General features: G+C 73.2%; 60 protein-coding genes and 1 pseudogene (2 of these 61 running past the window's edge). 39 read left to right on the top strand and 22 right to left on the bottom strand.

Annotated elements, in window-relative coordinates; genetic code table 11:
- Window positions 1–208 carry the 3' end of an HdeD family acid-resistance protein gene (locus ACQPX6_RS22385; RefSeq protein WP_433782607.1) on the top strand. Its footprint begins 404 nt before the window's first position, so 208 of the gene's 612 nt are visible here — the last part of the coding sequence; the start codon falls outside the window, past its left edge; it ends in the stop codon at window positions 206–208.
- A gap of 62 nt (window positions 209–270) precedes the next feature.
- Here ACQPX6_RS22385 and ACQPX6_RS22390 read toward each other — a convergent pair whose 3' ends face one another.
- The gene (locus tag ACQPX6_RS22390) at window positions 271–639 is read right to left on the bottom strand and encodes a hypothetical protein (protein ID WP_433782608.1); all 369 of its coding nucleotides are present in this window, start codon (window positions 637–639) and stop codon (window positions 271–273) included.
- On the opposite strand from ACQPX6_RS22390, the gene ACQPX6_RS22395 reads away from it, so the two are divergent.
- From ACQPX6_RS22395 to ACQPX6_RS22460, 14 genes are all read left to right on the top strand, one after another.
- Window positions 604–1626 (top strand): hypothetical protein, encoded by a 1023-nt coding sequence (locus tag ACQPX6_RS22395; protein WP_433782609.1) that lies wholly within the window; start codon window positions 604–606, stop codon window positions 1624–1626. The genes ACQPX6_RS22390 and ACQPX6_RS22395 overlap by 36 nt on opposite strands.
- A gap of 490 nt (window positions 1627–2116) precedes the next feature.
- A complete protein-coding gene (locus ACQPX6_RS22400) occupies window positions 2117–3208 on the top strand; it encodes a DUF3500 domain-containing protein (protein WP_433782610.1) in 1092 nt (363 codons plus the stop codon).
- Between the two features lie 66 nt (window positions 3209–3274).
- Window positions 3275–4594, top strand: coding sequence for a HupE/UreJ family protein (locus tag ACQPX6_RS22405; protein WP_433782611.1), 1320 nt, complete (start codon window positions 3275–3277; stop codon window positions 4592–4594).
- 122 nt (window positions 4595–4716) lie between these two features.
- Window positions 4717–7290, top strand: a complete 2574-nt coding sequence (locus ACQPX6_RS22410; RefSeq protein ID WP_433782612.1) for an HAD-IC family P-type ATPase — start codon at window positions 4717–4719, stop codon at window positions 7288–7290.
- A 37-nt stretch (window positions 7291–7327) separates the two neighbouring features.
- Window positions 7328–8023: a response regulator transcription factor gene (locus ACQPX6_RS22415; RefSeq protein ID WP_433782613.1), complete on the top strand. Its 696-nt coding sequence runs from the start codon at window positions 7328–7330 to the stop codon at window positions 8021–8023.
- Window positions 8020–9453, top strand: coding sequence for a HAMP domain-containing sensor histidine kinase (locus tag ACQPX6_RS22420; RefSeq protein WP_433782614.1), 1434 nt, complete (start codon window positions 8020–8022; stop codon window positions 9451–9453). The genes ACQPX6_RS22415 and ACQPX6_RS22420 overlap by 4 nt, the downstream gene beginning before the upstream one ends.
- A 21-nt stretch (window positions 9454–9474) precedes the next feature.
- Complete coding sequence (locus tag ACQPX6_RS22425) at window positions 9475–9945, top strand: DUF1707 SHOCT-like domain-containing protein (RefSeq protein ID WP_433782615.1); 471 nt, start codon at window positions 9475–9477, stop codon at window positions 9943–9945.
- Between the two features lie 220 nt (window positions 9946–10165).
- On the top strand, window positions 10166–10405 hold the full coding sequence (locus tag ACQPX6_RS22430) for a hypothetical protein (RefSeq protein WP_433782616.1): 240 nt from the start codon (window positions 10166–10168) through the stop codon (window positions 10403–10405).
- Between the two features lie 72 nt (window positions 10406–10477).
- Window positions 10478–10840: a hypothetical protein gene (locus tag ACQPX6_RS22435; protein ID WP_433782617.1), complete on the top strand. Its 363-nt coding sequence runs from the start codon at window positions 10478–10480 to the stop codon at window positions 10838–10840.
- 11 nt (window positions 10841–10851) lie between these two features.
- Window positions 10852–12144 carry a ferredoxin reductase family protein gene (locus ACQPX6_RS22440; RefSeq protein WP_433782618.1) on the top strand — a complete coding sequence of 431 codons (1293 nt, stop codon included), beginning with the start codon at window positions 10852–10854 and terminating at the stop codon, window positions 12142–12144.
- A 97-nt stretch (window positions 12145–12241) separates the two neighbouring features.
- Window positions 12242–13648: a ferredoxin reductase family protein gene (locus ACQPX6_RS22445; RefSeq protein ID WP_433782619.1), complete on the top strand. Its 1407-nt coding sequence runs from the start codon at window positions 12242–12244 to the stop codon at window positions 13646–13648.
- A gap of 5 nt (window positions 13649–13653) precedes the next feature.
- Window positions 13654–14109 carry an FMN-binding protein gene (locus tag ACQPX6_RS22450; RefSeq protein WP_433788326.1) on the top strand — a complete coding sequence of 152 codons (456 nt, stop codon included), beginning with the start codon at window positions 13654–13656 and terminating at the stop codon, window positions 14107–14109.
- The gene (locus ACQPX6_RS22455) at window positions 14106–14882 is read left to right on the top strand and encodes an FAD:protein FMN transferase (protein ID WP_433782620.1); all 777 of its coding nucleotides are present in this window, start codon (window positions 14106–14108) and stop codon (window positions 14880–14882) included. Before ACQPX6_RS22450 ends, ACQPX6_RS22455 begins: the two co-directional genes overlap by 4 nt.
- Complete coding sequence (locus tag ACQPX6_RS22460; protein WP_433782621.1) at window positions 14879–15304, top strand: hypothetical protein; 426 nt, start codon at window positions 14879–14881, stop codon at window positions 15302–15304. The genes ACQPX6_RS22455 and ACQPX6_RS22460 overlap by 4 nt, the downstream gene beginning before the upstream one ends.
- A gap of 713 nt (window positions 15305–16017) precedes the next feature.
- On the opposite strand, the gene ACQPX6_RS22465 is transcribed toward ACQPX6_RS22460, so the two are convergent.
- On the bottom strand, window positions 16018–16722 hold the full coding sequence (locus tag ACQPX6_RS22465; RefSeq protein ID WP_433782622.1) for a TetR family transcriptional regulator: 705 nt from the start codon (window positions 16720–16722) through the stop codon (window positions 16018–16020).
- Between the two features lie 125 nt (window positions 16723–16847).
- Here ACQPX6_RS22465 and ACQPX6_RS22470 point away from each other — a divergent pair, with 125 nt between their 5' ends.
- Entirely contained in the window at window positions 16848–17249 is a 402-nt protein-coding gene (locus ACQPX6_RS22470; RefSeq protein WP_433782623.1) for a muconolactone Delta-isomerase family protein, read from the top strand.
- Here the strand turns inward: ACQPX6_RS22470 and ACQPX6_RS22475 are convergent.
- A complete protein-coding gene (locus tag ACQPX6_RS22475; protein ID WP_433782624.1) occupies window positions 17230–17925 on the bottom strand; it encodes a LuxR C-terminal-related transcriptional regulator in 696 nt (231 codons plus the stop codon). The genes ACQPX6_RS22470 and ACQPX6_RS22475 overlap by 20 nt on opposite strands.
- Window positions 17915–18016 (bottom strand): annotated as a pseudogene (locus tag ACQPX6_RS22480) (DNA-binding response regulator); the annotation flags it as partial. The pseudogene ACQPX6_RS22480 and the gene ACQPX6_RS22475, both read right to left, overlap by 11 nt.
- Window positions 18017–18179: 163 nt before the next feature.
- Here ACQPX6_RS22480 and ACQPX6_RS22485 point away from each other — a divergent pair.
- Window positions 18180–19145: a Vgb family protein gene (locus ACQPX6_RS22485; RefSeq protein ID WP_433782625.1), complete on the top strand. Its 966-nt coding sequence runs from the start codon at window positions 18180–18182 to the stop codon at window positions 19143–19145.
- Window positions 19146–19282: 137 nt separating this feature from the next.
- Here ACQPX6_RS22485 and ACQPX6_RS22490 read toward each other — a convergent pair whose 3' ends face one another.
- Complete coding sequence (locus ACQPX6_RS22490) at window positions 19283–19915, bottom strand: TetR/AcrR family transcriptional regulator (RefSeq protein ID WP_433782626.1); 633 nt, start codon at window positions 19913–19915, stop codon at window positions 19283–19285.
- A gap of 53 nt (window positions 19916–19968) precedes the next feature.
- Here ACQPX6_RS22490 and ACQPX6_RS22495 point away from each other — a divergent pair, with 53 nt between their 5' ends.
- From ACQPX6_RS22495 to ACQPX6_RS22505, 3 genes are read left to right on the top strand one after another with little or no spacing between them, the layout of a single operon-like run.
- The gene (locus ACQPX6_RS22495) at window positions 19969–20454 is read left to right on the top strand and encodes a cupin domain-containing protein (protein WP_433782627.1); all 486 of its coding nucleotides are present in this window, start codon (window positions 19969–19971) and stop codon (window positions 20452–20454) included.
- Window positions 20454–21950: a phenylacetate--CoA ligase family protein gene (locus ACQPX6_RS22500; RefSeq protein WP_433782628.1), complete on the top strand. Its 1497-nt coding sequence runs from the start codon at window positions 20454–20456 to the stop codon at window positions 21948–21950. The genes ACQPX6_RS22495 and ACQPX6_RS22500 overlap by 1 nt, the downstream gene beginning before the upstream one ends.
- 50 nt (window positions 21951–22000) lie before the next feature.
- On the top strand, window positions 22001–22360 hold the full coding sequence (locus tag ACQPX6_RS22505) for a hypothetical protein (protein WP_433788327.1): 360 nt from the start codon (window positions 22001–22003) through the stop codon (window positions 22358–22360).
- Between the two features lie 41 nt (window positions 22361–22401).
- Here the strand turns inward: ACQPX6_RS22505 and ACQPX6_RS22510 are convergent, their stop codons facing one another.
- Window positions 22402–22758 (bottom strand): DUF5997 family protein, encoded by a 357-nt coding sequence (locus ACQPX6_RS22510; RefSeq protein ID WP_433788328.1) that lies wholly within the window; start codon window positions 22756–22758, stop codon window positions 22402–22404.
- A gap of 72 nt (window positions 22759–22830) precedes the next feature.
- Here ACQPX6_RS22510 and ACQPX6_RS22515 point away from each other — a divergent pair, with 72 nt between their 5' ends.
- Genes ACQPX6_RS22515 through ACQPX6_RS22525 form a run of 3 tightly spaced genes read left to right on the top strand, consistent with a single transcriptional unit; the run spans window position 22831 to window position 25445 of the window.
- Complete coding sequence (locus ACQPX6_RS22515) at window positions 22831–23526, top strand: LysR family substrate-binding domain-containing protein (protein ID WP_433782629.1); 696 nt, start codon at window positions 22831–22833, stop codon at window positions 23524–23526.
- Window positions 23527–23585: 59 nt separating this feature from the next.
- Entirely contained in the window at window positions 23586–24065 is a 480-nt protein-coding gene (locus tag ACQPX6_RS22520) for a cupin domain-containing protein (RefSeq protein ID WP_433782630.1), read from the top strand.
- Between the two features lie 18 nt (window positions 24066–24083).
- Window positions 24084–25445: an FAD-binding oxidoreductase gene (locus ACQPX6_RS22525; RefSeq protein ID WP_433782631.1), complete on the top strand. Its 1362-nt coding sequence runs from the start codon at window positions 24084–24086 to the stop codon at window positions 25443–25445.
- Window positions 25446–25469: 24 nt separating this feature from the next.
- On the opposite strand, the gene ACQPX6_RS22530 is transcribed toward ACQPX6_RS22525, so the two are convergent.
- The 3 genes from ACQPX6_RS22530 to ACQPX6_RS22540 all read right to left on the bottom strand — a co-directional run bounded on the left by ACQPX6_RS22530 (window position 25470) and on the right by ACQPX6_RS22540 (window position 28163).
- The gene (locus tag ACQPX6_RS22530) at window positions 25470–25988 is read right to left on the bottom strand and encodes a hypothetical protein (RefSeq protein ID WP_433782632.1); all 519 of its coding nucleotides are present in this window, start codon (window positions 25986–25988) and stop codon (window positions 25470–25472) included.
- Window positions 25988–27418 (bottom strand): molybdopterin-dependent oxidoreductase, encoded by a 1431-nt coding sequence (locus tag ACQPX6_RS22535; protein WP_433782633.1) that lies wholly within the window; start codon window positions 27416–27418, stop codon window positions 25988–25990. The genes ACQPX6_RS22530 and ACQPX6_RS22535 overlap by 1 nt, the downstream gene beginning before the upstream one ends.
- A gap of 112 nt (window positions 27419–27530) precedes the next feature.
- Window positions 27531–28163 (bottom strand): TetR/AcrR family transcriptional regulator, encoded by a 633-nt coding sequence (locus tag ACQPX6_RS22540; protein WP_433782634.1) that lies wholly within the window; start codon window positions 28161–28163, stop codon window positions 27531–27533.
- Window positions 28164–28258: 95 nt separating this feature from the next.
- Here ACQPX6_RS22540 and ACQPX6_RS22545 point away from each other — a divergent pair, with 95 nt between their 5' ends.
- Window positions 28259–28897, top strand: a complete 639-nt coding sequence (locus ACQPX6_RS22545; protein ID WP_433782635.1) for a DUF4383 domain-containing protein — start codon at window positions 28259–28261, stop codon at window positions 28895–28897.
- 19 nt (window positions 28898–28916) lie between these two features.
- Here the strand turns inward: ACQPX6_RS22545 and ACQPX6_RS22550 are convergent, their stop codons facing one another.
- On the bottom strand, window positions 28917–30458 hold the full coding sequence (locus ACQPX6_RS22550; RefSeq protein WP_433782636.1) for a molybdopterin-dependent oxidoreductase: 1542 nt from the start codon (window positions 30456–30458) through the stop codon (window positions 28917–28919).
- 273 nt (window positions 30459–30731) lie between these two features.
- On the opposite strand from ACQPX6_RS22550, the gene ACQPX6_RS22555 reads away from it, so the two are divergent.
- Window positions 30732–32768, top strand: a complete 2037-nt coding sequence (locus ACQPX6_RS22555) for an arabinosyltransferase domain-containing protein (RefSeq protein ID WP_433782637.1) — start codon at window positions 30732–30734, stop codon at window positions 32766–32768.
- Entirely contained in the window at window positions 32711–34024 is a 1314-nt protein-coding gene (locus tag ACQPX6_RS22560; RefSeq protein ID WP_433782638.1) for an arabinosyltransferase C-terminal domain-containing protein, read from the top strand. Before ACQPX6_RS22555 ends, ACQPX6_RS22560 begins: the two co-directional genes overlap by 58 nt.
- Here ACQPX6_RS22560 and ACQPX6_RS22565 read toward each other — a convergent pair.
- Complete coding sequence (locus tag ACQPX6_RS22565; protein ID WP_433782639.1) at window positions 33994–34272, bottom strand: hypothetical protein; 279 nt, start codon at window positions 34270–34272, stop codon at window positions 33994–33996. The two genes, ACQPX6_RS22560 and ACQPX6_RS22565, sit on opposite strands and share 31 nt — an antisense overlap.
- Before the next feature lie 154 nt (window positions 34273–34426).
- Here ACQPX6_RS22565 and ACQPX6_RS22570 point away from each other — a divergent pair, with 154 nt between their 5' ends.
- From ACQPX6_RS22570 to ACQPX6_RS22600, 7 genes are all read left to right on the top strand, one after another.
- Window positions 34427–35098: a GAP family protein gene (locus tag ACQPX6_RS22570; RefSeq protein ID WP_433782640.1), complete on the top strand. Its 672-nt coding sequence runs from the start codon at window positions 34427–34429 to the stop codon at window positions 35096–35098.
- Window positions 35099–35159: 61 nt separating this feature from the next.
- Window positions 35160–36350 carry an AI-2E family transporter gene (locus ACQPX6_RS22575; RefSeq protein WP_433782641.1) on the top strand — a complete coding sequence of 397 codons (1191 nt, stop codon included), beginning with the start codon at window positions 35160–35162 and terminating at the stop codon, window positions 36348–36350.
- A gap of 304 nt (window positions 36351–36654) precedes the next feature.
- A complete protein-coding gene (locus ACQPX6_RS22580; RefSeq protein WP_433782642.1) occupies window positions 36655–38667 on the top strand; it encodes a protein kinase domain-containing protein in 2013 nt (670 codons plus the stop codon).
- Between the two features lie 181 nt (window positions 38668–38848).
- Window positions 38849–39595: a GAF and ANTAR domain-containing protein gene (locus tag ACQPX6_RS22585; RefSeq protein ID WP_433782643.1), complete on the top strand. Its 747-nt coding sequence runs from the start codon at window positions 38849–38851 to the stop codon at window positions 39593–39595.
- Window positions 39596–39888: 293 nt separating this feature from the next.
- Window positions 39889–40605, top strand: coding sequence for a GAF and ANTAR domain-containing protein (locus ACQPX6_RS22590; RefSeq protein ID WP_433782644.1), 717 nt, complete (start codon window positions 39889–39891; stop codon window positions 40603–40605).
- A gap of 134 nt (window positions 40606–40739) precedes the next feature.
- Window positions 40740–40961, top strand: a complete 222-nt coding sequence (locus tag ACQPX6_RS22595) for an ANTAR domain-containing protein (RefSeq protein ID WP_433782645.1) — start codon at window positions 40740–40742, stop codon at window positions 40959–40961.
- A gap of 155 nt (window positions 40962–41116) precedes the next feature.
- Window positions 41117–41527: a VOC family protein gene (locus ACQPX6_RS22600; protein ID WP_433782646.1), complete on the top strand. Its 411-nt coding sequence runs from the start codon at window positions 41117–41119 to the stop codon at window positions 41525–41527.
- 36 nt (window positions 41528–41563) lie between these two features.
- On the opposite strand, the gene ACQPX6_RS22605 is transcribed toward ACQPX6_RS22600, so the two are convergent.
- The 3 genes from ACQPX6_RS22605 to ACQPX6_RS22615 all read right to left on the bottom strand — a co-directional run bounded on the left by ACQPX6_RS22605 (window position 41564) and on the right by ACQPX6_RS22615 (window position 42902).
- Complete coding sequence (locus ACQPX6_RS22605) at window positions 41564–41974, bottom strand: hypothetical protein (RefSeq protein WP_433782647.1); 411 nt, start codon at window positions 41972–41974, stop codon at window positions 41564–41566.
- 78 nt (window positions 41975–42052) lie between these two features.
- Entirely contained in the window at window positions 42053–42238 is a 186-nt protein-coding gene (locus ACQPX6_RS22610; RefSeq protein ID WP_433782648.1) for a hypothetical protein, read from the bottom strand.
- 112 nt (window positions 42239–42350) lie between these two features.
- Window positions 42351–42902, bottom strand: coding sequence for a hypothetical protein (locus ACQPX6_RS22615; RefSeq protein ID WP_433782649.1), 552 nt, complete (start codon window positions 42900–42902; stop codon window positions 42351–42353).
- A gap of 123 nt (window positions 42903–43025) precedes the next feature.
- Between ACQPX6_RS22615 and ACQPX6_RS22620 the strand changes: the two genes are divergently transcribed.
- The 4 genes from ACQPX6_RS22620 to ACQPX6_RS22635 all read left to right on the top strand — a co-directional run bounded on the left by ACQPX6_RS22620 (window position 43026) and on the right by ACQPX6_RS22635 (window position 45895).
- Complete coding sequence (locus ACQPX6_RS22620; RefSeq protein ID WP_433782650.1) at window positions 43026–43619, top strand: TetR/AcrR family transcriptional regulator; 594 nt, start codon at window positions 43026–43028, stop codon at window positions 43617–43619.
- Window positions 43620–43739: 120 nt separating this feature from the next.
- Window positions 43740–44714 (top strand): helix-turn-helix domain-containing protein, encoded by a 975-nt coding sequence (locus tag ACQPX6_RS22625; protein WP_433782651.1) that lies wholly within the window; start codon window positions 43740–43742, stop codon window positions 44712–44714.
- 117 nt (window positions 44715–44831) lie between these two features.
- Window positions 44832–45245: an STAS domain-containing protein gene (locus ACQPX6_RS22630; RefSeq protein ID WP_433782652.1), complete on the top strand. Its 414-nt coding sequence runs from the start codon at window positions 44832–44834 to the stop codon at window positions 45243–45245.
- Between the two features lie 125 nt (window positions 45246–45370).
- Window positions 45371–45895, top strand: a complete 525-nt coding sequence (locus ACQPX6_RS22635; RefSeq protein ID WP_433782653.1) for a hypothetical protein — start codon at window positions 45371–45373, stop codon at window positions 45893–45895.
- Window positions 45896–46196: 301 nt separating this feature from the next.
- On the opposite strand, the gene ACQPX6_RS22640 is transcribed toward ACQPX6_RS22635, so the two are convergent.
- The 3 genes from ACQPX6_RS22640 to ACQPX6_RS22650 are packed head-to-tail and all read right to left on the bottom strand — an operon-like array spanning window position 46197 to window position 48650.
- The gene (locus tag ACQPX6_RS22640) at window positions 46197–46574 is read right to left on the bottom strand and encodes a hypothetical protein (RefSeq protein WP_433782654.1); all 378 of its coding nucleotides are present in this window, start codon (window positions 46572–46574) and stop codon (window positions 46197–46199) included.
- Complete coding sequence (locus ACQPX6_RS22645; RefSeq protein ID WP_433782655.1) at window positions 46571–47740, bottom strand: zinc-dependent alcohol dehydrogenase; 1170 nt, start codon at window positions 47738–47740, stop codon at window positions 46571–46573. Before ACQPX6_RS22645 ends, ACQPX6_RS22640 begins: the two co-directional genes overlap by 4 nt.
- A gap of 19 nt (window positions 47741–47759) precedes the next feature.
- Window positions 47760–48650: an SRPBCC family protein gene (locus tag ACQPX6_RS22650; RefSeq protein ID WP_433782656.1), complete on the bottom strand. Its 891-nt coding sequence runs from the start codon at window positions 48648–48650 to the stop codon at window positions 47760–47762.
- A gap of 365 nt (window positions 48651–49015) precedes the next feature.
- Between ACQPX6_RS22650 and ACQPX6_RS22655 the strand changes: the two genes are divergently transcribed.
- Window positions 49016–49759, top strand: a complete 744-nt coding sequence (locus ACQPX6_RS22655; RefSeq protein ID WP_433782657.1) for an ANTAR domain-containing protein — start codon at window positions 49016–49018, stop codon at window positions 49757–49759.
- 17 nt (window positions 49760–49776) lie between these two features.
- Here ACQPX6_RS22655 and ACQPX6_RS22660 read toward each other — a convergent pair whose 3' ends face one another.
- The gene (locus ACQPX6_RS22660; RefSeq protein ID WP_433782658.1) at window positions 49777–50181 is read right to left on the bottom strand and encodes an ester cyclase; all 405 of its coding nucleotides are present in this window, start codon (window positions 50179–50181) and stop codon (window positions 49777–49779) included.
- 172 nt (window positions 50182–50353) lie between these two features.
- On the opposite strand from ACQPX6_RS22660, the gene ACQPX6_RS22665 reads away from it, so the two are divergent.
- Window positions 50354–51808, top strand: coding sequence for a PucR family transcriptional regulator (locus tag ACQPX6_RS22665; RefSeq protein ID WP_433782659.1), 1455 nt, complete (start codon window positions 50354–50356; stop codon window positions 51806–51808).
- A 23-nt stretch (window positions 51809–51831) separates the two neighbouring features.
- Here ACQPX6_RS22665 and ACQPX6_RS22670 read toward each other — a convergent pair whose 3' ends face one another.
- The 4 genes in view from ACQPX6_RS22670 to ACQPX6_RS22685 are tightly spaced (at most 31 nt apart) and all read right to left on the bottom strand, a layout consistent with a single transcriptional unit that may run on beyond the window.
- Window positions 51832–52977 carry a zinc-dependent alcohol dehydrogenase gene (locus ACQPX6_RS22670; protein WP_433782660.1) on the bottom strand — a complete coding sequence of 382 codons (1146 nt, stop codon included), beginning with the start codon at window positions 52975–52977 and terminating at the stop codon, window positions 51832–51834.
- Between the two features lie 20 nt (window positions 52978–52997).
- The gene (locus ACQPX6_RS22675; protein ID WP_433782661.1) at window positions 52998–53447 is read right to left on the bottom strand and encodes a hypothetical protein; all 450 of its coding nucleotides are present in this window, start codon (window positions 53445–53447) and stop codon (window positions 52998–53000) included.
- Between the two features lie 16 nt (window positions 53448–53463).
- Window positions 53464–54612, bottom strand: coding sequence for a glutathione-independent formaldehyde dehydrogenase (locus tag ACQPX6_RS22680; protein WP_433782662.1), 1149 nt, complete (start codon window positions 54610–54612; stop codon window positions 53464–53466).
- Between the two features lie 31 nt (window positions 54613–54643).
- A protein-coding gene (locus tag ACQPX6_RS22685; protein ID WP_433782663.1) for a type 1 glutamine amidotransferase domain-containing protein crosses the window boundary here: on the bottom strand, window positions 54644–54715 show its end. The gene runs 489 nt beyond the window's last position; 72 of the gene's 561 nt are visible here — the last part of the coding sequence; its start codon lies off the right edge, out of view; the stop codon is at window positions 54644–54646.

The following is a 54715-nucleotide window of genomic DNA, read 5'->3' on the forward strand; positions in this document are numbered from 1 at the left end:
GAGGATCATCAGCCTGATCCGGCGCTGGTCCTGCTGTTCTCGCCCGGAACGGCCGTCGGAGTGCTCGCCCTGTTCATCTCGCTCGGCCTCATCCTGCGCGGCGGCGCCGCACTCGGCCTGGCGATGGCCATGCGACGCAGCGCTCGCTGAGCGGGCCGCGAGTAGTCATCTCGCCCGGGTGATGTGGGTGCTCGTCGGAGCGCCTTGACTCGAGCGAGCTGAGCCCAGCGGGTTCGCCGAGAAGTCGGGCGGCTGTGACGGGCCCACCCGCTAGCAGCTGGAGCCGCGATGTCCGCCGTTGACGATCTGACCGAGCTCGTCGAACGCGCCGGGGCGGCGGAACGGGCTGCGCTCGCGTCGAAGTGGAAGGAACGGTCCGACGTCGAGGTCCTGCAGCGCAAGGTCCGGCACGCGATCGATGAGCAGCGAGACGCGGAACGGCGAGCGAGCACGGGTGCGGCACTCACCGGCCGGTGGGCCCGGCTCCGGGACGCCCTTCTCCTCAGCGATCCCGTGGCGCCGGCACCGGCTGTCGGCGGCGCGGCGCCGGTGCGGGTGGGTCACGACGAAGCTGCGCACGCCGAAGCCGACGCCGTGGCCGCGGTGACGGTCGCGCGGCTGGCCCTGTTGGAGGCTCATCTGGCGGTCCTCGACGCGCGCCTCGCCCGTCTCGATGCGGGCGAGGCGGAGCCGGAAGCGGCCGCGGTCGACGGCCACGTCCCCCTGCAGGGCCGCAACGCGGTCGCCCGCCACGGGCCGGCTTTGGCCCACGGGCTGGGCGGCGAGATCCGCTACATGCTGGCGCGCAAGCCCCGCTCGATCCTCACGAGCCTCGCCGTCGGGCTGGCCCTGGGCCTGGGCTACCTCGGCTTCATCCGCGTCTTCCAGTGGGACCGGGGCCAGCCGTACCTGCCCTACCTCGGCCTGTTGGCGATCTCGTTCGTCATCGGCGGCTCGGTCTGCCTCAACGCGATGAGCTTCGACGCCATGCGGGTCCGCGCCGCCCTCGACAGCGGCGCCCGGCTCTGGCACCTCCTCGTGGTCAAGAACCTCGCCCTCTTCTGCCTGGTCACCCCGATCGGCTTCCTGCTCAGCGGCCTGCTCGCCTGGCGGGCCGGAGACCTCGGAGCGTTCTTCAAGGCCTGCGCGCTGATGATCTGCTTGATCGTCCTGTGGCTGGGCGTGGGCAACATCCTGTCAGTGGTCGTGCCGATCCGCGACGAGCCGATCAGGAACCGCAGGAGGTCCGGCACCCTCAAGCCGTTCCTCGTCGCCTTCACCGTCGCCTACCTGGTCGGCTACCTGGTCAACATCATGCTGCTCCTGCGGGTGTTCGCGGCCCAGGAACTGGCCCAGCGGATGGGCAGTGTGGTCCTCCCGGCGATCCTCATCGTGCTCAGCAGCATCGGCATGTGGATCCTGCTGACCATCTTCGCGGTCGCCCTGTCCCAACAGCCGAAAATCCGTCGCGCCCTGATGAGGGAGCTCGCCGACTACAGCTCCAACGCCGAAGCACGAGCGCTCGCCCGGGAAGCCGAGCAGGCCTCGGCGACCGCCGCCGCCGTCGGGCCGGTGAACCGGATGGCTTCCCCATCGGCGAGGAGTGGGTCGGGCTCCCCGGAGTAGCGGAGGGGCGCGACTGCCGCCCGAGAGCCCGGAGGAGATCTACCAGCACGCCGACCATCTCCGAGCCACACGTGACTCCAGATCGATCCGGGCACGCTTACTCCAGCCGATCATGCTGCTGGAGATCGCAGACGGGCAGCGACTGACAGACCACGTGACGGTTCCCCGACGACGCGTCCACCGCACCTGCCCGTCTGCCTCGCCCACGACCTGAGCGGCGCGAAGCACGAGGCGCAGGGCCGCCCGCTCGCGGCATTCGGCTTGTCAACGCGTCGGTCACGTTGTGGCTGAGGCGGCCGAGCGGACGGAGTCTCGCTCGGAGCGTTGAGCATGAAGAGCGCCGCAATCGGGCACAGCCGCACCCCATCTCGACGATCCAAGGCGGGCGCGGTCTTCAGGTTCGCTGCAGGTGGACCGTCCAGGATCACGGCCGCCGGATGGGACTGAGCTGCGTCCCGTCGCACCCGACACCGCTGGAGGAGCTGCCCGCATGCGCACGAAGGTCTTGATGGCGACGACGGCGATGGCGTCCGTCGTCCTGCTCGCCGGCTGCAGCTCCGGGTCGGGCGGGGGGCCGGGCGGGCAGCAGGTCACCGCGGTCAACCTGAACACCAACGGTGCGAGCCCGGGTGGGGCGAACACGGCAGAGGTGGCCACCGCGGTCAACGCGTTCCTGGCAACGCTGGACCCCGCGAAGCGCGACCGGGTCGAGTACGGGTTCACCGAGAACCAGGCACGGCAGACCTGGTCGAACTTCCCGGCGACCGCCGTGCCGCGCATGGGCATCGTGCTCGCCGACCTGACCCCCGACCAGCTCAACGCCGCCTACGCGGCCCTGCGGGTCGCCCAGAGCGCCGACGGGGCCCAGCAGGACACGAACATCCAGCGCTCCGACGACTACCTGGCGAGCCTCGGCGGCCAGGGCGCGGACGGGTTCGGGGCGCTGAAGGACTACTACATCGCCGTCTACGGCACCCCCTCGACCACGCAGCCGTTCATGCTCCAGTTCGGCGGGCACCACCTGGCCCGCAACCTCACCTATAACGGTGACAGGGTCAGCCAGACACCCCAGTTCGTCGGCACCGAACCGACGTCGTTCGTTGTCAACGGCGAGACCGTGGAGCCCGTCAGGGCCGAAGCGACGGCCATGTTCGGCCTCATGGCCGGACTCACGCCCGAGCAGCGCACCGGCGCCCAGTTCACCTCGGGGACCTTTGACGACCTGCTCATGGGCCCGGGCCAGGACTCGGGCAACTTCCCCGCCCCCGAGGGGCTCCCGGTCTCCCAGCTCGACGACACCCAGAAGCAGGCCGTGATGGCGGCGATCCAGGCCTACGCCGGCGACCTCAACTCAGAAGCCGCCACGAGGCTCGTGGACAAGTACCGCTCCGAGCTCGACCAGACCCGCATCGGGTGGTCGAACGCCACCGGCCCGACCGACGAGAGCAGCTACATCCGCATCGACGGCCCCAGCGTGTGGATCGAGTTCATCAACACCCGCAGCATGAGCACCCCCGACATCCACTACCACTCGGTCTACCGGGACAAGACCAACGACTACGGCAGCACCAAGCCGAGCTGACCCGTGCGCCACGCCGTCCCGCGGTCTCCCCGTCGCGGGTCGCCCCTGTCCCGGGCGACCCGCGCGGTGACCCTCCTCGCGGCCTGCCTGATGGCCGGCGTTGCGCTGGTGCTGGTCCCTGCCAGCGCCTCGGCGCACCCGCTGAGCACCACCGCGGTCCTGCTCGACCTCGGGCCCGACCGGGTCACCGGTCAGGTCCAGCTCCCCCTCGACCGGCTGGCCATCGCCCTGGGCCAACCTGGCCTGACCCCAACCGTCGCCGCGCAGCCCGCGAAGCTCGACGAGCTCCGCACGTACGTCGGCGCCCACCTCACGGCCACCGACGCGCCCACCAACACGCCGTGGTCGGTGTCGGTAGGCAACAGCAGACTTGGATCCGTCGACGGCGTCGACCACCTCCTGGTCGACGCGGTCTTCACCCCGCCGAACCCCGGGGCGGACCTGACGGTGCGCTACGACGGGATCGTCCACCGGCTCGTCTCCCACCGCATCCTCGTCTCCGCCCGACCGGCCGGGACCGACGACGAGTACACCGCGGTCGGGGTCCTCGACTGGCGGTCCCAGACCCTCGACGTCCCGGTCCAGGCGTCGCTGTGGCAGGGCTTCGTCGCCGCGGTCGGGCTCGGTGTGCACCACATCGCCGAGGGCGCGGACCACCTGCTGTTCCTGCTGATGCTGCTGCTCCCTGCCCCGCTGCTCGCCCGACGGGGCCGGTGGGTGCGCGCCGACGACCTGGGCCGCCAGGTCCGGCGCACCGTCCACGTGGTGACGGCCTTCGCCGTCGGGCACTCGATCACCCTCGCGCTGGCCGCCCTCGGCTACATCAGCGTGCCCACGGCAGTGGTCGAGAGCCTGATCGCCGTGTCGATCCTGGTCTCCGGCGTGCACGCGATCCGGCCGATCGTGCGCGGCGGCGAGGTCTGGATCGCGGCCGGCTTCGGCCTGATGCACGGGCTGGCCTTCGCCGCGCTGCTCGGCGAGCTCGGCCTCGGCCGCAGCTCGCTGGTCACCGAGCTCCTCGGTTTCAACCTCGGCATCGAGCTCACCCAGCTCATCGTGGTCGCCCTGCTCATGCCGTCCCTGATCGTGCTCAGCCGCAGCCGCGCCTACCCGGTCGTCCGCACCACGCTGGCCGGGCTCGGCATCGTCCTGGCTGCCGGGTGGCTGGCCCAGCGCACGACGTTGCTTGACACCGACCCCTTCGAGGGCGTGTCCGACGGCCTGGTGGCCCACCCCTGGGCGCTGCCCACCGTCCTCGCGGCGGCCGCCGCCGCCGTCCTCGTCACCCAGCGCCGGCGCACCCCGACGGGGACGCCCGACAGGCCGACGGACCCGAGCAGCGCCGACGGGGTGAGCCCGTCGCGGGCGGCGCTTCGGGCTCGGTGATCGACGAGAGCTGACCGAGGCAGCCCGTCACCTCGAGGACAGGTGATCGGGGACGATCGACGAACCGGGACGCAGGCGGACAGACCGGGCGTCATCGGACACATCGACGAGGGGACGTGTGGATGACCGCCACGACCGTGGTGGGACTGACCGAGAACGAGGCGCGCGAGCAGGCCCGGGCGGGTCACGCGAACACGCCGGTCTCGGGGTCCACACGCACCACCGCCCGCATCCTGCGGACGACGGTGTTCTCGTTCTACAACAACACCCTGTTCGTCATCGGACTCGCGCTGCTGGCGCTCGGCCGTTACAGCGACGCGCTGGTCAGCGTCGGGCTCGGCATCATCAACGCGGCGCTGTCGGCGGTGCAGGAGCTGCGGGCCCGCCGTCAGCTCGACCGCCTCCAGCTGCTCGCCCGCGAGCCGGTGACTGTGCTGCGCGACGGCGCCGAGCGGGAGGTACCACCGGCCGAGATCGTGGTCGGCGACGTGTTGCGGGTCCGGGCGGGCGAGCAGATCGTCGTTGACGGGCCCGTCGTCGCGGTCACCGGGAGCGGCGCCGGGCTGGAGGTCGACGAGTCCCTGCTCACCGGCGAGTCCGTCCCGATCCCCAAGGCCGTCGGCGACCTGCTGTTCTCGGGCAGCTCGTGCTCGAGCGGCGAGGGTCTGCAGCGCGCCGAGGGCGTCGGCGCCGACAGCAACGCCGGCCGCCTCACGCTCGCCGCCCGCGCCGACACCACCACGCAGACCCCGCTGCAGTGGCGGATCGACCTGGTGGTGCGCCTGCTCATCCTCCTGGTCCTGCTGATGAGCGGCGCGATCCTGGCCCAGGCCTTGCTCGAGGGATCCACGGTGCTGCGGTTCGTGCAGACCTCGGCGGTGCTCTCGGGACTGGTTCCCTACGGACTGTTCTTCCTCATCGCCGTCGCCTACGCCGGCGGCGCCGCCCGCATCGCCGGACGCGGCGCACTGGTGCAGCAGACCAACGCCGTCGAAGCCGTCAGCCACGTCGACGTCGTCTGCACCGACAAGACCGGCACGCTGACCAGCGGCCGGCTCACCCTCACCGACGTGCAGGCGATGGACGGCGACGACGCCGAGGCCCGAGGGCTACTGGGGACCTTCGCCCGCTCGGTCGCGGCCACCAACGCCACCACCGCCGCGCTCGCCGCCGATGGGGACCTGCCCGGCGAGCCCGTCGAGGTCGTCGACGAGGTCGCTTTCCGCTCCGCGCTGCGCTGGAGCGGGATCGTGCTCGGCGGTCGGGACAGCGGCGGCACGGCACTGGTGCTCGGCGCTCCGGCCACCCTGCGTCCCGCCCTCGACGACCCCGCCGTGATCAGCGACGCCGCAGTCCGCGCGCTGACCGACCAGGGCCTCCGGGTGCTGCTACTGGCGCGCGGGACCGGCGGCCTCCGCGACGCCGAGGACCGGCCCGCACTCCCCCGTCTGCACGCGGTCGCCCTCGTCGCGCTGGCCGACGAGCTGCGTGACGGCGTCACCGACGTCGTCGCCGAGCTGGCCGCCGAGGGTGTCGCCCTCAAGGTGATCTCCGGCGACGACCCGGGCACCGTGGCCGCCCTCGCCCGCCGCGCCGGATTGGGCGGACCCGCGATCGCCGGCCCCGACCTGGCGCGACTCGCTCCTGTCGGCGCACCCACCGACACCTTCGACGAGGCCGTGGACACCCACTCGGTGTTCGGCCGGATCGCACCCGAGCAGAAGGAACAGATCGTCGACTCGCTGCGCCGGCGCGGCCACCACGTCGCCATGGTCGGCGACGGCGTCAACGACGCCCGCGCCTTGAAGCGCGCCCAGGTCGGTGTGGCCATGCGCTCGGGCAGCTCGGTGACCCGCGACGTCGCCGACATCGTCCTGCTCGACGACTCCTTCGCCGCGCTGCCCCCGGCGCGCACCGAGGGACGGCGGATCATCTCCGGCGTCGGCTCCTCGATGTACCTGTTCCTGGCCCGGGTGGTGACCCAGATGCTGGTCATCCTCACCGTCACCCTGCTCGGGCTCGGCTTTCCCTACACGCCGACCCAGGTGGGCCTGACCCTGTTCACCGTCGGCCTGCCCACCTTCTTCCTCACCCTGTGGGCCCGACCGGCCCCGCCTGAGGAAGACCTCCTGGTCTCCCTCGCCCGCTTCGTCATCCCGGTCAGCATCCTCACCGCCGGCTTCGGCACGGCCGTTTACGCCTACCTCTACGAGCAGATCAGAGGCGGCTTCACCGGCACGCCCTTCCCGCAGGCGATCGCCCTGTTCGAGCAGTACACCGGGCTCACCTACGGCGTCGATGCGAACTTCGTCGAGGCATCGGCCACCCTCGGCGCCCAGTCCGGGCTCTCGGTGTTCGTGTCGACGGCCTCGTTCGTCCTCATCCTGCTCCTGCAACCGCCCCACCGGATCTTCGCGTCGTGGACCGCAGTGACGTCCGACCGACGGCCCCTGTGGATGGCCCTCGCGCTGTTCGCGGCGTTCGTGGTGGTCCTCATCGTCCCGGTCACCCGCACCTACTTCGGGCTCACCGCCCCCGACCCCCCGGTCGTCGAGGTCCCGGGCGTGGCCATCGTCCTCTGGTTCGTCACCCTCAGCCTCGCGCTGCGCTACCGGGTGCTCGAGCGCGTGCTCGGGCTCCGAGGCAGTGAGGCACCCGGAGACCGAGTGCGAACGGCCGCAGGTGTGGAGGCGTGATGGGGGCGCCCCAGGGGTGACCGCGCACCATGGTGGAGTGCCGCAACGCGTGCTGGTCGCCGATGACGACCGAGCGATCCGCGAGTCTCTCGTGCGAGCCCTCGAGCTGGAGGGCTACCACGTCGTTCCCGTGGTCGACGGCATCGAGACCTTGACCCGAGCGCGGCGCGACGCCTTCGATGCGCTCGTCATCGACGTCATGATGCCGGGGGTGGACGGTCTCGCCGTCTGTCGCGTGCTCCGGGCGGAGGGCGACCACACTCCTGTGCTGATGTTGACCGCGCGGGTGGAGACGCCGGACCGGGTCGCCGGCCTGGACGCGGGCGCCGACGACTACCTCGCCAAGCCGTTCGAGCTCGACGAGCTGCTCGCCCGGCTGCGGGCGCTGCTGCGCAGAGCCTCCTTCGGCGGCGGCGACGGGCAGGAATCAGGCACCGCCCTGCGGGTGGGGTCGCTGCTGGTCGACCCCGCAGCCCGGCGCGCGTGGTGGGCGGACGAGGAGCTCCTGCTCTCCAAGACGGAGTTCGACCTGCTGGAGCTCCTGGTGCGCAACGAGGGGATCGTGCTCGACCACTCGACGGTCTACCAACGCATCTGGGGCTACGACTTCGGCGCCGACTCGAAGAACCTCGCCGTCTACATCGGCTATCTGCGACGCAAGCTCGCCGCGGCCGGCGCACCCTCGTTGGTCCACACCGTCCGCGGCGTCGGCTACACGGTGCGTCGGCCGTGAGTCTGCGCTCGCGCCTCGCGCTCGCCTTCGCCGTCGTCGCGGCCGTCGTCGCCCTGCTCGTCGGGGTGCTGAGCTATCGCGCGGCCTCGGACCGGATCACCGACGAGGTCGACCGGACCCTGGCCTCGGTCAGCGCGGCGGTGGCCGCCGGGGAGACCGGCGTCCTGGCGACATCCGAGGGCGATCCCGGCGACGGTCCCGACGAGGGCCGAGGCCGCGGCAGGCGTGGTGATGGTGATCCCCTGGTCGCGCAGGCCGTCGCCCCGAACGGCGCCCCTTCCGCGATCGGCGGACGACGGCTGGCGCTGCCGGTCAACGCGACGGACCGCGCCCTCGCCACGGCGACCACCGCGGGCGGGACCGCGACGACCGAGATCGATCTGGGTCGCGACGCGTACCGCGTGCGGACCACGGCGCTCGGCGGCGGGCGCGGCGCTCTGCAGGTGGCCGTGGACGTCGACGAGAGCAGCCGCGTGCTGACGGGGACCGCGATCGACATCGCGTGGGTGAGCCTGATCGTGCTGATCGCCGCCGCGGGCGCGGGCTGGCTGCTCGCGCGGCGCATCACCCGGCGGTTGGTGCGGCTCGCCGGCGCGGCCGAGGAGGTCAGCGTGCGCGGCGGCCTCGAGCACGAGGTCCCGGTGGAGGGACGCGACGAGGTCGGACGCCTCTCGGCGTCCTTCAACACGATGGTCCGGCGGCTCGCCGCGTCGCGGGAGGCGCAGGAGCGGCTCGTCCAGGACGCCGCTCACGAACTGCGGACGCCGCTGACGAGTCTGCGCACCAACGCCTCGGTGCTCCGCCGGGTCGCCGAGCTCTCCCCCGAGGCCCGCGAGCGCCTCCTCGACGACGTCCAGGGCGAGACCCGCGAGCTCTCCCGCCTGGTCGACGAGCTGGTGGAACTCGCCCTCGATCGCCGCGGCGAGGAGCCCGAGGAGGCGGTGGACCTCGGCGCTGTGGCCCAGCGTGCGGCGCAGCGGGTGCAGCGGCGCACGGGTCGGGCCGTGCACATCGACACCGACGGCTCGGTGGTCCGTGGCCGGCCGGCAGCGCTGGAGCGCGCCGCCGGCAACCTGCTCGAGAACGCGGTGAAGTTCGACGGCGACGGCGACGAGCCGATCGGGGTGCGCGTCCGGCAGGGGACGATCACGGTCACCGATCGGGGGCCCGGCATCGACGCCGCCGACGCCGTCCGCGTCTTCGACCGCTTCTACCGCTCGGACGCCGCGCGCGGGCTGCCGGGCTCCGGGCTGGGACTGGCGATCGTCCGCGACGTCGCCGAGAGCCACGGCGGCACCGTGTTCGCCTCGACGCCGTCCGGCGGCGGTGCCGCCGTGGGCTTCGGCGTCGGACCCGAGCGGCTCTTACCGTCCTCCGAATCGGATCACGACGAGGCTTCACCCCGGTCGATCACGGTGGGAGACACCTGACCGACCGGCCTCGGGAGTCCGATGTCCACCACCGACGAAAACCGCGCCGCGACACCCTCGACGTCCCCGTCCGCCACCCCGCCGGCCCCGTCCGCGGCCGTGCCGGACGGCTCGCAGTCCGTTCGGGCTTCCGACGCCGAGCGCGAGGCCGCCGTCGCGCGCCTGCACCAGGCGCTCGGCGAGGGACGTCTCGACCTCGGCGAGGTCGAGACCCGCATCACCGCGGCCTACGCCGCCCGCGACCGCGACGAGCTGCCGCCCCTCCTGGCCGACCTGCCGCTGAGCGCGACCACCGCAGTCGGGCCCTCGGCCGCCCCGACGTGGGCCACGCTCGCGACCGGGCTCATCTGGCGTCTGCGGCTCCTGCTGCTCGGTGAGGCCGATGCCGCCGCCGCGCCGACCCCGGCCCAGCGCCGGCGGATCGCGCTGCTCGCGGTCGGCGTCGTCGCCTGGCTCGCCGCCTGCGCGCTCCTCGGCGCCGTCCTGGCCTGAGCACCCACCACCCCATCCGAGAACACCGAGAGGCAGAGCAATGGACTCCCGCTCCTCCGCCAGCGGCTCACGCTGGGAACCCACCGACGACGACACCGCAGCGACCGCCGACCCCGACCCGTCGACCCGTCACCACGACGACGAGCCCTCGTCGAACCGAGCCGAGGCGCCCACCGCGGCGGGCTCCACGTCTGGCGGCCGTCGGCCACGGCGGCGAGTGGTGGTCACCGTCGCCGCCGCCGTGGCCCTCGCGCTCGGCGGGGCCGGCGCCTTCGCTGCCGGACACGCGGTCGCCGACGGCGGGCCGGGCGTCGTCCGCGATGCCGGCGCCGTCGGCGGGGTGGGCGGCGGCCGCGACGGTCACCGCCACGGCCACGGCCACGGGTCCGACGCCGACGGAGCCGTACCCGGCCCGGCAGGCGTCGCGCCCGGCGTGCCCGCCGGCGGACAGAACACCTGATCGTCCCGTGCCGCGGATCGTCCGGGTCGTGCCCGGACGGCGTTCCGCGTGTGCCCGACCCGAGAGGTCCCCATGAGCTCCCCCGCTCCCCCGCCGCCCGCCCCCGAGCGCCCGGGCCAAGCCGCATCCGGCGCTCGGTCGACCTGGCAGCGGTTCCGACGCGGCACCACCGCTGCAGCGTTCCTCCTCGCCACCGCCGTCGGCGTCGGCGTCGGGCTGCAGGGAGCGGCGGTCTCGCCGGTGGCCGCGCCGGCCGCGCCCGTCGTCGCTCCCAGCGGGCCCTCCGGAGCGCTCGAGACCGGCACGATCGACACCGTTGACCGCCCGCGGGACGTCGACCCCGACCTCGACGCGCCTCGTGATCGCGAGCGGGGTCACCACGGGCCTCGTGGCGGTGGCGGTGGCGGCGGCGGACCGCGGCGGGCCGGCCGGTGAGACCGGCCACGGTGACGCGCCGGGTCCTGCTCGCGCTCTGGGTCGGTGGGCTCGTGCCGGTCGGCATCGCCGTGGCCGGGGCGCCGCCGGACCGACTCGTCCTCGACGCGGCGCTGCTCGCGCACATCACGGGCCTGCTCGCGGGCTACCTGGTGGTCGTCCTGCTCGTGCTGATGTCGCGCGCCCCGGTCCTCGAGCGCCGCGTCGGACCCGACGTCCTCGCGCGCTGGCACGGCGTCGGCGGCCGCCTGTTCGTCGTTCTCGCCCTCGCCCACGCCGGCGCCGCGGTCAGCGCCTGGGCGACGATCCGCGACGTCGACCCGGTCACCGCGCTCGCCGAGGTGCTGGGTCTCCCCGACCTGATCGCGGCGACGGTGGGCACCATCCTCGTTGTCGGGATCGCCGGGGTCTCGATCGCCGCGGCCCGACGCTGCGTCTCCTACGAGGTCTGGCACGGGCTGCACCTGCTGACCTACCTCGCCATCGCCCTGTCGTTCCTCCACGAGCTGGCCGGACCCGACCTCGCGGGCCGCCCGCTGCTGCAGGTCCCCTGGGCGCTCGCCCACGCCTACGCCTTCGCCCTGGTGCTGCGCTACCGCGTCCTCGGCCCGCTGGAGATCGTATGGCGACACCGGCTGCGGGTCGCCGCCGTCGTCCCGGAGGCCGACGGCGTGGTGAGCCTGGTGCTGCGCGGGCGGCACCTCGCGGAGATGGGCGCCGAGCCCGGCCAGTTCTTCCGCTGGCGCTTCCTCACCGCCGCGACCTGGCGCACCGCCCACCCGTTCTCGCTCTCCGCGGTCCCCCGCGACGACGTCCTGCGCATCACGGTCAAGGCCCTGGGCGACGGGAGCCGGCTGCTGCACGCGGTCCGGCCCGGCACACTCGTCCTGCCCGAGGGCCCGTCGGGAGCGATGACCGCCAGGCGGCGGACCCGGCCCTCGGTCCTGCTCATCGCCGGCGGCGTGGGCATCACCCCGATGCGCGCCCTCTTCGAGTCCCTCGACGTCGGCGACGGCCGGTTGACCCTGCTCTACCGCGCCTCGCGCCCGGCCGACGTCGTCTTCCGCGACGAGCTCGAGGACATCGCCCGCCGACGGGGCGCGGAGATCGTGTGGATGGTCGGGCCGTCATCCGCGCCCGCCCTGCGCCTGACCGGGCCAACGCTGCACCGCCTCGTCCCCGACGTCGCCGAGCGCGACGTCTACCTCTGCGCCTCCCCCGGCCTCTCCGCCGCGGTGCGCACCGCGCTGCGCGAGGCCGGGCTGCCCCGCCGGCGCCTCCACGAAGAGGCCTTCGCCTTCTGAGGCGAGCTCTTACCCAGCTCCGAACCCCGCCACGTCGCGACCTCACCGAGAACGATCACGGTGGAGCTCGACCGACCGACCCCTCGCGAGGAGCACGATGACCATCGTCCGCGACGCTCCGGCGCCTGCGCTGCGTCCTGCCCTCGGCGTGACCGCCCGCCGGGACCGTTGGGTCCGCTCCGGCGCCGAGGTCCTCCTCGTCGCCGCGCTCACCCTGGTCACCTGGTGGTGGGGCACCGGCGGCGGCCTCACCGACCTCGGCGGCTGGGCGTCCGGACTCACCTCGGTCGGCCGCCTGACCGGGCTGCTCGCCTCGGTGCTGCTGCTCGCGCAGGTCGTCCTCATGGCCCGGGTGCCCGTCCTGGAGCGGGCGTTCGGCCAGGACCGTCTCGCCGTGCTGCACCGGCTCGTCGGCTTCACGTCGTTCACCGCGATGCTCGCGCACATCGGCCTCGTCATCTGGGGTTACGCCGCCGGCGACCTCGCGCGCATGCCCGGTGAGGCGTGGGACCTGACCGTCGACTACCCGGGCATGCTGCTCGCCGTCGCGGGCACCGCCTGCCTGGTCATGGTCGTCGTCACCAGCATCAGGGCAGCACGGGCGCGGCTGCGCTACGAGTCGTGGCACCTGCTGCACCTCTACGCCTACCTCGGGGTCGGGCTCGCCCTGCCCCACCAGCTGTGGACCGGCCAAGACTTCCTCGCCTCCACCGCCCGCACCGTGTTCTGGTGGTCGCTCTGGGCGCTGGCCGTCGCGTCGGTGCTCCTCTGGCGGGTCGGAGTGCCCGCGTGGCGCAGCGCCCGCCACCGTCTCGTCGTCACCTCGGTGGTGCCCGAGGGCGGCAGCTGCGTGTCGGTCTACCTCACCGGACGGCACCTCGACGGGCTCCGCACCCACGCCGGGCAGTTCTTCACCTGGCGCTTCCTCACCGGCACGGGCTGGACCCGCGGCCACCCCTACTCCCTGTCGGCCGCCCCCGACCGGCGCAGCCTGCGGATCACCGTGAAGGACCTCGGCGACGGCAGCGCCGCCGTCCCCGGTCTCCGCCCCGGGACGCGTGTCCTGCTGGAAGGTCCCTACGGCCGGCTCTCCGCGCGCGCCCGGACACGAGACAAGGTCGCCCTCATCGGTGCGGGCGTCGGCGTCACTCCCCTGCGCGCCCTGGCCGAGCAGCTCGACGGCGGCCCCGGCGACGTCACCCTGCTGCACCGCTTCACGACGCAGCCCCTCTTCGCCGGCGAGCTGGCCGTGCTCGCCCGCGAGCGCGGCCTGGAGGTCGTCCCGCTCCCCGGACGGCGCCGCGCGCCCGGCTCCTGGCTGGGCGAGGGCGCCGGCCCGCACGGCGTCGACGACCTCGCCGTGCTGCGCACCCGGGTCCCCGACATCGCCGACCGCGACGTCTACGTCTGCGGCCCCGCGCCCTGGACCCAGCTCGTCGAGACGACCCTCGCGGCGGCCGGCACCCCGGCCGAGCGCGTCCACACCGAGACCTTCCGCTGGTGACCAGAATGCGCCGCATCCTGCTGTGGTTCCTGACCACCGTCAGCACGGTGGTCCTGCTCTTCGGCTACCGCACCTCCACCTCGTCCGCGCTACCGGACATCGAGACCGGCACCGGCGACACGGCGACCGCCGCCTCGTCCCCGGGGTCGTCGGGGACTCCGGCCACGACGACCAGCACCTACACGGGCACCGTCACCGGGGTGGCCGCGGACACCCGCTGGGGTCCCGTCCAGGTCCGGGCCACCCTCGCCGGCGGGCGGATCACGGCCGTCGACGTCGTCGAGTACCCGACCGCGAACGGCAAGGACCGGGAGATCAACGCCGAGGCGGTGCCGGAGCTGGTGCAGGAGACCCTGGAGGCCCAGAGCGCCGACATCGACATGGTCAGCGGGGCCACCGTGACCAGCACCGGCTACGTGCAGTCGCTGCAGAGCGCCCTCGACCAGGCGGGCATCGCGTGAGCACCCCCACCGCCGAGCGGGTCGTGCGCCGCGTCGAGCACGTCATGGGCATGCCGTTCAGCCTCGCTCTGCGTGGCCGCCACGCCGACGACGCCGCCGGCCGCGACGCCTGGGCCGCCGCGATCGCCGAACTGCGCCGCCTCGATCGCGTCTTCAGCACCTACCGGACCGACTCGGTGATCTCACGGCTGGGACGCGGCGAGCTGCGGGAGGACGACGCCCCCGGCGAGGTGCGCGAGGTCCTCGCCCTCGCCGCCCGCGCCGAGCGCGCCACCGACGGCGCCTTCTCCGCCCACCGCCCCCTCCCCGACGGCAGCCGCGTCCTCGACCCCAGCGGGGTGGTCAAGGGCTGGGCCGCCGAGCGCAGCGCCGCCGCGCTGCTCGCGCTCGACCACACCGACGTGTGCCTCTCCGCCGGTGGCGACGTCCTCGGACGCGCGCTCGACCCGGATCGGCCCTGGCGCATCGGCATCGAGGACCCGCACGACACCGGCCGGGTGCTCGCCACCGTCCCACTGCACCACGGCGCCGTCGCCACCTCCGGCACCGCTCACCGGGGCGCCCACCTCCTCGACGCCCGTACCGGCCTGCCGCCCGCCCGCGTCGCCTCGGTCACCGTCGTCGCGCGCACGCTCACCAAGGCCGACATCGACGCCACCGCCGCCTACGCCCTCGGCCCCGACGCCGCGACGTGGCTCTCGCACCGCGTCGGGCGCACAGGGCTCGTCGTGTGGGACGACGCCACCACGACCACGGTCGGACGTGCGACGTGACCCTCCTCGACGAGCGGCACGTGCCGGCCCCACCGACCACACGGCGCCACCGCGTCGCCGGCGTTCTCGCCGTCGCGGTCGCGGTCGTCCTGCTGACGACCGCACTCGGGTTGCAGCTGTGGCTCCCCGAGGTGACCGTGGCCCAGCACTGGTCGCTGGCCTGGAGCGGGCTCGACATCGCCACCGCCGCCACGGCACTGGCTACAGCGGTCTTGCTGCACGCCGCCGACCGACGCGCCGCCCTCACTGCCTCGGCAGGAGCTGCCCTGCTCCTGCTCGACGCCTGGTTCGACGTGTGCACCGCCGCCGGCACCGCGTACACACTCGCCGTCACGGAGGCGTTGGTGCTCGAGCTACCACTGGCGGCACTAGCGATCGGGCTTGCGCTACGCCTTGTCGACCCGAGAGAACTTCGGCGCTGACGCCTAACCACGCGTCCAGGCAGTGCCGCGGTGGGTGGCTCCACCGCTCGTGCAGTTCGCGTGGACGGAGCACGCGTGCCACGAACCGTGCAACGAGCCTCGAATTAGCTTGTCGATCACTCGGGGCCCGGATTGGGTACCGCTTACGTCACACGACCGCCGCCCTCGGCTGGTCACCATCGATGATCGACAGCCGATGACACCGTTGGTGACCAGCACAGATGAGCACAAAGCATCACCGATAACGCCATGACTCTCGTCCACTGGGTTCGGGGTTCGAATCCCTGACTGCGTACCCTTCGTTGCCGTTCACCAGCCTGCTGCGCCTCCTCTCCGAGACGGAGTGGCCGTCCACCGGCCGCGACCCCTCTACACCGTCTCGGAGACGCTCGCGGCCGGCCTCCTCTGCCCCTCGGCGCGACCGGTTCGATCTCGGGTCGTCCAGGAGTCACGAGGCTCTGGATCGCGCGCTGCCGTTTCGGGGACCACGACGGAGTCACCCGGCGTCGTGGAAGAAGGGGCCCGTCCGGAGCGCCCTGCACGAGGCGATCACCGATCGGCACCGGGGTGGACCGTCCCAGGTTCCGCCGGACCGTCGCGTCGGTCGTCCGCTCACCCCACCCCGGTGGCGGGGACGCCGTCCCCTCCCCCACGAGTCGAGGCTCGATGACACCGGCGGGCGCACCAGGTCGATCGAGGACAACCTCGCCGGGTCAAGGACCTGCTGGTCCGGGCGCTCGACCGCTGGTCGAACGCGACCGGCGGACTTCGGGAGCCGCACGGGCATGATCAGGACGGGCAACATACGGCTCAAGGCGGATGGAGGCCGCGAGATCCCCGACCGATGCCGGGTCGGCGGGCATGATCGCCTGCAGGGTCGACAGGAGATCGTCGCTGATCGCGAGGAGGTCCCCGTCGCCCTCCGCCGCGTCGAGCCACTGTTCGTAGGCCGTCAGGAATACCTGGATCCCGACCCGGGCGGCGATCCGGGCCACGCCCTCGTCGACTCCCCGCCGGGCGAGAGCGTTGGCGAATTCGCCCGCCATGACGTGCTGCTTGATCAGGTCGCGTTCGAGGAGCTCAGGGTTGGCCGCGATGACGGCGTGCCGCTCGCGCAGGGAAGGGCGCGGGGCGAGGCCCTCCCAGTCGTGCTGCGCCAGAACGAGGACCACGACCCGAAGCGGGTCCGCGGTGTGGGGTGCTCGGAGGACTCCCTCCACCAGGGCTGCACGCAGGTCGTCCGCGTCGGCGAACAGGACCTCGCGCTTGTCGGAGAAGTAGCGGAAGAACGTGCGGTTGGTGACCCGGGCCCGTCGCGCGATCTCGACGATGCTGGTGTTCTCGAACCCCTGCTCGCCGAACAGCTGCAGGGCAGCCGCCGTCAGCCGTTCCTCGCTGCCCTGCTCCCACCGCGGCACGGTGACACGGTACCGGTGATGACACACCGCGACATCACGTCTATGGTGATGTCACAGCACGACATCACGTTGGACGCTGCGCCCGACGAGACCCGTGCGTCGTCGACCACCAGATGGAGTGCACCGTGGACTACCTCATCAAGGCGACACCGACCGGAGGACTGTCAGAGCTGTCCGCCGAGGAGCGCGACGAACTGATGGCGCGCGAGCGGGAGGTCGCGACGGCCCTCATCCGCTCCGGTGCGATCACCTGGATGTGGCGGCTCCCCGACACCGGCACCAGCCTCGCCATCTGGAACGCCGAGAGCGCCGAGGCGCTCGACGCGCATCTCCGACGCTGCCGGTGTTCCCCCACAACGTCGTCGAGATCACCGCCCTGGCCGCCCACCCGGCCTTCCCGACCCCACTGCGCGCCGCTGCAGGGTCGGCGTGACGCGCCGGACAGCACGACCGTCGACTTCGTCCCGGGCCGTGGTCGCTTCGCTGCTCGACGGAACATGATCCTTTCTACCGAGCAGCATCGCTGACCAGCACAGACGCGCATCGCGCACGTCTCGATCGTCGTGGGACGAGGACGGAGCACGACCAGTTCGACCGCGGCGAGCAGCCCCACCACGACCACCAGCGTTCGCAGGACGCCGGCCGTCCATCGGGTGGTCCCGACGCGCGCAGGCCGGTCAGGACCGCGAGGACCCGGCGCTCCTGGTCCGGGTCCGCAGGGAGGTCGAGCTTCGTGAAGAGGTGGCGCACGTGCGTCTCGACCGTCTTCGACGTCAGCAACAGCTTGCGGGCGATGGCCGGGTTGCTGAGGCCTTGGGCCATCAGCTCGAGCACGACGTGCTCCCTCGTCGTGAGCCGGGCGAGCGCGTCGACGGCCCGTGGCGCGCCGAGCGCCGTCCGCACCAGCTCGGGATCGACCGCCGTGCCGCCCGCGCTGACCCGACGGATCGCGTCGGCGAGGTGCTCGGCGTCGCTGACGCGCTCCTTGAGCAGGTAGCCGACGCCCGTCCCGCTCCCCGGAGCAGGGAGACCGCGTGCCGCGTTTCCGCGTACTGCGACAGCACGAGGACGCCGACGTCCGGACGGGCCTCGTGTAGCTCCCGCGCGGCTTCCAGCCCCTCGGTGGTGTGGGCGGCATCCGGACGTCGAGCACGGCGACGTCCGGCGCGTACCGGTCGACCGCGTCCCGCAGCGCCGACGCATCCCCGAGCTGGGAGACCACGGCGATGTCCTGCTCGGCCAGGAGCGCCGCCACCCCCGCGCGGAAGAGCGGCGCGTCGTCCACGAGGATCACGCGGGTGGGAACCGTGCGCCTCGGTGGCGGTCACCCGCCGATGCTGGGCGAGCTCCCGATCTCGGGGTGCGCCCTGACGACCGATCCCCTGTCCGGTGGAACGGTCGCCGCTGGAGGCGGAGACGACCGAAGGGCGCGTCACACGGATCAGGCGGGAGGAACGGTGCGAGGCGACATCGAGGTGGTCACCGACGGCTCGGGCGGCGTGGACCAGCCGACAGGGGTCATCGGTGCGTTCGGCGAGGTCTGGTTCACCAGCATCGCGAACGGGCGGATCGGGCGGGTCGTGGGCGCGACCAGGCAGATCGAGACCTTCGCCGACCCGGCGGGCGGGGTCGCCCTGCCGGCCAATCTCTTCCCGGGCGCGGACGGCCGGTTGTGGTTCACCTGCCTCGGCTCGAACCGTCTCGGCGCGCTCGACCCCCGGGCACCCGACATCGCGGCGTCCATCCGCACCTACGCCGACCCGCGGCTGGACAAGCCCGTGGCCCTGAAGGCCGGCCCGGACCGGCGGCTGTGGCTCACCCTGCGCGGATCGGCGTCGGTGGGCGCCTTCGACCCCACCGCCCCGGACCCGCTCGCCACCCTCCGGACGTTCACCGCGCCGAGCATCGCCGAACCTTCGGCTCTGTTCGTGCACCCCGACGGCGGTGTCTGGTGGGTCAACGCCGGCACCGGGACGCTCGGCGCCCTCGACTCCCGGGCCCCGGACCCCACGACGACGATTCGCTCCTTCGGGCCGTGGCCGGGCAGGGGAACGCCGCGGGCATGGGCGATGGACTCCGAGGGTCGGCTGTGGGTGACCACCCAGGACCGCCCCGGGCTCCTCGCCTTCGACCCACGCCGGCTCGACGGGCCCGAGCCGTTCTCCTGGTGGACCGACGACCGGCTCGGCACACCGGACGGCGTGTGGCTCGGGGGCGACGGGGCGGTCTGGGCCGTCGACACCGCCCGGAACGCGATCGTGCGCTACGACCCGCGAGCAGCCGAAGGGCAGCGCTGGTCCTCCTTCGGGGCCCCACCCCAGGTCCAGGGCCCGTTCGACATCAAGAGCCCCGACCCGGCCGACGGCTGGCTGTGGTTCACCAACAAGGACGGCAACTCCCTCGCGCGCATCCGAACGGCCTGAAATCCCACCGAGATCGGGACTCCGCGACCGGGCCGTTGCTGACCAGCAGAAAGGAGCACCACCGCCCACAACAGCGGGGTTCAGGGTGCTCCTCTCCGTGCATGCTGGCGTTGCGGTCCTCCGCGACGCGGCGCGACCTACTCGAGGAAGAGCCGACAGAGCAGGTCGCCGAGCCATTCCTCGAAGCGCTCGGGGCTCCAGCCCCGTTCGATCACCCGGCGGTAGACCATCGGTGTCGCCACCGACCAGAGCACGTCGGCCACCGCGTCCTGGTCGTAGCCCGCCCGCAGCTCGCCCTTCTCGACGAGTGCGGCGGCCACTTCCCGGGCCCCGGCGAGCCGCTGGCGCTGAAGGGCCGCCCAGAGCTCGGCGACGTCGGCGTCGGCGTCGGCGGCCGCTTCGACAGCGCAGTAGACCGCGCCCGCCCGCCGGTACATCCGGGTGATGTTGGCGGCGTGCAGGTGCAGCATCCGGGCCGGGTCGGGCTCCTCGATCATGGCGCGGAACCACGGCCGCTGGCTGACCGGGACGGGTTCCTCGTCGCCGGCCAGGGCGCGATCGACGACCTCCTCGAGGATGACGCTCTTGCCGCCCACCGCCGTGAACACGGTCGGTCGTGCCACGCCGGCCGCGGTCGCGATGTCCTCGATCGAGGTGCCCCGGAAGCCGCGCTCGGCGAAGAGGCCGTCTGCCGCCTCCAGGATCGCCGTACGGGCCTGGCCCCGAGGGATCGTCGAGCTGTAGCGGCGCTTCTTGACAGGCTCCGACACCTTCTTATACTCCAAATCTATTCAAGTAGACTGCGAGTCTATCGGAGGCGACCGTGTCCCTCGGCGTGCACCTCGACAAGGACGCCGGCGAGGCGTGGTGGTTCCTCGACACCCGCATGACGATCAAGGCCGACAGCGCCACCACGAACGGCGCGTACACCCTGCTGGAGTTCACGGCACCTCGTGACTTCGGCCCGCCCCGCCACGTACACCACGGCGAGGACGAGGCCTTCGTGGTCCTCGAGGGCGGGTTGCGGGTGGAGTGCGGCGACGACGGGTGGGACGTCGGGCCCGGGGGGTTCGTCTTCCTGCCCCGGTCGGTACCCCATGCCTTCCTGGTGGTGTCCGGCCACCCGGTGCGCGCCCTGCAGCTGACCACGCCGGCAGGCTTCGAGCACTTCGTCGCCGCGGTGGGCGCCCCGGCTGCCGGCGCGGGCCTCCCGGTCCCGGCGGCACCCGACGTGCCCGCGCTGGCGGCAGCAGCAGCCCGCTTCCACACCGAGATCGTCGGTCCGCCCCTGTCCTCAGGACCGTCCTGATGAAGCCGGACGAGGTCGACCGCACCGAGCGCCTCCGTCAGCGGCACGTCGCCGACGCCCGCCGGGCGTTGCCTGAGCACCTGGCGTGCCTCGACTGGCCCGCGGATCGCATCCGGGCCGTGCGCGTGGCGCGGCTCCGGGCGCTGGTGCAGGTGGCCGTCGAGCGTTCGCCGTGGCACCGACGCCGCCTCGCGCACCTCGACCCGCAGCGCCTCACCGAGCGCGACCTCGCCACCGTCCCGCCGATGACCAAGGCGGACCTGATGGAGCACTTCGACGAGATCGTCACCGACCCGCGGCTCACCCGGGCCCTGGTCGAGGAGCACCTGGCCACCGCCACGGGAGAGTCCTACCTCTTCGACCGGTACCACGCGGTCGCCTCCAGCGGATCGAGCGGCCATCGCGGCGTCTTCGTCCACGACTGGGACGCCTGGACGACCTACTACACGGCGTGCTTCCGCTTCCTGCTGCGCCAGCGTCGCGACACCGACGCGCACCGGGAGGGACCGGTCCGGATGGCCTCGGTCGCCGCCGGCCGGCCCACCCACATGTCAGCGGCGACGTTCCGGACCTTCTCCGACCCCAGCCGCTTCGCGATGCACCGGTTCCCGGTCACGCTGCCACGCGAGGAGATCGTCGCCGGTCTCACCGCCGCTCACCCCGAGATCCTCGCGGGCTACCCCAGCGCCCTCCACCAGCTCGCCCTCGAGGCGTCGGCGGGGCGGCTGCGGATCTCCCCGGACCAGGTGGTCGTGTTCGGCGAGCCCCTGCTGCCCGAGCACCGCGAGGCGCTCGCGCAGGCGTGGGCGGTGCCCGTGCACAACTGGTGGGGGACCTCCGAGGCCAACGTCATCGGGGCCTCCTGCGGACGCTCCGGCGGACTGCACCTCCACGACGACCTCTACGTGGTCGAGCCCGTCACCGCCACGGGCGCGCCGGTCGCGACCGGGGAGCGGTCCAACGGCCTCCTGCTCACCAACCTGGTCAATCCGCTGCTGCCGCTGCTGCGGTACGAGATCAGCGACGAGGTGACCCTGCTCGACGGACCCTGCCCGTGCGGCAGCACCATGCGGCGCGTCGACGACATCCAGGGCCGCGCCGAGGAGGGTTTCCGCTACGCCGACGGGACGGTGGTGCACCCGCACGTGTTCCGTTCGCGGCTCGGCGCCGAGCCGGCGATCCTCGAGTACCGGGTGCACCAACACGGCGAGGGCGCCGAGGTCGAGGTCGTGCACACCGGCTCGCTCGACCTGGCTCGTCTGGGCGACACCCTCACCGCCGACCTGCAGCGCTGCGGTGTCACAGCAGGCCGCGTCGCGATCGTCCCCGTCGACCACCTGGACCGCGGCGCCACCGGCAAGCTGCAGCGGTTCATCCCCGAGCCGGAGGGTCCGGCTACTGGAACAGCCCCTCGCGCAACGCCGAGCTGTACGAGCAGATCGACGACCTCGAGGTCCGCGTCAGCAGCCGGGGTGAGACCGCCACGGCGACGCTGACGGCCGAGGGTGGCGGCCACCACGGCTTCGACCTGCCTGCCGACCTGAAGATCGACCGGGGTTTCCTCGAGGCCCGGCGACGCTCGCCCGGCGGTGCCGTCGCCCTCGCCGTCCTCGCGCTGCTCGGCCTCGTGACCGGCGTCCTCATCGCCGGCCGGGGCACCGAGGGCATCCTCGACGAGTTCGCCGTCGACGGCACGGTCTTCGGCGTCACGATCGCGACGCTGGCGCTCTCCCTCGAGGACCTTCTCCTCACCGCCGAGCCCCAGCGGCGGGGCGCTCCGGAGATCGCCGTCGCGAACGTCATCGGCAGCGTGGTGTTCTCGGTGACCGTCTCGTCGGCGGGGCCATCACCGTTTGAGTCCGACCGACGACACGGGCAACGCCTCGAAGCACTGCTCGCCGGGTGAGCTCGGGGTCCGGGTCCCTGACGGCCACCCTCTCCTCGGGTCTACGGCCCGTCGCCCGACCGCTCGGCGCGCAGCCGGGCCTCCTCGCGCTGCACTTCGGCGCGGAGGTTGCGCTCGCGGCGCAGCCACTCCGGCTGCTCGTCCTTGATCGCCGTGATCTGGGCGGTGGTCAGCGGCTCGGTGATCTCGGCCCGGGCCAGACCGGAGATCGACACACCGAGCCGGTCCGCGACGACGGGGCGTGGGTGCGGACCGTCGCGACGCAGGTCACGCAGCCACGGGGGCGGGTCGGCCTGGAGGGCGTCGAGCTCCTCGCGGGAGACCACGCCCTCGCGGAACTCGGCGGGTGTCGCGTCGAGGTGCACGCCCAGCTTCTTCGCCGCCGTCGCGGGCTTCATCGTCTGCGTCGCCCTCTGCCGCCCCGTCATCGGCCCAGATTATCGGGCTCACCCGGCCGCTAGCCTGAGCCCGTGACCGCGCCGGGCGACACCCCGTCCTTCCGGCTCGGCTGCGTACCGGGTGCCACGCCGGGCAAGTGGGCGCGCAAGTGGGCCGAGCGTCGTCCCGACGTGCCCCTCGAGCTCGTCGGCGCGACCACGGACGACGTGGTGGGCCGCGTCCGGGACGGCGCGCTGGACGCCGGCGTGGTCCGGCTGCCGATCGACCGGGCCGGGCTGCACGCGATCCCGCTCTACACCGAGACCACCGTGGCCGTCGTGCCGAGGGACCACGTGCTCACCGCGGTCGACGAGGCAGAGCTCGGCGATCTGGCCGACGAGATCGTCCTCCGTCCGCAGGACGACACCCTCTCCTGGCCCGGCGACCTCCCGGGCCACGGCGCGGCGCACGAGCCCGCGACGACGGCCGAGGCGATCGAGCTCGTCGCCGCGGGTGTCGGCCTGCTGGTCCTCCCCCAGTCGCTGGCGCGCCTGCACCACCGCCGGGACCTGGCCCACCGACCGGTGACCGACGCGCCGCAGTCCAGCGTCGTCCTCACCTGGCCGGACGCGCCCAACAGCGAGCTGATGGAGGAGTTCATCGGCATCGTCCGCGGACGCACCGCCAACAGTTCCCGCACCCCCCGCGGTCGGGACCACCCGCCGCCGGGCGCCCCCACCCCCGCGAAGAGGGGACCCACCCGGCGGCGAGCAGCCCGTCGCCGGTGACCACCGGCGCCACGACGAGCACCTGGTGACCGATGCCGTCCGAGCACTACGGTCCGGCCATGTTCGACGGTGACGAGATCGTGCTGGGTCCCCTGCCCAAGGGCATCGTGCGTGCCGGGGAGGGCCAGCACGGGCGGGTGTGGAACGTGCTCGGCCACACCTACTGGGCGCGGGCCGTCAGCGAGTCCAGCTTCGCCTTCGAGACCCTCGACCCGCCCGGCACCGGCGTGCCGCCCCACGTCCACCCCACCCAGGACGAGCACATCCACGTGCTCGCCGGGGTCTTCACGCTCTACCTCGACGGGCAGTGGGAGAAGGCGGGCCCCGGCGACACGGTGCTGATGCCGCGCGGCCTCCCGCACGCCTACTACAACCGGAGCGAGGCCGACTCCCGCGCCCTGTTCTGGGTGAGCCCGACCGGGAAGCTGGCCCACCTGTTCGACCAGCTGCACGACCTCTCCGACCCCGCCGAGGTCGTCCGGCAGTCCGCGCTCCACGACGTCGAGTTCCTCCCGCCCGGCTCGGTACCCGGCGCCTGACGGCGGCAGGAGGTGCTCATGGACACGGCCACATCGCTCGAGCGGGCCCTCGGGTCACGTCTCCGCGGCGAGCTGATCTTCCCTGGCGGCGTGGGTTACGACGAGGCCCGCTCGGTCTTCAACGCCATGATCGATCGTCGACCCGTCGCGGTGGCGCGGTGCGCCGACGCGTCCGACGTGTCGCGGGCGGTGCAGGCCGCGCGCGACCACGATCTGACGGTGTCGGTGCGGGGTGGCGGCCACGGTGTGGCGGGGTCGGCGGTCCGTGACGGCGCCCTGATGCTCGACATGTCGCTCATGAAGGGTCTCCGGGTCGACGTCGACACGGCTCGCGCGTACGCCGAGCCCGGCCTGCTGCTGGGCGAGTTCGATCGCGGGACCGGAGTCCACGGGCTGGCGACCCCACTCGGCGTCGTGTCGTTGACGGGGATCGCCGGCCTCACCCTGGGCGGCGGGCTGGGCTGGTTGAGCGGGAAGCACGGGCTGGCCTGCGACAACCTCCTCGCCGCGGAGGTCGTGACCGCCGACGGCCGGACGTTGCGTGCGACCGAGGCGGAGCACGCCGATCTGTTGTGGGGCCTCCGGGGCGCGGGCGGCAACTTCGGGGTCGTGACGTCGTTCGAGTACCGGCTCCACCCGGTGGCCACCGTGCTCGCCGGCGGACTGTCGTTCCCGTGGGCGATGGCCCGCGAGGTCCTCGGGTTCTACGACGCCTTCGCGAAGGCGGCGCCCGACGAGCTCTCGACCGCGGCGTCGCTGGGGAAGGGCCCCGACGGCGAGCCGACCGTGTCGGTGGCGGCGTGCTGGAGCGGGAACATCGAGGACGGCCGTGAGGTCCTCCGCCCGTTGCTGGCTCTCGGTCGGGCGTCGGGTGGCTTCGCACCGGTGCCCTACCCGACCTGGCAGAGCGCTCCGGACGCCGGCTTCCCCGACGGACGCCTCCAGTACTGGAAGGCCGGCTTCCTGCGCACCCTCTCGGACGCGGCCATCGACGTGCTGCTGCGCTTCGTGCCCGAGATGCCGTCCAGTCTCAGCGGGGTGGGCCTGCAGCAGATGCACGGCGTGGCCAGCAGGGTGGACCCGGGTGCCACCGCTTTCCACCACCGCGCGGAGCAGTACGACTTCCTCATCCTCTCGCAGTGGCCCGAGGCGTCCGAGACCGAGCGGAACGTCGACTGGTCCAGAGCGCTGTTCGAGGCGATGAGCCCGCACCTCGAGGACGCGGTGTACGTCAACAACCTCGGGGACGAGGGCCGTGACCGGGTACGGGCCGCGTACGGCGCGAACTACGAGAAGCTCGTCGCCGTCAAGGACGCCTACGACCCCGACAACTTCTTCCGGGCGAACCAGAACATCAGGCCGGGGAGCTCTGGGGCCTGAGACTGCCGCCACCACACCGACCACTCAGGCGTCGGCATCCGGCGCTGGGTCAGAGCGGCCGTGGGCCGTGGCGGCGCCCCAGCGCAGGGCGTAGATCACGGCGCTGCCCAGGAAGAGCAGGCCCGTGATCAGGAGCCAGTTCTCGCTCTGGCCGATCGGCGGGTGGCCGGCGGTGAACCCGAACGCGTCGTGGCCGCGCCGGGTGAGGGTGGGGAAGTAGATCAGCCCCAGCACGAGCGAGCCCAGGACCGGTGCGCGGACGTGGTTGATCGCCGGGATCAGGGGTGGGCGGTGCGGGAGTGCCGTACGCCTGCCCCGGCGGCCGGCCGTCAGTGGTTGGTCGGCCAGCGCGTACAGGGGGTAGAGGACCAGGTCGTGGGCGATGACGGCACCGGCGAACCAGATCAGGAGCCAGATCGCGCTGGGGTCGGGAAGCAGGAGCACGACGACGTAGCCGGCCAGCGCGAAGCACCCGATCATCGCGAGCAGGTGCAGCGGGTTCTCGCCGTAGAAGCGGCGCCAGGCGTGCAGTGCAGCCCCCATCAGACGGGCTTCGGGCGGAAGTCGATGGCGGCGACCCACTTGGTGTTGTGCACTCCCGGCAGCGCGGGGACGATCACGCGCGCCGGGAAGCCGTGGTCGAGCGCGAGGTCGACGGTCTCCTCGCCCTCGTTGCCGACCCGCAGCGCGAGCATCGCGTCGGGGTCGAGGACCTGGTCGTTCTGCAGCGTCGCGCGGGCGTAGGCACCGGTCGTCTCGACGGACCGGACGACGGCGGAGTCCGGGTCGGGGACACCGGCCAGGGCGGCCAGGTCGCGCAGACGCACGCCGGTCCACGTGCGGGTCGTCGACCAGCCCTCGACGCAGGCGATCGGCAGGGTCGCCGTGTGCAGCCGCAGGGCGAGCAACTGGTCGCGGCGCAGCGAGACCTCGCTCGCCCCGCCGGTCAGGGCGAGCCGCCAGCCGTCACCGAGCTGCACGGGATCGATGGCCGCGCCGCTCACCGTGCGGTTGATCTGGAAGTCGTTCGGACCGGTGCCGTAGGACTGCCCACGGGGTGAGAGCAGCGCGAGCGGGCGCAGGGCGTCCCAGGTCTGCCCGACGCTCAGCACACCGACCAGCACGCTGCCGCCGCCGACCATGGCGAGCAGCCCGCGTCGGCTCAGCGTGGGCTCGTCGGGAGCGAGGGCGGCCAGGCCGGTGTTGTCCATCGGCTCCGGCTCGGTGTCGGCCGGGGTGTCGTGCAACCACCGCCCGAACGCTCCGGTGCCCCCGGGGCCTGCGCGCAGGGCGCGGATCATCGTCGGGAGCTTGAGGGCGACGTGGCTGACGAAGCCGGCGATGAACACCCATGCGCCGAAGTAGTGCGCGAGATAGAAGCTGAACCCGAACGAGTAGTCGTACTGGGCGTTCATCAGGCCGGTCACGAACTCGAACAGGACGCCGCCGACCAGGGCGAGCAGCGAGATGCGCTCGAGCAGCTGCGCGGCGCTGCGCACCGGTGGCCACGCGAACAGCTTGGGGACGACCGACCACAGCTTGGCCAGCACGACCGGCGTCAGGATCATCCCGAGCGTCACGTGCAGGCCCTGGTTGAGGCGGTAGAGCCACGAGGGGTTCGTCGGCCAGTCGAAGTACGGCAGGTGCAGGTACCCGACGTCGGCGGGCATCGCCTGACCGAACCGCGGCCCGTAGGCGATGTAGGACAGCAGGCCCGTCAGGATCACGATCGGCAGGCCGACCAGCAGGACCGAGCCGAACACCGACGTCAGCCAGGTCCCGCGCAGCGGACTGCGCCACGTCCGCGGGTCGGCGGGCGGGGGAACCGGGACCCGGGCCAGAGCGCGGAAGAAGGGCTGGGGGAACCCGTACTCGGGCTCGGGGGAACGTCTCGGGGCCTCGTCCCCGGCGACCGGGGTTCGGGCGTCGGCCGTGCTGGGCGCCGTCTCCTCCGGGTCGAGCGTGCTGCTCACTGCGCCCCCTCGGTCGGCTCCGTCGACCGAGTGGTCGAGTCAACGGGTACCGCGCAGTACAACGCCGCAACTTTGTACTGTCAAGTACAGGCGAGGACGGGAGCCGCCCACCTCAGGGGCGCGCCGCCGCACGAACGTGGTCGAGCGCCATGTCGATGGCGATCGCGAGCCGGCGCGGGTCGCGGCGGGTCTGAGCCAGGAGGAGGCCCCCCTGGAGTGCGGCCATGACGCCGGCGGCGAGTCCGTCGGGGTCGGCGTCAGCCGTGAGCTCACCGGTGGCGCGCATGCGGGAGAGCCCGTCGGCGATGAGCGCCTCCCAGGCGTCGAAGCCGTGCACGAGCGCGGCGCGGACCGGCTCGGAATGATCGGCGAGCTCGGCGGCCAGCGATCCGAGGGGGCACCCGTGACCGCCCCCGTGGACGTCGTTGCCGCTGACCACGGCGTCGCGCCAGCGTTGCAGCCCCCGCAGTGAGTCCAGCCCGCGCAGGAGGGGCTCCTGGAACCCCAGGACGCGGTCGATCTGGGTGGAGACGACCGCGAGGACGAGCGCGTCCTTGTCGGCGAAGTAGTGGTACAGCTGCGACTTGCCGGTGCCGCTCGCCTCGATGACGTCGTCCATGCTCGTGGCGCCGACTCCGCGGAGGTACATCAGGTCGGCGGCCGCGGTCACGATGCGCGCCCGCGTGGCCGCTCCACGAGCGGTCAACCGTCGTGGACCACCGGTGATGCCCTGCTTCACCGCCACCTCCTCGACCGTACGAGTGCCGCGCTTGACTGTACCGCCAAGTCCAGGGACTCTGCTTGTACCTGTTGGTACAACGAGGAGAGCTCATCGTGTCGATGCACAGACCTCCGGCCGCCGACCTACCTCTGAGTCGGGTCCACCGCATCGGCGCGGCGATCCTCGGTGCCGTCCTGATCACCTTCGGGCTCATGGGCTTCGCCCGCGGGCTCCCGTTCCTGTCGGTGGACAGCGCCCCGCTGATGGGGATGGGCTCCAACGGACTGCTCGCGACGATCTCGATCGTGGCCGGCTCCGTGCTGGTGGTCTCGGCCCGGCGCGGCGGGACCCTGGCCTCCAGCACGATGGCGACCGCCGGCGTGCTGTTCCTGCTCTCCGGTCTGGCCAACCTGGCGGTGCTCGGCACCGCCTACAACCTGCTGGCGTTCCGCTTCCCGAACGTGGTGTTCAGCCTGCTCGCCGGCATGGCGCTGCTGTTCACCGGTGCGTATGGCCGCCTCAGCGGCGGCCTGGCCGCAGAGAACCCGTACGCCCGGGCCCGAGCCGGGAGCGGGGCGCCCGACCCGGAGTCGTCCCGTCTCCGACTGCTCGAGATCGACGAGATGGCAGTCGCCGAGAACGCGACGTCGAACGGCGTCGCCACCCCGGAACAGGCCGCGCTCGTCCACGCCGACCGTGTCGAACGTGCGACCGCGCATCGCCGGCGCGCCCACGAGCAGGCGGCGCGACCCCGGTGACCGGGGGTAGGGCCCGGACTCAGGCGGCCGCCACGTCGACGGTGTGCCAGCCGGTGGCGCCGTCGGGGATGGTCGCGGTCCGCGGGGCCACCTGGGTGTAGCCGCTGCGGTCGGTGGCGCGGACCTGCAGGCGGTGCGCACCCGGCGACAAGTCGCGCACCGTGCGCCACATGCGCCAGGTGTCGATCGACACGTCGCGGGCGAGCTCGGCGTCCTGCCAGGCGCCGTCGTCGACGCGGACCTCCACCCGCGCGATCCCGGTGTGCTGGGCCCACGCGACACCGGCGAGCGTCACCCGGCCGGCCAGGACGGTGGACCCGGTCGCCGGGACGTCGATCCGCGACTGCGTCTTCACCGGGGCCTGCTCGGCCCACCCCCGCTGCTGCCAGTAGGAGGTGAACTCGCCGAAGGCGGTGAGCTCCATGTCGGTGAGCCACTTGCAGCCGGACACGTAGCCGTAGAGGCCGGGCACGACCATGCGGACGGGGAAGCCGTGCTCGACCGGCAACGGCTCGCCGTTCATGCCGAGGGCGAGCATCGCCGCGCGACCGTCGGTCACCGCCGCGACGGGCGTGCCGGTGGTGAAGCCGTCGACGCTGGTGGACGCGATCTGCTGGGCCCCCGGCCGGACGCCGGCCTCGGCGAGCAGGTCGGCGAGCGGGACGCCGAGGAAGACGGCGTTCGAGACCAGCGCGCCGCCGACCTCGTTGGACACGCACGTCATCGTGATCGGCACCTCGATCAACCGGCGGGCGCGCAGGTCGTCGTAGGACAGCCGCAGCTCGCGGTCGACCAGCCCGTGGATGCGCAGCGCGTAGTCCCGCGTGGTGAGCTGCGGGACCTGCAGGGCGGTGTCGATGCGGTAGAACGCGTCGTTGGGGGTCAGCCACGTCGGGGTGCCCTGCGCGGCGAAGTCCGAGCCGCTGAGGAGGTCGGGAGCCGGGGCGCCCGGGAGCTCGTCGACCGCGGCCCGCGAGGCGTCGGCCCCGCCGGTCGCGGCCAGCCACCGCCCGGCGACCGCCGCCGCGCCGGCGCCCACGGCCGTACCGGCGACGCCGAGCAGGAAGCGCCGCCGGGCCGACCCGAGCGTCCCCACCGGGCCGTCGCGGTGCACCGTCGGCTGCTCGACCCCACCGTCGTCGGGTGACGCGGGACCGGCCGCGGCGGCGAGCGCCCGCCGCATCGCGAGCCGGTGCAGCCCGACGAAGGCGACGAGCCCGGCGACGACGGCCGTGAGCGGGGCGACCACGTCGACCACCGAGAACGCCGGGGCCGCGGTCGCCGAGGTGATGGCGACGAGGCCGAGGACGACGATGACGGTCGCGCCGGGCGCCGCGGTCCGCCGACTCGCCAGCCCCGCCGCGGCGGCGGCGAGGACCAGGACGACGGCCATGCCGACGAGCAGGGCGACCTTGTCGTAGACGCCGAAGGTGGCGATCGCGAAGGCCTTGAGCCACTCGGGCGTGAGCCGGATGAACTGCCCGCCGACCGCCAGGACCGGGGAGGACGACGGCGAGAGCAGCCCGGCCACGAGGTCGCCCACCGCCAGTGCCGTCCCCACGCCGAGCACTCCGCAGAGCGCGGCGGGACCTGCTTCGGCACGTGGCCCGGCAGCGAGGCCCGGGTCGTGCGTCGTCGTCGGCACGCCCGGGCGTACGCCGCAAGACCCTCTCGGGTTCACCGGGCGGGAGCTTCGGCGGCGAACAGAACCATTTGGACCTGGCGTACGGACGTTCGGGGCAACGGCCCATCGATGTCGCCCCGTCGAGGCGGAAGGGGCTGCCGACCCGAGGGAGCTTCGCTGCGCATGACGGTGCCCGGGAGGTCATTCAGCGTGGCCCGGGTCGCGGTCGCGCTCGCCGCCCTGCTGGCCGGTCTCGCCGCCGTGCTGGTCGCCGGGCTCGTGGCCGTCGCCCCGGTGGAGTCGTCGACGTCGACGGTGACCTGGCCACGCGCGGGCGGCGACCCGACCCCGACCACGTTGTTCCTGGTGCCCTACCGCCCGGCGGCACTGACCGTCTCCGTGCCGTGCGCGGCGATCCGCGGTGCCCTCGACCGTGGCGGTCGCACCACCCTGATCGCCACCAGCACCTCCGGCGGCGCCGACGGTCTGGTGGTGCGCGCGGAGGACGGCCAGCTGCAGGTGCTCGCCACCGGCCGCTCCGTGCGACCCGACGTCCCCGGAGGCGACTGCGGACTGACCGTCACCGCGGACGGCGCGGGGCTCACCGTGGCCTCCGGCGCGGCGTCCCCGTCGGTGTTCCCCGGCGACCCGACGCCCGAGGTGTTCGCGGTGACCACCGATCTCACCGGACCCGACGCTGCCGGGTTGTCGCTGCGTGCGCGCACCCCGGCGTGGTTCGACAACGCGTCCACGCCGGAGAAGTCGGCTCTGATCACCCTCCAGCTCCAGCTCGCCACCGTCGCGCTCGGGCTGCTGGTGGTGTTCGGCGTCCTGATCACGGCCGGGGCGGAGCACGCCCCCTCGGGTGTGCGCCTCGCCGACGCCATGTCGCGGCTCCCGCGCCGGCCCGCGGACGCGCTCCGGCGGATCGCGGTCCTGGCGATCGACGCCGTCGTGGCCACGGTGCTGGGCTGGTGGTCGCTGGTCGGGCCGGTCACCGACGACGACGGCTTCGCGACCGTGATCGCACGGCAGTCCCTCGGCGGGGACGTCGGCAACTACTACCGGTGGTACGACGCGTCGGAAGCGCCGTTCGCGTCGTCCCAGCGTGTGCTGCAGTGGTTCCTCGACGACGGGCTCTCCCCCGTCGCGCTGCGCACTCCGAGCGTCCTCGCCTGCTTCGCCCTGTGGCTGGTGGTCACGCGCGGCGTGCTGCGACCCGTGCTCGGTCCGCTCGCCGACCGCGTCGGTGTCCGGCTGCTGGCCGCGCTGGGGCTGGCCGTGTGGTGGCTGCCCTACGACCTGGGGACACGCCCCGAATCGCTGGTCGCGCTCGGCACGACGTCGGTGCTGGCCCTGGTCCTGCGTGCTGTGCGCCACCGGACCGGGCCGTCGGCCCGGCCCGCGGTGATGCTCGCGGTGGCCGCGGGCGTCGCGGCGCTGACCACGACCGTCGCACCGTCCGGGATCGTCGGCGCGGCGCCGTTCCTGCTGTGCGCGCCGCGTGTGTGGCAGGTGCTGCGCCACGGCGGGGCGGGCGTCGAGGACCGTGCGTCCCGTGCGGAGGCGGCACTGTTCCTGCTCGCGCGGATCGCGGTGCCCCTCGGCCTCGCCGCGGTCGCCGTCACCGTCGTGTTCGCCCAGCAGTCCTGGCACGGGGTGCTGGTCTCCACCACCGTCCACGACCAGATCGGGCCGAGCCAGCCCTGGTACGCCGAGTGGCTGCGCTACACCTACCTGTTCGGCCAGGACAACTGGGGCACGGCCACCAAGCGCCTGCCCGTCCTGCTCGGCCTGGTGCTCGCGCTCCCGGCGCTGGTCCTGCTGGCTCGTCGCGGCCTGCGGACCACGGGACCGTCGGTGCTGCTCGCCCTGCTGCCCGCCGGGTTCGTGCTGCTGGCGGTGACGCCGTCGAAGTGGTCGCACCACTTCGGCGCCCTCGCCGGGTTCGGCGCAGTGGCGACGGTGGTCGTGGTGGTCGGCCTGGTCGCCGAGGCCCGCCGCGCCGACGCGCGCCTCGGCGTCGTCGGCGCCGTGACCACGGCGGGGCTGGTGCTGGCCGCCGCGGCCGCGTTCAGCGGCCGGGGTCGTGGTGGGGCTACTCCAACATCGGCATGCCGGCGGCCACCGGGCCCCAGCGCCCGTTCGACGATCCGCTCCTGTGGGCCGGCGTCGCGGCCGTCGTCGCCGTGGTGCTGCTGCTCCTGGCCCGCCGAGCCGGTCGGCCGTCGGCCCTGCCCGCCCTGACCGCGGCGGTGCTGGCCGTGCTCGTCGCGGTCACCTCGGTGGGCATCCTGACCACGTCCGCGGCCACCGCCGGCGACCGCGGCGACCGCTACTCGCTCGCCGCGCAGAACCGCGCCGCCGTGGCCGACCCGACCTCCCGGGCCGCGTGCGGCCTCCAGGACCGCGTCGAGGTGCTCCAGCCCGTCGCCGGCGGCCCGCTGCTACCCGAGCGAGGATCCTCCGCCGTCCTCGAGGGGTTCGCCGCCGACGGCGGGGCTGCCGACCCACCGCCCCGGCGTCCGGAACGGGAGCCCCGCAGCGGTCCCGACACCGACACCGGCACCGACACCGACACCGACGACGGGCGGGCCCCGCCGCACTGGGGCAGCAAGGACGAGGAGGCCGGCGTCGGTGAACTGACCACGCCGTGGTTCGCACTGCCGGGCCTGGGCGACGCGCAGGAGCTCGCCGTCGGCGTCGCGGGACGGACCGACGACGGGGCATCGGTGACCTGGGAGTTCGCCCGCGGCACCCAGGTCCTGGGCGCGCAGCCGGTCCGCGAGCTCCCCGAGCCCGAGCGCGGGTACCGCGGCTACGCCGGTGACGCCGAGCAGCAGCGGCTGCAGGACCAGACACCCGACCGCGATCGCTGGCGGACCCTCACCGTCGTCCCCGGCGACCTCCCGGCCGGCGCCGACCGGGTGCGGCTGCGCGCCACCGACGACCGCAGCGACGCGACGGTCTGGGTCGCCGTGACCGGCCCGCGCGTCGTCGACGTGCTGCCCCTCGACCGCTGGCTCGCCGGCCGCGGACCGCTGCTCACGGACTGGGCGATCGCCTCGGCCTGGCCCTGCCTCGGCGACCTGCCCCGGGTGGCGGGCGGGATCGCCCAGGCGCCCGGCGCGGTGGTCACCACGCCCGCGGGTCCCGCCGATCCCGGGTCCGGCGAGCGTCTCCTCGACGTGGGGACGCCGAGCGACATCGTCCCCGAGCGGTGGGTCGGGGGGTCCCTCGGCCTGGCGACGGGCATCGACGTCGGCGGCAGCTTCGCCGGGATGAACCAGGCCGGGAGCGTGGACGAGCTCGACACCCGGCTGCGGGGCGAACCCGAGCGCCGCTGGGGCCGGGTCCTCGTGCCCGACTACGGCGACCTCGCCACCGACGCCTACGACGTCACCGTGCAGACCACCACGATCGCCGGCACCGACGGCGACCCGCCACCGGTCCGCTCCCCCCGTCCGGTGGATCAGGCCGCGGCGGCCCTGCGGCGGCGGTAGGCGCTACCGCCGCCGTAGCTGGAGATGTCGGCCACGACGGCCAGCGCCAGGAAGAGGAAGTCGAGGCCGACGACGCCGCCTCCCGCCACGAGCATGTACGTCAACGTGGTCCAGGGCAGGAACAGGAAGCCCAGGATCGGGACCAACAACGTGCCGAAGACGGCGCTCCACTGCAGCGGGGCGACCAGACCCCAGACGAGGATGACCGCTCGCGGTCCGATGAGGAGCAGCACGATGAAGAGGCACATGGTGCATCGATAGGCGGTCCCGCCGCGGCGACGCCCATCCTCCACGGGTGATGTCTCCCGGCCCGGGATGGACGACCTTGGCGGCGGTCCGCAGGAGGAGGTGTCGGGTGGGACGGGACAGCACGGCGACCGACCCGGCGCGGCGGCGCCCGTCGTGAGTGGCGACGTCGTCGTCCTGGGTCTGGCGAGCGTCGTGCGCCCGACGTCGGTGGCCGCCGTCTACGCGTTCCTGGCGGCTCGCTCGCCCGCGCCGCTGCTGATCGCCTACCTCGTGGCCGGACTCGCGCTGAGCCTCTCGGTCGGGATCGCGGCGGTGACGTTCGTCCACATCAACCCACCCCCACCGACGGTCAGCACCACCGGTCGTGACCTCGTCGACGTCGCGCTCGGCGTGCTCGCCCTGGGCGCCGCGCTGTACTACGGGCTGCGGACGCCCCCGGAGGCACCGGCGGTCGCGCGCCCGGCCCGCCCTCCCTCGGCGGTGCGACGCCGGCTGAGCCAGCCGACCGTCTCGAGCGCGGCACTGGCCGGCGTGGCCACCCACCTCCCGGGGGTCTTCTACCTCGGCGCGCTCGCCGCCATCGTCGCGAGCCGCCCGGGTCTGGTCAGCGGTCTCCTGCAGGTCGGCCTCTACAACCTGCTCTGGTACGCCGTCCCGCTCACGGCCCTCGTGTCCTGGACGTGGCGACCGGAGACCACCCGGGACACCGCCGCAAGGCTCACCGCGTGGGTCCAGGCCCACCGCAGGAGCCTGGTCGTCGTGGTGTTCGTCCTCGTCGGCGTGTACCTCGTGGTCCGGGGCGTCTACCAGCTCGCGACCCGGTGAGGGGCGCGAGTCATCCTCCGGACGTGAGGTGCGGCCCGGCCGAGGCGGCCATGCTGCCTCGATGACCCCTGCGCCGGAACCCGCCGCGTCCTCCGAGAACGACCCGCGGGCGGACGCGGGGACGCCGGCCACGAACGGGGCCGGCGTCCCACCTCTCGCGCCGTGGCCCCTGAGCAGCATGCCGCGCGCGGTCGTCCTGCTGGTCGGCGGCGTGTCCGCCGTGGGCATCGTCGCCGGGATACGCGCGCTCGCGTGGCTGGTCGGGCCGGTGTTCCTGGCGCTCATCATCGTCATCGCCGCCCACCCGGTGCAGCGGTGGTTGCGGGACCGGGGATGGCCCGGCTGGGTGGCCACGCTGGCGCTGCTCCTGGTGATCTACGTCGGCCTCCTCGCGCTCGCGCTCGTCCTCCTGGTCTCGGTCGGGCAGCTGGCGACGGTGCTGCCGCAGTACACGGCCCAGTTCGACGCCCTCGTCGCGTCGGTGGAGCACCTGCTCGCCGGTCTCGGGATCGGGCCCGCGCAGATCCAGGCGGCGACCAGCTCGGCGAACCTCGGCTCGATCGTCGGCGCCCTGGGCGGTGTGCTCTCCGGGGTCTCCGGCGTGCTCGCTGGCGTGATCCTGGTCCTGGCGCTGCTGCTGTTCTTCATCGCCGACGCCTCCACGTTCGGCCTCCGGCTCGACAGCATCGGGGCGGAGCGCCCGAACGTCGTCCGTGCCCTCGAGAGCTTCGCGCGCGGCACGCGCAGCTACCTGGTGGTCACGACGGTCTTCGGGCTCATCGTGGCGGTGCTCGACACCATCGCCCTCGAGATCATGGGCGTCCCGCTCGCGGTGCTCTGGGGCGTGCTCGCCTTCATCACGAACTACATCCCGAACGTCGGCTTCATCTTCGGCCTGGTGCCGCCGGCCCTGCTCGCCCTGCTGACCGGGGGCTGGCAGCTGCTCGCGATCGTCATCGTCGTGTACTCGCTGCTCAACCTGGTCATCCAGTCCCTGATCCAGCCCCGCTTCGTCGGGAACTCGGTCGGACTCTCGGCCACGGTCACCTTCGTGACCCTGCTGTTCTGGGCGTGGGTGCTCGGTCCGCTGGGCGCGCTGCTCGCGATCCCGCTCACCCTGCTGGCCAAGGCGCTGCTCGTGGACATCGACCCCCGGGCGCGGTGGGCCGACGCCCTCCTCCGGACGAACGCCGCGGGGCCGGCACCGGCCGCGGCACCCGCACCCGCGCCCGAGAGCCGGCCGCTCACGTGACCACGCCACATCGGTACCCGAGGTGGACACCACACGCCGCGCAGCAGGGGCGACACCCCCGTGCCGCGGCGACCGCGTGCTGAGCCCGTTCGTACCGGGTCGTGCTCGTCCCCACCGAGGCCCTCACCGTCGAGGACCTCGCGCGCTCGACCATCAGCCGTGGCTCGAGCGGCAGGAAGCTCACTGGTGGAGCGATCGAGGGACGTCGGCCACGCGCTGTAACGGCCAGCGCTGATCGGACGAAGCCCACGGCGACGGGGCTCCAGCGGCAAACTGGAAGAGCGAACTGGTCGGGGGACAGCTGATGACGGAGCAGGTCGTGCGGGATCCCAGCATCCCGGCGGTGCCCGGGTACCGCGACCTCGTCCGCATCGGACAAGGTGGGTTCGCCGCGGTCTACCGCGCGCACCGCGAGACCTTCGGCCAAGTCGTCGCGATCAAATTGGCCTGGTCCTGGACGATCGATGACGCGGCTCGTCTGCGTTTCGACCGGGAATGTCGTGCGATGGGTGGACTCGCGCAGCATCCCCACATCGTCACCGTCTACGACGCAGGTGTGCTCCACGACGGTTCGCTGTTCCTGGTGATGGAGTACCTCTCCCGAGGGTCATACGGTCCGTGGGTGGGCCGCATGGCGGCGCACCAGGTGGTCGACGTGGGAGTGAAGCTCGCCGGTGCGTTGGCCAGCGCTCACCACATCGGGATCCTGCACCGCGACGTGAAGCCCGAGAACGTCCTGATCTCGCCGTACGGAGAACCGCTGCTGGCCGATTTCGGCATCGCTCGGGTCGCCGGTCGCGAGCGCACGGAGTCGGGCGTCGTCACCGCCAGCCTCGCCTACGCTGCGCCGGAGGTCCTGGACGGAGAGCCACCAAGCCCCGCCGCCGACCTCTACTGCCTGGCGGCGACGTTGTTCACCCTGCTGACCGGCCGGCCGCCCTTCTCCCGCCCGGGAGACTCGGCGAGCGCCATGATCTCGCGCATCATGCGCGAGCCAGTGCCCGACCTGCGCAGGACGGGGCTGCCGCCCCGACTCTGCGCGACGCTCGAAGCCGCGATGGCCAAGCATCCACACCACCGGTCCGTGGACGTGCTCGCCTTCGCGAACCGGCTCCGTGAGGTGCAACACGAGCAGGGGTGGCCGCTGAGCGATCCCGTCATCGATCCCGGCACCACCCGGCGAGCCGGGGATCTCTCACTCAGCGTCCTGCCGCCGCGAGGACCCACAGTTGTCGGTCCGTGGCCGCCGGCGAGCTCGGTGGCCACGATCGGTCCCGGGCCCGAGAGCCCGCTACCCCGGGTGGTGCCCCCCGTCCGGCACGACGCCGTCGCCGTCGCGACGGGACCGCCACCCGGACGCCGGCTCTGGTGGAAGGTCCTCGCGGCAGCTGTAGTCCTGATCGTGGCGGCCACCGTGGTCACCGTGATCTCCACCAGCCAGAGCGACCCCGCCACCGAGGCGGCCGGCACGATCACCGGACCCGGGATCGCGGTCGGTCGCAACCCGCAGGACCTCGTGGAGGCAGGCGGCCACCTCTGGACCGCGAACAAGGACGACGGCACGCTCTCCGACATCGACCCCGTGTCGGGTGCTGTCCGCAGCATCCAGGTCGGTGGGCAGCCCAACGGACTGGCGGTCGACGGGACGGGCCTCTGGGTGTGGAACTTCGACGACTCCGTCGTCAGGGTCGACACCACCACCGGAGCGGTCGGTCCCGTGGTGTCGACGTCTCCCCGCATCAGCATGATCGTCTCTGGTGGCGGCTCGATCTGGCTGACCCACCGGGAGGCGAACACCGTCACCCGCATCGACGCGGGCACAGGCCGGGTCCTCGGGGCACCGATCCCGGTGGGACCGCGACCGATCCCGGCGTGGGCCGGTCCCACGCAGCTCTACGTGATGAACAGCGGGGACTCCACGATCAGTCGGATCGGCCTGGACGGCGGCCAGGCGCTTCCTCCGCCCATGCACCTGCCGTGCGGCGGGGGTCTGATGGTCGACGACGGGACGATCTACGTGGGCTGCTCGGAGCGCTCCGACACCGGGCTGCAGGTGATCGACGAACGCACCTACGCGAGCGGACCGGCCATCCCGGTCCCGGGCGCTGGGGTGTTCTACGTCCGCAACCACGTCCTCTGGGTCACGTTCCCGTTCGCGGGCACCCTGGCCCGATACGACGCCCCGGCCGGCAGACCGCTCGGCCAACCGATCGTCGGCATCGGACGGGGCGTCGAGAGCATGACCGTCGCTGCGGACGGGACGGTCTGGCTCTGCGACGCCGAGCGCAACCAAGTCGTCCACGTCCAGCCGAGCTGACGACACAGGCAACCCCGCACCACTCGTCGGCGCCATCGGGTCGGGGGGCTCGATGCGGAAGCGCGGTACCGGGAGTTGCTGGCCGATTCGGGAGGTCCCGCCACCCACCCCGTCGTCCTCCGTGGCCCGTCTTCTCCGGTCCAGGACAGCGGCCACTGGGGGTCCCGGTCACAATGCCGTCATGGGCAAGCCACGCGAGCAGCGGCTCGGGGAGGTCTTCGTCAGCCTCGCCGACACCCTCGTCGCCGATTACGACGTGATCGACCTGCTGTACAACCTGAGCATCGCCTGTGTCGAGCTGCTGGCCGTCGACACCGTCGGGATCATGGTGACCGACCGGAAGGGCTCGCTCCAGACGGTGGCCTCCTCCCACGAGCGCACCGAGCTGCTGGAGCTGTTCCAGCTCCAGAACAACGAGGGCCCCTGCCTCGACACCTTCCGACAGGGCCAACCCGTCACCTGCCTCGATCTGGACCACGCGAGAGGGCGATGGCCGAGGTTCAGCGCCCACGCGCACGACCGCGGCTACCGCTCGGTGCACACGCGACCGATGCGGGTCCGGGACACGGTGATCGGCGCGCTCAACCTCTTCGGCAACCAGGTGGGCGCGGTGTCCGAGACCGACCTGCTCACCGCTCAGGCTCTCGCGGACATCGCGACGATCAGCATCATCAAGGACCGGACCGCCGACACGCTGAGCCAGCTCGTCGAGCAGCTGCAGACGGCCCTGGACAGTCGGGTGACCATCGAGCAGGCCAAGGGGATGCTCGCCGAACGCCTGGGCATCGAGGTGGACGAGGCCTTCTCGCTGCTCCGCAGCCACGCCCGCAGCCACGGCGAGCGCCTCACCGAGGTCGCCCACAAGTTCCTGGACGGCACCATCGATCCGATGAAGAGCCGACCACACGACACGAGCGCACACCCGTAGAGACCACCCGGTGGACAGGCGGTGTCCGGACGTCCTCCTACGTCTCTCGGGTCCTCCCGTCGAGGTGCCCCCTGCCTGACCGTCGATCTCGCGCCGACGAGCCGCCGTCCACCGATCCGCGGCCGGCGGCGGCACCCGGCCCCTGTCTCCCTTCGTGGGGTGGTGCAACAGGGCTACCATCGGACCCGCACAGGGCCACCTAGACCGCGCGACGGACGCCCACGAGGGGCAGGTCGCCCGCCGGGCCTGCACGACGAGGCGGTGTCGACGCTTCCCTCGTCGGAGGGAGTCCGATGAGCTCCACCGAGAGCGCGCGGGACGTCTCCGATTTCGTGCTGGCGCTCACCGACACCCTCGGCCCGGAGTTCGACGTCGCCGGCTTGCTCTACGACCTGGTCCTCGCCTGCGTGCAGCTGCTCGACATCGACGCGGCCGGGGTCCTGCTGCTGGACGAGCGCGGCCACCCGATCCCGGTCGCCGCGACGGACAACGCGGCGGGCCACCTCGACCAGATGCAGGCCCGTACCGAGCTGGGTCCGTGCCCGGAGTCGGTGCGTGGAGGCCAGACGGTGGTGTGCGCCGATCTCGAGCAGGACGGCGACCGGTGGCCGGACTTCGCCCGGACGGCCCGGGAGCGGGGATTCCGGGCGGTGCACGCCCTGCCGTTGAGCCTGCGCAACCAGACCGTCGGCGGGATCAACCTGCTCCGCCGAGCCTCCGGCACGCTCAGCGAGGCCGACCGGCGAACCGGCACGCTGCTGGCCACCGCGTCGGCCACCGGGCTCCTGCACCGGCGCGCGGTGCACGAACTCGACACCGTCAACGGGCAGCTCCGAGGGGCGCTCGCCAGCCGGGTCGTGATCGAGCAGGCCAAGGGGTTCCTCGTCGCGCGCCACGGGCTGACCCTCGACGTCGCCTTCGCCCTCCTGCGTGGTCACGCACGTTCCCGACGCCAACGGCTGACCCACGTCGCGCAAGGGGTCCTCGACGGTTCCATCGACCTCAGCTGACCGCCGCAACTCTGTGGACCGTCAGGCGTAGACAAGCCGGTGGCACGACCCGGAGAGTGACACCATCGTCGGTCAGGGCCTTGCCGTCGCTGCGCCCCCGCGCCGCACCATGTGGGACCCCCGGCGACAGGCCGATGATGGACAACCCTGCCCTGCTCGTGCTCCCCGCCGCCGTGCACCAGGCCGAAGGCGCGCTCGTGGCGTGCCTCGGAGTGCCGGTCGAGGATGCCGCCGAGCTCCTGCAAACCCGGGCCCGCGATCACGGGATCACCGTGGAGGAGATGGCGGACGAGGTCCTCGCCCCGTTCCCAGGTTCCCGTCGCAACGGGCACCACGCCCGACAGCGCGACCTCTGAGGAACTCTAGCGGTACCTTCGAGATGGCGGCCCTCGCGAAGGCGCCGTCCCACGCTTCGGGCCACCCGCGATCCGGGAAGGCCCGTGCCCCCGGCCCCGTCGCTCGTCGTAGCGGCGGGGTCGTGTCGTGACGGCGTCTTCCTAGGCTGCGGTGCATGCGCATGCTCCACCTCGGTCTCCGCGTCACCGATCGGGACCGCTCGCTGGCCTTCTACACCGCCCTCGGCTACGTCGAGGTCGGCCGCGTCCCCGAGACCGCCTTCGGCAGCCTCACCATGCTCGCGCTGCCCGACGACCCGTTCGTCAGCCTCGAGCTCGTCCACGACCCCGCCCGGCCCGTGACCAGCACCGACGCCGTCAACCACCTCGTCGTCCAGACCGACGACCTCGACGCGACGATCGCCGATCTCTCCGCCCGGGGCGTTCCGGCCGAACCACCGACCGAGCCCGGACCGGGGGTGCGGACGTCCTGGCTGACCGACCCTGACGGCTACCGGATCGAGCTCGTGCAGTGGCCGGCCGGACACCCCGCCGGCATGACGGCCGCTGACTTCGGGAGCGCGTGAGCGGGACGCGAGGTCCGGCGACGCGCCCCTCCCCCGTCAGCCGTCCGCAGCGTCGACGGCCTCGATCACGCTGAGGTCGTCGCGGACCGCCCAGTGGTCGGTGAGGTGCTCGCCGTCGGTGGCGAAGACGTGGAGCTGCTTCCAGGCGACCCGGGCGCCGCTCGGCTCCCGGTCCCCCAGCCAGGGCATCCCGCGGCCGACGTGCCGACCGTGCAGGGTCACCCACACCGCGATCCGCCCGTCGTCGAGCCGGCCCCAGCCGTGCAGCTCCGCGCGGCGCTCGTCGAAGCTGGCTTCGATCCAGCCCCAGACCATGTCCCAGGTCTCCGGCCCGCGTCGTCCGCTGACGTGGTCGTGCAGATCGCGCCGCATCATCGCCTGGAACTCGGGCTCGCCGTGCGCGATCCACCCGGCGTAGGCCTGCGCGACCTGCTCTGCTCCGAGCACGGGCCCACCCTGGCACGGGGCGGCCCCGTGGTCACCTCTGCGGCCGCGGGGATCAGGCCGCCTCCCTGCGGTGGGGTGTCAGTGGCGGCTGCGGCGCTCCAGGCCGAACGCGATCCCGAGCACGGTCAGGCAGACCGCACCGATGAAGATGTCGCTCTCGACGCCCAACACCTTGTTGACCGGCTCGCCGCGGAACTCCTCGTCGGTCAGCGCGGTGCCCGGGAACGCGGCGGCGCCGTACATGCCCACCCAGGGTGCCGACACGATCGCGATGGTCGCAGGTTGTGGCCCGGGTCGCCGTGCGGCGAGGTCAGCAGCCGTTTGTCAGACCATGACATCACTTCGGCGCGGGCCCGGATGTCGACCGACGGCGGGCTCAGCCCCTCCCGACGGCACGCCCGAGGCGCAGCCCCGAGACGAGGAAGAAGACCCCGCCGAGCAGGGCGTAGCCGGCCACGCCGGCCAGTGACGCGTCCGGGCGCGCGGCCAGCAGGACGAAGGACACGCCGGCCAGCACGGAGATCGATCCGCTGGCGATCATCGCCCACCGGCCGCCCACCCCGCGCCGGCGGACGGCCACGACGAGCTGCACGGCGCCGGCGACGACGGCCCACACTCCCCACACGCGCAGGACGGCGGGGACCCCGGAGGTGAGGGCGACGGCCAGCCCGACGGCGGCGAGGGCGCTGACCACGACGGTGGCGGCGAGACCGGCGACCGGGGCCCCGGCCTCGCGCGACCGGGCGTCGACCACGGCGGCGGCGACGTCGACCAGCGGGTAGAGCACGAGCAGCACCGCGGCGGCCACGGTGCTCGACGCGGTCAGGAACAGCAGGACCGCCCAGACCAGGGCGAAGCCTGCCCGCGCGAGGTGGAGCCGGCGCAGGGGTGCGGCACCGGCCGGCGGCGCCGCGGTCGTGGTGGCCATGGGGGGTCCCTCCGAGCGAGCGGATCGCGAGGGAGAACGAACGTTCTCTCTGCTGACGCGCCGAGCGTCGCACAGGTCTTCCACCACGGCAAGACCGACCGTTCTTTCTGTTACCGTTCGCCCATGGCGACACCGACCCGCGCCGGCCGGTCCGAGGCCCGGGAGCGGGTGCTGGCCACGGCGAGCGGGCTCTTCTACCGCGAGGGCATCCGGGCGGTCGGGGTCGAGCGGATCCTCGCCGAGGCCCCGGCCACCCGGGCGACCTTCTACCGGCACTTCCCGTCGAAGGAAGACCTCGTCCTCGCCTACCTGCACGGGGTCGACGCGCAGGTCCGCGCCGACGTGCAGGCCACGGTCGACGCCGCGCCGTCGCCGGCCGAGGCCCTGCGTGCGCTCGGCACGGCCGTCGCCGACGACCTGGCTCGACCGGGGTTCCGCGGGTGCGCGTTCCTCAAGGCCGCGAACGAGTACCCCGAACCCGACGACCCGGTCCGCCGGGTGGTCCTCGAGCACCGGGCCTGGTACGAGTCCACGCTCGCCGAGCTGTTCGCGCAGGTCTTCGGCGACTCCCCGCGGCGCGGGAAGCCCGGGGACGCCGCCCGGCACTTCGTCCTGATCCGCGACGGCGCCATGGCCGGCGCACACCTCGACGGGGTCGACAGCGTCGGCGACGGGTTCCGTCGCGGCGTCGAGGGCCTGCTGACGATGCTGCACTGAGCCCCGGCGCAGAACGTCTCCCGAAGGCGTCGAGCACCTCGCCCGCGTCGTGCTCTTCGCCGTCAGCCCGCTGGCCCCGCGACGTGCGGTCGTGCCGCCGCCGGCGCCTACGCTGGTCGGGTGGCACCGGGGCCGGCGGGGTTCTTCTCGTTCCGCGAGCACGACCTCGACGGCGCGAAGGCGGCGGTGGGGCAGGACTTCTTCACGACGTCGATGGACCTCGTCGACCGCACGGCGAGCTACGACTTCCGCTTCGACGGGGTCGTCCTCGGTGCCCTGGCGGTCGGGGTGTCCCAGATCAATTCCGGTCTCGAGATCGGGACAGCGGACCTGGAGGACTGCTACTACGTCAACTACTCCGCCTCCGGCTCCATGCACGCCCGCCACCGCCGTCGGGCGGTGGAGGTCACGCCGGGGTGGGGGGCGGTGTACCACCCTGTGGGTCCGGTGGCGATGACGACGAGCGACGAGTACGACTCCTACGCCGTGCGCATCGACCGGCGTGCGGTCAACGAGGCGCTCGAGGAGCAGCTCGGTCACGCGGTGCCACCGGATCCGGTGCTGGAACCCCGCGTGGACCTGCGCAGCGGCCCCGGGCGACGCTGGGACCGGTTGGTCCGGCTCCTCTGCGACGAGGCCCGCACGACCCCGAGCGTTCTCTCCCACCCGATGATCGCCGCGCCCCTGCACGACGCCGTCGTCAGCGGGTTCGTCCACGCCACCGAGCACCGGTGGCGCGACGCGCTGGCGCGCCCGCCGCAGAGCTGGAGCCGGACGCCGGTGCGCCGCGCCGTCGAGGCCATCCGCAGCGACCCGGCGCAGCCGTTCACCCCGACCGGCCTCGCCCGGCTCGCGGGCGCGCCGACCCGCACCCTGCACGACGGCTTCCGCCGCCATCTCGACACGACGCCGATGGCCTACCTACGACTCGTCCGCCTCGAGCGCGCCCACGCCGAGCTGCGCGCCGCGGAGCCGGGCGGGACGACGGTGGCGGAGGTCGCCCACCGCTGGGGCTTCAGCCACGTGAGCCGGTTCTCCCAGGCCTATCGCCGGGTCTACGGACGTGCGCCGGGGGCGACGCTCCGCCGCCGGTGACCGGCCTGCCCGTCGCCGAACGGTCGGCGGTTGCCGTGCGCGGATGGACCGCGGGACGTCGCGATCGGTAGATGTCTGAGCGTCCACCGACCGAGCCATGCCGGCCGAGAGCGAGCCATGACCACCGACCCCGAGCAACGGGGGACGTCGTTCACCGGGTCGCCGGACGGCGCCCGAGTGATCAGGGCCGGTGCCACCCTCGACGCGGCGGCCGCGGCCGAGCTGCGCCGCGAGGTCAGGTCCCAGCTCGCCCGCTCCCTCGACCCGCTCGTGGTCGACCTCATGGCCGTCCGCGCCGCCGAGCCCGCCGCCGCCGCCGCGCTCCGGGACCTGGCCTACGAGGCCGGCGACGCGGACGTCGACCTCCGCCTCGTCCGTGGCCCGGCAGCGCCCGAGGTGACCCGGGCCCTCCTCGACGACGAGTCCTTGTTCGAGATCTATCCCACCCTCGGCGCAGCGCAGCACCGCGCGGTCGACGTGGTCGCGCCACCTCCGGATCCCCCGCGGCCGGAGCTGGCCGGTGATGGCTGACTCCCTGCCGTGTCGTCGCCGCCGTCGCCGAGCGGTCGGGGGTTGCCGTGTGCGGATGGACCACGGGACATCGCGGCCGGTAGACCTCTGGGCGTCCACCGACTCCCGACGGCCGAGAGCGAGCCATGACCACCGAGCCCGGCGCGATCGTCCCCGACCGCGGGGCCTCGGTGTCGATCGTCGACACCGCCTGGGGCACCGTGGTGCGCACCCAGGACGCGCTGGGCATCGCGGCCGCCGTGAAGCTGCGTCGCGTCGTCCTCCGACACCCCGAAGCGGTCGTCGTCCTCGACCTCAGGGCAACGTCGGTCGCGGAACCGGTCGTCGTGGCGGCGGTCGCCGACCTCGCGGCCGGCCTGCGCGCGCGGGAGTCGGCGCTGCGGATCGTGCGGTCATCGCACACGCCGCGGGCCCTCGTCGCGGCAGCGGACGCGCCGGAGTACGCCTCGCTCGCGGAGGCCTTCGGTCACCGACCGTTCGGAGCGCCCCCGGTGGACCCCCCGACCCGGCCGTCCGGTCGTCGCCCCCCGGCGACCGGCGGTCGCGGCGGAATGGGTCCGGGCCGACCACCCCTGCCCCCGGGTGCTCCGGTCCGGACCCATTCCGTGCCCCTCCGGATACCGCACGCGCGTCGCCCGGAGAGCGACTGACCGTCCGGCGGCCGCGGGACCTCGCACCCCGACGTGCGCCAGCACCATCGCTTCCGCGCCGCGGTGACGCATCGACATCCGGGCGGCACGACCACCGGCGCGGCTCACCCCACCGGGACCAAGACGGTCCGGAACCTCCCACCGACGCTCGGCGACCACCTCGTGCTCGCCTGGCTCGCCACCGGCCTGGCCACCATCGCCGGCGCCCTGGGTTCCGGGCTCGACAGCGAGGACGCCGTCCGGCGCGCCGCCTACGGCTACCGCAGCGCCAGCGCCAGCGCCAGCGCCGTGACGAGATCGGTCAGGACGACGAGGACACGGAGAGCTCGTCGTCGTCCTGACCGATCTCGAGGGCGTGCCCGCGGCGGGCCTCGGCGGCAACCGTCCGAGCACGCTCGTGGTCGCGCTGCTCGTCCTGCAGCTTCACGTAACCGTCGTCGTCGCCGCCGACGGGCTTCGCCGCCCCTTCGAGGGTCTCCCCGAGGAAGCGGACCGGCGCCGGGAGCGACCGGTGGGTGAGCATCACCAGGAAGGGGGCGGCGGCGATGAACGTCGCCAGCGGCGGATCGACCAGCCCGAGGACCACCGCGGCGCCGACGCCACCGAAGTAGCCGATGGAGCGCGGGACGTCGACGAGCACCGGCCCCACCTGGACCTCGTAGTTCCTGGGCGACGTCACGGCGTCAGCACGACCTTCTCGCAGCCGTCGGCCTTCTCGATGAACGTCCGGTAGCCCGTCGGCGCGTCGTCGAGCGACATCCGGTGGGTGATGACGAAAGACGGGTCGATGTCGCCGTTGCGGATCTGCTGGAGCAGCTTCGGCATGTAGCGGTGCACGTGGCACTGCCCGGCGCGCAGCGTGAGGTACCGGTTCATGAACGACCCCATGGGGAACTTGTCGGTGACCCCGCCGTAGACCCCGATGACCGACACGATGCCGCCGTTGGCGCAGCTCGTGATCGCCTCGCGCAGGACGTGCGGCCGCTCGGTCTCCAGGCCCACCGCCTGCTTGGTGCGGTCGTACGCGTGGAGCGCCCCGGAGGCGTGGTGGGCCTCCATCCCGACCGCGTCGATGCACTTGTCCGGTCCGCGGCCCCCGGTCATCTCCCGCAGCGCCTCCGGGACCGACACCTGCTCGTAGTCGAGGGTCTCCGCCCCGGTCTCCCGGGCCAACTGCAGTCGGTGGTCGAAGCGGTCGATGGCCACGACCCGCTCGGCGCCGCGCAGGAAGCAGCTCGCGATCGCGAACTGGCCCACGGGGCCGGCGCCCCAGACCGCGACGACGTCCCCCGGCCCGACCTCGGCCATGTCGGCGCCCATGTAGCCGGTGGGGAAGATGTCCGAGAGGAAGAGGACCTTGTCGTCGGAGAGGTCGGACTCCACCTTGAGCGCCCCGAAGTCGGCGAACGGCACCCGGGCGTACTCGGCCTGACCGCCGGGGTAGCCGCCGAGCATGTGGGAGTAGCCGAACAGCGCGGCCGGCGAGTGGCCCATGAGCTTCTCGGCGATGCCGGCGTTGGGGTTGGAGTTCTCGCACAGCGCAGTCAGCCCGCGCTCACAGGCCCCGCAGACCCCGCACGCGACGGGGAACGGGACGACCACGCGGTCGCCCACCGCCAGGTTCTCCACGCCGTCGCCGACCTCGACCACCTCGCCCATGAACTCGTGGCCGAGGACATCACCCTCGCGCATCGTCGGGATGAAGCCGTTGTAGAGGTGCAGGTCGGAGCCGCAGATCGCGGTCGACGTGATCTTCAGGATCGCGTCGCGCCGGTTGAGGATCCTCGGGTCGGGAACGTCCCGGACCTCGACCGACCGCTTGCCCGTCCAACAGTTGGCCCGCATGGTCTCTCCCTCCTCGGTGTCAGGCGACTGGCCGCGCCGGGCGCTGGCCGAGCTGCTGACGGGTGGACTGGCCCGCCGGGCTGCCCTCCGAGCGGACCACCTCGCCGATCTCCACGACCTGCTTGCAGCGCCGCAGGTCGTCGCGCAGCTGCTGGTTCGGCTCCTCGCCCAGCAGCTTCGCGACGGCGGCGCCCGCGCGTCCGCCCGGCGGGCGGTAGCTCAGCTCGACCACGACCTCCGTGCCTCGTCCGCCCGCGGCGTCGCGGAACCGCACCGAGCCGGTGTTCTCGACGTCGGCGCCCTCGACGGATCGCCAGGAGATCTCCTCGTCCTCGCGGTCCTCCACGATCTCGGCGTCCCAGCGGACCGTCGATCCGGCGGGACCCTTGGCCTCCCAGTGCGAGCGTCCCGACGACCCGCTGCTGCGCACCGAGCAGAGGTGGGCCATGAACTCCGGGAGGTGCTCGAGGTCGCGCCAGTGGCGGTACACCTCCGCGCGGCTCCGGTTGACCGTGATGGCGGCGGTGGCCCGGAACTCGCCGGCGCCGTCGTGGCCCCGGCGGGACAGCCCCCGAGCGGTCACGACGTCGGCGACGGTCACCCCCGCGAGCGCCGCGAGGGCGGTCCCGAGGCGTACCGGCGAGGCCCCCGTCCGCCGCGCACCGGCCACGACCGTGGCCAGGTCGAGCACATCGCCGGCGACCCGGCTCCACACCCACACGGCCGTGCGGCGTCCGCTGAGGATCCCCGCTCCGTGAGCCAGCTCCCGGGCGCCGTACATCGCCGTGACCGTGCGCACGGCGGGACCGTTCTCCCGGATCCCGGCCAGCCGCGCGACGGCGCCCGGTGCGGCGAGCTCCGCCGACCCCAGCGCCAGGCTCAGCACCCCCAGGCCCTTCGCGAGGTCCACCGTCGCGTCCCGACCGGGACCTCCGCTGCTCGACTGCCCTGCTCTCATCGGACGGCCTCCTCCCGTCGTCATCCGCCGGCAGTACGTCGGACGAGGTTGTCCCCACCCCGACGGTCCCGGGAGGGGAGAGCGGGCAATCTCGTCCGGCCAGGTCGACGGCGCGCCGACGGATCCGGTCCGCCGGGTCGAGGCGCCTCGGCGCCCCCCGCCGTGACTCGACGACCCGGTACGGGCCGCCGCCGCCGAGCCATCGTCCCCCGAGGCGAGCCCCGGCTCGTGCGGTGTGACCCACGGGGTCGATGCCCCACCGGTCGCCCGGAGTGCATGGTGCTGGACGGGCGGTGACCAGCGGACGGAGGCACGAGGTGACCAGGTGCGCGGAGACGGACGTCGCGGCGTGGTCGTCCGCGCCGGAGGACGAGGACGAGGACGACGGGCTCCTGGTGGCGCTGCTGCGGGCGGCGCGCGGCATCGCCGGGGCCGAGCGGGTCGCGGACGCGCTGCCCCGGATCGCGGAGGGCGCCGTGGCGGTGGTGCCGGACGTCCGCGACGCCGGTGTCGCGGTGCTCGACCGCACCGGGGTGCTGGCCGGCGCAGCGCACACCACGGAGACGGCGGCGCGGGTCGACCACGCCCAGATCGCGATGGCGGAGGGTCCGTGCATCGACGCGGTCGCCGGCGCCGACACCGTGGTCCTCCCCAACGCGGCCACCGAGACGCGGTGGCCCCGGTTCGTCCGCGAGGCGGTCCGCCACGGTGTGCAGGCCAGCCTGTCGGTCCGTCTCGGCCACGCCGGCCCGGTGGGCGCCCTGAACCTCCACGTGACCCGGCACGCCCTCGACGACCGCTCGGCCCGGGTGCAGACCCAGCGGTGCGCCCGGATGTTCGTCGCCTACGCCTCGCTCGCCCTCGCCGGCGCCGACCGGGTGGAGCACCTGGACAGGGCGATCGTCCGGCGCGACGTCATCGGACAGGCCAAGGGCATCCTCATGCAGCGCTACGACGTGGACGCCGAGGAGGCCTTCGCCCGCCTGCGGCGCGCCTCCCAGCACACCAACACCAAGCTGTACGACATCGCCGCCTGGCTGGTCGCCTGCCGGACCCCCTGATCAACGTCAGCTGGCGGCTAAGCGGTGACGGAGTCGAGCAGGGCGGCGTCGTTGCGCACGGCCCAGTGTTCGACGACGAGGCCGTCGTCGAGGCGGAAGATGTGGACCTGCGGCCAGGTGATGGGGTTGCCCTTGACCGGAAGGCCGTCGAGCCGTGGGAAACCGTTGCCGATGTGCCGCCCGCGCACCGTGTACCAGATCATCACGGTGTCGTCGTTGTGCGTGGCCAGGTGCAGCTCCACGCTGCGCTCGGCGAAGCTCTCGGCGAGCCAGTCGCCGACCACGGTGAAGATCTGCAGTCCTCGCTGCCTGCTGACGTTGTCGTAGAACTCGGCAGAGAACATCGTGAGCACCGACAGGTCACCGGTGGCGAGGTAGGCGGCGTAGCCGTCAGCGAGGGCCTGCGCGGTCGGCGGATCCATCCCGACAGTATGTGCGGGTTTCCGCCCCAGGGCGCCGTCCCCGCAGGACCGAGGCACTCACCATCAGGATCATCAGCTCCCGGAGCACCTGGCCCAGTGTTTCGCCGTCCGGCCAGCGGGCGGCCGGATGCGAGGGCTTGACCAGCGACGACGAGTGCGGTCCCGTGGGCGCGTGACGAGCTCCGATCGCTCCGCGGACAGCTCGCTCGCAGGTGACCGAGGCCCCGACGCTGGTGCCCTCAGCGACGAGCAGGCCCGGACCGAGGTCGAGGCGGCCCTGGCCCGCGAGTACCGCTTCCAGGCCGAGCTCAGCCAGGCCCTGATCGCCGACGTCCCGGAGCAGGGCATCGCTGACGTGCTCCACGCGCACCTGGGCCTCGCCGTGACCGTGGAGGACCCGTTCGGTCGTGTCCTCGCCCAGGCCGGGGCCGGCGAGAGCGACCCTTCCCCGCGGTGGACGAGGGTGCAGCGCGACCGCCTGCTCGACACGGCGCGGCGGTTGTCGGGCCCCGTCCGGGTCCGCGACCGACTGGCGAGCCTGGCCGTCTCCCACGGCACCGTCCTGGGTCTGGTCGTCGTCCTCGACCCGGACGCCTCGCTCGAACCCTCGGACAGGAGGGCGCCCGAGTCCGACGCGCGCCCCGGGAGTCCGCGGGCCGGGGCCCTGCACGCGATCGGGCTCGCGACGGGCGCGCTCACCCTGCACCTGCTGCACCGACGCCACCTGGCGCGGACCGAACTGCGGCTGCGCCACGACCTCGTGGAGACGGTGCTGCTCGAGCCCCGGGAGGCCGACCTCGCGGCCGAGATCGACCGCCGGATCGGACGGGCGTCGGCGCTGGGCCACGACCTCACCGGTCCCCACCGCGTGCTGGCACTGCAGCCGCGTGACGGGCGCTGGCCCGATGGCGAGGCCGTGGGCGACCTGGTGGAACGGGCCGCGCGCGACCTCGACATGCCCTACCTCGGGACGTTGCGGGGCCAGACCGCCGTCCTGGTGTGCGGGCCCCCCGGGGCGTGGGTCGACGGAGGCGGGAGGGCGACGGCCCCGTGGTCGGACCGGGCCGACGGCTGGGGCCGCGGTGGGGACGATCACGACGGGCACCACGCCCCCCGCGTCGTCTCGGCGTGGCAGGTCGTCCGCGACGCCTTCGTCCACGTGCTGCGCGACGCGCCGGCCATCGGGGTCGGCGGATTCGTCGAGCGGCCCGAGCACCTCCCCCGCTCCTACCGCGAGGCGATACAGGCACTCACGGTCCGCATGCGCCACGACGAGCCCCACGGCCTGATCGCGTTCGAGGATCTCGGGCTCTACCGGCTGCTCGCCACGCCGGAGGGCCGCCGCGAGGCGCGCGACTTCGTCGAGGACTGGCTCGGCATCCTGCTCGCCTACGACGCGGACCGCCAGGCCGACCTCGTGCACACGCTCGGGGTCTACCTCGACCACGGCGGCAACTACGACGACACCGCCGCCGCGCTGCACATCCACCGCTCCACGCTGCGGTACCGCCTGCAGCGCATCCGGGAGCTCTCGGGGCACGACCTCGCGCACGCGGACACCCGGTTGAACCTGCACGTCGCCGTGCGCGCGGCCGTCGTGGCCGAGCCGCCCGTGCAGCGCACCTGATCACCGGGTGTCCGCGCACGTGTCTAGGGTCGGAAGACCGCGCGGACGCAGCCGTCCTCCTTGTTCTTGAAGATGTCGTAGCCGTGCGGGCCCTCGTCCAACGACATGACGTGGGTCGCGAGGTGGCTGGTGCTGATCTCGGCCCGGGCGATGCGGTCGAGCAGCATCGGGACGTAGCGCTGGCCGTGCTGCTGGGCACCGCGCAGGGTCAGTCCCTTGTTCATCAGCGCCCCGAGCGGGAACTTGTCGACCAGGCCGGCGAACACCCCGAGCGAGAACACCGACCCGCCCTTGCGGCAGGCCATGATCGCCTCGCGGATGGCGGGCGGCCGGTCGTTCTCCAGGCGCAGCTGCTGCTTGACCTTGTCGTAGAGGTACTCCGGGCCGTAGGTGTGCGCCTCCTGGCCGACGGCCTCGATGCACACGTCGGGCCCGCGACCCCCGGTGCGCTCACGCAGCTCCGCGCCGACGTCGGTGCTGCTGTAGTCGAGGGTCTCGGCGCCGATGTGGGTCGCGGTCATGGCCAGGCGCTCGGGGATCCGGTCGATGACGAAGACCCGCTCGGCGCCGAGCAGCATCGCCGCGCGGGCGGCCATCTGCCCGACCCCGCCGGCGCCCCACACCGCGACCGTGTCGCCGGCCCCGACCCCGCCGAGGTCCGCACCCATCCAGCCGGTGGGGACACCGTCGGAGGCGAACAGGGCGGAGAGGTCGTCGACGGCCTCGGGGACGGTGAACGCCCCGTGGTCCGCGAACGGGACCCGGACGTACTCCGCGTGGCTGCCCATGAACCCGCCCATGGCGTGGGAGTAGCCGAAGATGCCGCCCGGGTCGGAGCCCCACAGGGCCTGGGTGATCCCGGGGTTGGTGTTGGTGTTGTCGCACAGCGACCACAGGTCGTTGTCGCAGTACCAGCAGGTCCCGCAGCCGATGAACGACACGACGACCACCCGGTCACCGACCTGGTGCTTCGTCACCTCGGGTCCGACCTCGACGATCTCGCCCATGAACTCGTGCCCGATCACGTCGCCGGACTCCATGGCCGGGATGTAGCCGCCGAGCAGGTGCAGGTCCGAGCCGCAGGTGACGGTGTAGCGGACCTTGACGATCGCGTCGTGGGCGTTCTGGATCCGTGGGTCGGGGACCTGCTCGATCGCGAGGTCGTTCACGCCCTCCCAGCACAACGCCTTCACAGTCGCCCCTCTCCCCACGCGCGGCGGGTGACCGCGCGCAGCACCTGCCCGGCCGGGCCGGGGTGGCTCGATCCCGGGCGTGACGGTTCGACGACCTCGCCGCACTCGAGGATCGACTTGGTCTCGCGCAACGCCGCGCGCAGCCGACGGCGCGTCTCGGCCGAGCCGCCGTCCGGTGCCGTCGGGCGGGCCGCCAGCTCGGTGCCCTTGTCGCCCGTCGCCGGGCGCACGGTCAGCTCGATCTCGTTCCGCATGTCGCTCAGCGGGCCGCTGCCGTCCACCTGGGTGCGGACGTCGTCGGGTTGCCGGTACACCGTGACCACCAGCCAGCGCCCGGGCGGATCGACCTCCTGCCGGGGAGGCCGGGCGCTGACCCCGACCAGCCCCCGCACGGCGCCGACCGCACGGTCGGCCCAGTTCGTCGGATCGACCACGATCCTGCTCATCTCTCCTCCTCCGGGTTCAGGCGGTCTGGCCCGGGTGGAGGACGACCTTGGTCCAGCCGTCCTCGCGGGCGTCGAAGTGCTTGTAGGCGTCCGGGGCCTGGTCCAGGGGCAGGTCGTGGGACACGATCCAGGAGGGCTTGACCTTGTCCGCGGCGATCAGGCTGCGGAGGTGACGGTTGTAGCGCTTGATCGGGGCCTGCCCGGTGCCCATCTGCTGGCCCTTGAACCAGAAGTTGCCGAAGTCGAAGCGGGCCTTGCCCTGCTGGGCCAGCTCGTCGGGGGCGCCGGGGTCCTGGGGGACGAACACCCCGACGGTGCCGATGCCGCCGGTGAACCGGACCGAGGACACCAACTTGTTGAGGGTGTCGGCGTTGTCCTCGTTGCCCTGCGGGTCGTGGGCCTGGTAGCCCACGCACTCGCACCCGCGGTCCGCACCCCGGCCCTTCGTCTGCTCCGTGACCTGGTCGACGGGCGACGCCTGGGAGTCGTCGATCGCGATGGCACCGATCTGCTCCGCCAGCCGGAGCCGGTCGGGGTGGCGATCGACGACCATCACCTGGGCCGCGCCCCGGGTCACGGCCGAGAGCGCGGCCATCTGCCCGACGGGGCCACCGCCGTAGATGACGATGCTCTCCCCCGGCTTCAGCCCCGACATCTCCACCGCGTGCCAGCCGGTGGGGAAGATGTCCGAGAGCATGACGTAGTCGTCCTGCTTCTCGCGGGCGTCCTCGGGCAGGCGCAGGCACTGGAAGTCGCCCCACGGCACGCGCAGGTACTCGGCCTGCCCACCGGGCCAGGGACCCATGTCGGCGAACCCGTAGGCAGCCCCGGCCGTCCCCGGCTCGTTGGCGCGCAGGCAGTAGTTGGTCAGGCCGTGCTCGCAGTTCTCGCAGTGCCCGCAGCTGACGTTGAAGGGCGCGGAGACCATGTCCCCGACCTGGACCTTGTCGACGGCGTCGCCGACCTCCACGACCTCGCCGAGGTTCTCGTGACCGAAGATCCGGCCCTCCTCGAAGTCGGTGCGCCCCTCGTACATGTGCAGGTCCGAGCCGCAGATGTTCGTGGACGTGATGCGGACCAGGACGTCGGTGGGCTTCTCGATGCGGGCGTCGGGGACGTCGTCGACGCTGACCTGGCGCGGCCCGTGGTAGACGAGTGCTTTCATGATCGTTCCCTTCTCGTGGTGGAGAGGTGCGTCAGGCCCGGCCGGCGGGGACGGCGGCGAACTGCTCGACCACCGCGGCGCAGAACGCGGCCATGTCCTGCGG

The sequence above is a fragment of the Actinomycetospora sp. CA-101289 genome (assembly GCF_050955895.1).
In the GTDB taxonomy this organism is placed as follows: domain Bacteria; phylum Actinomycetota; class Actinomycetes; order Mycobacteriales; family Pseudonocardiaceae; genus Actinomycetospora.

Coding starts and splice junctions, on each gene's coding strand:
- ACQPX6_RS22390 (WP_433782608.1), bottom strand. CDS start 639: ATGAGCCTCCAACAGGGCCAGCCGCGCGACCGTCACCGCGGCCACGGC.
- ACQPX6_RS22400 (WP_433782610.1), top strand. CDS start 2,117: ATGCGCACGAAGGTCTTGATGGCGACGACGGCGATGGCGTCCGTCGTC.
- ACQPX6_RS22410 (WP_433782612.1), top strand. CDS start 4,717: ATGACCGCCACGACCGTGGTGGGACTGACCGAGAACGAGGCGCGCGAG.
- ACQPX6_RS22425 (WP_433782615.1), top strand. CDS start 9,475: ATGTCCACCACCGACGAAAACCGCGCCGCGACACCCTCGACGTCCCCG.
- ACQPX6_RS22435 (WP_433782617.1), top strand. CDS start 10,478: ATGAGCTCCCCCGCTCCCCCGCCGCCCGCCCCCGAGCGCCCGGGCCAA.
- ACQPX6_RS22445 (WP_433782619.1), top strand. CDS start 12,242: ATGACCATCGTCCGCGACGCTCCGGCGCCTGCGCTGCGTCCTGCCCTC.
- ACQPX6_RS22450 (WP_433788326.1), top strand. CDS start 13,654: ATGCGCCGCATCCTGCTGTGGTTCCTGACCACCGTCAGCACGGTGGTC.
- ACQPX6_RS22475 (WP_433782624.1), bottom strand. CDS start 17,925: ATGCGTCGGCGCTGCGGGACGCGGTCGACCGGTACGCGCCGGACGTCG.
- ACQPX6_RS22500 (WP_433782628.1), top strand. CDS start 20,454: ATGAAGCCGGACGAGGTCGACCGCACCGAGCGCCTCCGTCAGCGGCAC.
- ACQPX6_RS22510 (WP_433788328.1), bottom strand. CDS start 22,758: ATGAAGCCCGCGACGGCGGCGAAGAAGCTGGGCGTGCACCTCGACGCG.
- ACQPX6_RS22520 (WP_433782630.1), top strand. CDS start 23,586: ATGTTCGACGGTGACGAGATCGTGCTGGGTCCCCTGCCCAAGGGCATC.
- ACQPX6_RS22525 (WP_433782631.1), top strand. CDS start 24,084: ATGGACACGGCCACATCGCTCGAGCGGGCCCTCGGGTCACGTCTCCGC.
- ACQPX6_RS22530 (WP_433782632.1), bottom strand. CDS start 25,988: ATGGGGGCTGCACTGCACGCCTGGCGCCGCTTCTACGGCGAGAACCCG.
- ACQPX6_RS22545 (WP_433782635.1), top strand. CDS start 28,259: ATGCACAGACCTCCGGCCGCCGACCTACCTCTGAGTCGGGTCCACCGC.
- ACQPX6_RS22565 (WP_433782639.1), bottom strand. CDS start 34,272: ATGTGCCTCTTCATCGTGCTGCTCCTCATCGGACCGCGAGCGGTCATC.
- ACQPX6_RS22575 (WP_433782641.1), top strand. CDS start 35,160: ATGACCCCTGCGCCGGAACCCGCCGCGTCCTCCGAGAACGACCCGCGG.
- ACQPX6_RS22580 (WP_433782642.1), top strand. CDS start 36,655: ATGACGGAGCAGGTCGTGCGGGATCCCAGCATCCCGGCGGTGCCCGGG.
- ACQPX6_RS22585 (WP_433782643.1), top strand. CDS start 38,849: ATGGGCAAGCCACGCGAGCAGCGGCTCGGGGAGGTCTTCGTCAGCCTC.
- ACQPX6_RS22590 (WP_433782644.1), top strand. CDS start 39,889: ATGAGCTCCACCGAGAGCGCGCGGGACGTCTCCGATTTCGTGCTGGCG.
- ACQPX6_RS22595 (WP_433782645.1), top strand. CDS start 40,740: ATGATGGACAACCCTGCCCTGCTCGTGCTCCCCGCCGCCGTGCACCAG.
- ACQPX6_RS22600 (WP_433782646.1), top strand. CDS start 41,117: ATGCGCATGCTCCACCTCGGTCTCCGCGTCACCGATCGGGACCGCTCG.
- ACQPX6_RS22615 (WP_433782649.1), bottom strand. CDS start 42,902: ATGGCCACCACGACCGCGGCGCCGCCGGCCGGTGCCGCACCCCTGCGC.
- ACQPX6_RS22620 (WP_433782650.1), top strand. CDS start 43,026: ATGGCGACACCGACCCGCGCCGGCCGGTCCGAGGCCCGGGAGCGGGTG.
- ACQPX6_RS22630 (WP_433782652.1), top strand. CDS start 44,832: ATGACCACCGACCCCGAGCAACGGGGGACGTCGTTCACCGGGTCGCCG.
- ACQPX6_RS22635 (WP_433782653.1), top strand. CDS start 45,371: ATGACCACCGAGCCCGGCGCGATCGTCCCCGACCGCGGGGCCTCGGTG.
- ACQPX6_RS22645 (WP_433782655.1), bottom strand. CDS start 47,740: ATGCGGGCCAACTGTTGGACGGGCAAGCGGTCGGTCGAGGTCCGGGAC.
- ACQPX6_RS22660 (WP_433782658.1), bottom strand. CDS start 50,181: ATGGATCCGCCGACCGCGCAGGCCCTCGCTGACGGCTACGCCGCCTAC.
- ACQPX6_RS22675 (WP_433782661.1), bottom strand. CDS start 53,447: ATGAGCAGGATCGTGGTCGATCCGACGAACTGGGCCGACCGTGCGGTC.
- ACQPX6_RS22680 (WP_433782662.1), bottom strand. CDS start 54,612: ATGAAAGCACTCGTCTACCACGGGCCGCGCCAGGTCAGCGTCGACGAC.